The 57671-nt window shown below is 61.2% G+C and carries 47 protein-coding genes (1 of these 47 running past the window's edge); 27 read left to right on the top strand and 20 right to left on the bottom strand.

Going from position 1 to position 57671, the window contains the following annotated elements:
- A protein-coding gene (locus tag NA619_RS14355; protein ID WP_255962523.1) for a M28 family metallopeptidase crosses the window boundary here: on the bottom strand, nucleotides 1-286 show its 5' portion. 1319 nt of this gene lie to the left of the window's left edge; the window shows 286 of its 1605 coding nt (coding positions 1-286); it begins with the start codon at nucleotides 284-286; the stop codon falls past the left edge of the window.
- A 381-nt stretch (nucleotides 287-667) separates the two neighbouring features.
- Here NA619_RS14355 and NA619_RS14350 point away from each other — a divergent pair, with 381 nt between their 5' ends.
- Nucleotides 668-2623 carry a methyl-accepting chemotaxis protein gene (locus tag NA619_RS14350; protein WP_255962522.1) on the top strand — a complete coding sequence of 652 codons (1956 nt, stop codon included), beginning with the start codon at nucleotides 668-670 and terminating at the stop codon, nucleotides 2621-2623.
- Nucleotides 2624-2703: 80 nt separating this feature from the next.
- Here the strand turns inward: NA619_RS14350 and fadD1 are convergent, their stop codons facing one another.
- Together fadD1 and fadD2 are read right to left on the bottom strand one after the other, a co-directional pair.
- Nucleotides 2704-4392: a long-chain-fatty-acid--CoA ligase FadD1 gene (gene fadD1 / locus NA619_RS14345; RefSeq protein ID WP_255962521.1), complete on the bottom strand. Its 1689-nt coding sequence runs from the start codon at nucleotides 4390-4392 to the stop codon at nucleotides 2704-2706.
- A 223-nt stretch (nucleotides 4393-4615) separates the two neighbouring features.
- Entirely contained in the window at nucleotides 4616-6304 is a 1689-nt protein-coding gene (fadD2, locus tag NA619_RS14340; RefSeq protein ID WP_255962520.1) for a long-chain-fatty-acid--CoA ligase FadD2, read from the bottom strand.
- A gap of 271 nt (nucleotides 6305-6575) precedes the next feature.
- On the opposite strand from fadD2, the gene NA619_RS14335 reads away from it, so the two are divergent.
- Both NA619_RS14335 and pulA read left to right on the top strand, forming a co-directional pair.
- The gene (locus tag NA619_RS14335) at nucleotides 6576-7046 is read left to right on the top strand and encodes a MaoC family dehydratase (RefSeq protein ID WP_255962519.1); all 471 of its coding nucleotides are present in this window, start codon (nucleotides 6576-6578) and stop codon (nucleotides 7044-7046) included.
- Between the two features lie 360 nt (nucleotides 7047-7406).
- On the top strand, nucleotides 7407-10547 hold the full coding sequence (gene pulA / locus NA619_RS14330; protein ID WP_255962518.1) for a pullulanase-type alpha-1,6-glucosidase: 3141 nt from the start codon (nucleotides 7407-7409) through the stop codon (nucleotides 10545-10547).
- A gap of 67 nt (nucleotides 10548-10614) precedes the next feature.
- Here pulA and ccoM read toward each other — a convergent pair whose 3' ends face one another.
- The 4 genes from ccoM to NA619_RS14315 all read right to left on the bottom strand — a co-directional run bounded on the left by ccoM (nucleotide 10615) and on the right by NA619_RS14315 (nucleotide 12023).
- Nucleotides 10615-10725 (bottom strand): cytochrome c oxidase subunit CcoM, encoded by a 111-nt coding sequence (ccoM, locus tag NA619_RS25135; RefSeq protein ID WP_336605460.1) that lies wholly within the window; start codon nucleotides 10723-10725, stop codon nucleotides 10615-10617.
- A gap of 221 nt (nucleotides 10726-10946) precedes the next feature.
- The gene (locus NA619_RS14325; RefSeq protein WP_255962517.1) at nucleotides 10947-11108 is read right to left on the bottom strand and encodes a hypothetical protein; all 162 of its coding nucleotides are present in this window, start codon (nucleotides 11106-11108) and stop codon (nucleotides 10947-10949) included.
- Nucleotides 11105-11737 carry an alpha-ketoglutarate-dependent dioxygenase AlkB family protein gene (locus tag NA619_RS14320; RefSeq protein WP_255962516.1) on the bottom strand — a complete coding sequence of 211 codons (633 nt, stop codon included), beginning with the start codon at nucleotides 11735-11737 and terminating at the stop codon, nucleotides 11105-11107. The genes NA619_RS14325 and NA619_RS14320 overlap by 4 nt, the downstream gene beginning before the upstream one ends.
- Entirely contained in the window at nucleotides 11724-12023 is a 300-nt protein-coding gene (locus tag NA619_RS14315) for an aspartate-semialdehyde dehydrogenase (protein ID WP_255962515.1), read from the bottom strand. Before NA619_RS14315 ends, NA619_RS14320 begins: the two co-directional genes overlap by 14 nt.
- 229 nt (nucleotides 12024-12252) lie before the next feature.
- Between NA619_RS14315 and rapA the strand changes: the two genes are divergently transcribed.
- Nucleotides 12253-15102 carry an RNA polymerase-associated protein RapA gene (gene rapA / locus NA619_RS14310; protein ID WP_255962514.1) on the top strand — a complete coding sequence of 950 codons (2850 nt, stop codon included), beginning with the start codon at nucleotides 12253-12255 and terminating at the stop codon, nucleotides 15100-15102.
- Nucleotides 15103-15459: 357 nt separating this feature from the next.
- Here rapA and NA619_RS14305 read toward each other — a convergent pair whose 3' ends face one another.
- Nucleotides 15460-20184 carry a DEAD/DEAH box helicase gene (locus NA619_RS14305; RefSeq protein WP_255962513.1) on the bottom strand — a complete coding sequence of 1575 codons (4725 nt, stop codon included), beginning with the start codon at nucleotides 20182-20184 and terminating at the stop codon, nucleotides 15460-15462.
- A 122-nt stretch (nucleotides 20185-20306) separates the two neighbouring features.
- On the opposite strand from NA619_RS14305, the gene NA619_RS14300 reads away from it, so the two are divergent.
- The 6 genes from NA619_RS14300 (at nucleotide 20307) to NA619_RS14275 (ending at nucleotide 28219) form a co-directional block, all read left to right on the top strand.
- On the top strand, nucleotides 20307-20618 hold the full coding sequence (locus NA619_RS14300) for a hypothetical protein (RefSeq protein ID WP_255962512.1): 312 nt from the start codon (nucleotides 20307-20309) through the stop codon (nucleotides 20616-20618).
- A 57-nt stretch (nucleotides 20619-20675) separates the two neighbouring features.
- Complete coding sequence (locus NA619_RS14295) at nucleotides 20676-21371, top strand: SDR family oxidoreductase (protein WP_255962511.1); 696 nt, start codon at nucleotides 20676-20678, stop codon at nucleotides 21369-21371.
- A gap of 209 nt (nucleotides 21372-21580) precedes the next feature.
- Nucleotides 21581-22876 carry an ergothioneine biosynthesis protein EgtB gene (egtB, locus tag NA619_RS14290; protein ID WP_255962510.1) on the top strand — a complete coding sequence of 432 codons (1296 nt, stop codon included), beginning with the start codon at nucleotides 21581-21583 and terminating at the stop codon, nucleotides 22874-22876.
- Between the two features lie 3 nt (nucleotides 22877-22879).
- Entirely contained in the window at nucleotides 22880-23845 is a 966-nt protein-coding gene (egtD, locus tag NA619_RS14285) for an L-histidine N(alpha)-methyltransferase (RefSeq protein WP_255962509.1), read from the top strand.
- Entirely contained in the window at nucleotides 23842-25587 is a 1746-nt protein-coding gene (locus tag NA619_RS14280; RefSeq protein WP_255962508.1) for a S8/S53 family peptidase, read from the top strand. Before egtD ends, NA619_RS14280 begins: the two co-directional genes overlap by 4 nt.
- Before the next feature lie 514 nt (nucleotides 25588-26101).
- Nucleotides 26102-28219: a glycoside hydrolase family 5 protein gene (locus NA619_RS14275; RefSeq protein WP_255962507.1), complete on the top strand. Its 2118-nt coding sequence runs from the start codon at nucleotides 26102-26104 to the stop codon at nucleotides 28217-28219.
- Between the two features lie 40 nt (nucleotides 28220-28259).
- On the opposite strand, the gene NA619_RS14270 is transcribed toward NA619_RS14275, so the two are convergent.
- The gene (locus tag NA619_RS14270) at nucleotides 28260-28628 is read right to left on the bottom strand and encodes a transcriptional regulator (RefSeq protein ID WP_255962506.1); all 369 of its coding nucleotides are present in this window, start codon (nucleotides 28626-28628) and stop codon (nucleotides 28260-28262) included.
- A 158-nt stretch (nucleotides 28629-28786) separates the two neighbouring features.
- Here NA619_RS14270 and NA619_RS14265 point away from each other — a divergent pair, with 158 nt between their 5' ends.
- Nucleotides 28787-29080, top strand: a complete 294-nt coding sequence (locus NA619_RS14265; protein ID WP_255962505.1) for a hypothetical protein — start codon at nucleotides 28787-28789, stop codon at nucleotides 29078-29080.
- Between the two features lie 66 nt (nucleotides 29081-29146).
- Here NA619_RS14265 and NA619_RS14260 read toward each other — a convergent pair whose 3' ends face one another.
- Both NA619_RS14260 and NA619_RS14255 read right to left on the bottom strand, forming a co-directional pair.
- Nucleotides 29147-30490 (bottom strand): DEAD/DEAH box helicase, encoded by a 1344-nt coding sequence (locus NA619_RS14260; RefSeq protein WP_255962626.1) that lies wholly within the window; start codon nucleotides 30488-30490, stop codon nucleotides 29147-29149.
- Nucleotides 30491-30675: 185 nt separating this feature from the next.
- Complete coding sequence (locus tag NA619_RS14255; RefSeq protein WP_255962504.1) at nucleotides 30676-31011, bottom strand: 3-phosphoglycerate kinase; 336 nt, start codon at nucleotides 31009-31011, stop codon at nucleotides 30676-30678.
- Nucleotides 31012-31076: 65 nt separating this feature from the next.
- Here NA619_RS14255 and NA619_RS14250 point away from each other — a divergent pair, with 65 nt between their 5' ends.
- On the top strand, nucleotides 31077-31988 hold the full coding sequence (locus NA619_RS14250; protein WP_272891775.1) for a LysR family transcriptional regulator: 912 nt from the start codon (nucleotides 31077-31079) through the stop codon (nucleotides 31986-31988).
- A gap of 89 nt (nucleotides 31989-32077) precedes the next feature.
- A complete protein-coding gene (locus tag NA619_RS14245) occupies nucleotides 32078-32632 on the top strand; it encodes a peptidylprolyl isomerase (RefSeq protein ID WP_255962625.1) in 555 nt (184 codons plus the stop codon).
- Nucleotides 32633-32769: 137 nt separating this feature from the next.
- Here the strand turns inward: NA619_RS14245 and NA619_RS14240 are convergent, their stop codons facing one another.
- The 8 genes from NA619_RS14240 to NA619_RS14205 form a co-directional block, all read right to left on the bottom strand.
- Nucleotides 32770-33666 carry a CHAD domain-containing protein gene (locus NA619_RS14240; RefSeq protein WP_255962503.1) on the bottom strand — a complete coding sequence of 299 codons (897 nt, stop codon included), beginning with the start codon at nucleotides 33664-33666 and terminating at the stop codon, nucleotides 32770-32772.
- A gap of 52 nt (nucleotides 33667-33718) precedes the next feature.
- Nucleotides 33719-34984: an Hsp70 family protein gene (locus NA619_RS14235; protein WP_255962502.1), complete on the bottom strand. Its 1266-nt coding sequence runs from the start codon at nucleotides 34982-34984 to the stop codon at nucleotides 33719-33721.
- 132 nt (nucleotides 34985-35116) lie between these two features.
- Nucleotides 35117-36463, bottom strand: a complete 1347-nt coding sequence (locus tag NA619_RS14230) for a spinster family MFS transporter (RefSeq protein ID WP_255962501.1) — start codon at nucleotides 36461-36463, stop codon at nucleotides 35117-35119.
- Between the two features lie 126 nt (nucleotides 36464-36589).
- The gene (locus NA619_RS14225; RefSeq protein WP_255962500.1) at nucleotides 36590-37372 is read right to left on the bottom strand and encodes a hydroxypyruvate isomerase family protein; all 783 of its coding nucleotides are present in this window, start codon (nucleotides 37370-37372) and stop codon (nucleotides 36590-36592) included.
- The gene (locus tag NA619_RS14220) at nucleotides 37369-38256 is read right to left on the bottom strand and encodes an NAD(P)-dependent oxidoreductase (protein ID WP_255962499.1); all 888 of its coding nucleotides are present in this window, start codon (nucleotides 38254-38256) and stop codon (nucleotides 37369-37371) included. Before NA619_RS14220 ends, NA619_RS14225 begins: the two co-directional genes overlap by 4 nt.
- Before the next feature lie 65 nt (nucleotides 38257-38321).
- Nucleotides 38322-38645 carry a protealysin inhibitor emfourin gene (locus NA619_RS14215; protein ID WP_255962498.1) on the bottom strand — a complete coding sequence of 108 codons (324 nt, stop codon included), beginning with the start codon at nucleotides 38643-38645 and terminating at the stop codon, nucleotides 38322-38324.
- On the bottom strand, nucleotides 38642-39703 hold the full coding sequence (locus NA619_RS14210; protein ID WP_255962497.1) for a M4 family metallopeptidase: 1062 nt from the start codon (nucleotides 39701-39703) through the stop codon (nucleotides 38642-38644). Before NA619_RS14210 ends, NA619_RS14215 begins: the two co-directional genes overlap by 4 nt.
- A 193-nt stretch (nucleotides 39704-39896) precedes the next feature.
- On the bottom strand, nucleotides 39897-40091 hold the full coding sequence (locus NA619_RS14205) for a hypothetical protein (RefSeq protein ID WP_255962496.1): 195 nt from the start codon (nucleotides 40089-40091) through the stop codon (nucleotides 39897-39899).
- A 208-nt stretch (nucleotides 40092-40299) separates the two neighbouring features.
- Here NA619_RS14205 and NA619_RS14200 point away from each other — a divergent pair, with 208 nt between their 5' ends.
- The 4 genes from NA619_RS14200 to phnE (NA619_RS14185) are packed head-to-tail and all read left to right on the top strand — an operon-like array spanning nucleotide 40300 to nucleotide 43608.
- Nucleotides 40300-41151, top strand: a complete 852-nt coding sequence (locus NA619_RS14200; RefSeq protein ID WP_255962495.1) for a putative selenate ABC transporter substrate-binding protein — start codon at nucleotides 40300-40302, stop codon at nucleotides 41149-41151.
- Nucleotides 41152-41204: 53 nt separating this feature from the next.
- A complete protein-coding gene (locus NA619_RS14195; protein WP_255962494.1) occupies nucleotides 41205-42017 on the top strand; it encodes a phosphonate ABC transporter ATP-binding protein in 813 nt (270 codons plus the stop codon).
- Nucleotides 42011-42844, top strand: coding sequence for a phosphonate ABC transporter, permease protein PhnE (gene phnE, locus NA619_RS14190; RefSeq protein WP_255962493.1), 834 nt, complete (start codon nucleotides 42011-42013; stop codon nucleotides 42842-42844). The genes NA619_RS14195 and phnE (NA619_RS14190) overlap by 7 nt, the downstream gene beginning before the upstream one ends.
- A complete protein-coding gene (gene phnE, locus NA619_RS14185) occupies nucleotides 42841-43608 on the top strand; it encodes a phosphonate ABC transporter, permease protein PhnE (RefSeq protein ID WP_255962492.1) in 768 nt (255 codons plus the stop codon). Before phnE (NA619_RS14190) ends, phnE (NA619_RS14185) begins: the two co-directional genes overlap by 4 nt.
- A 12-nt stretch (nucleotides 43609-43620) precedes the next feature.
- On the opposite strand, the gene NA619_RS14180 is transcribed toward phnE (NA619_RS14185), so the two are convergent.
- Nucleotides 43621-43938 carry a DUF2288 domain-containing protein gene (locus NA619_RS14180; protein WP_255962491.1) on the bottom strand — a complete coding sequence of 106 codons (318 nt, stop codon included), beginning with the start codon at nucleotides 43936-43938 and terminating at the stop codon, nucleotides 43621-43623.
- A 200-nt stretch (nucleotides 43939-44138) separates the two neighbouring features.
- Here NA619_RS14180 and NA619_RS14175 point away from each other — a divergent pair, with 200 nt between their 5' ends.
- The 10 genes from NA619_RS14175 to guaD all read left to right on the top strand — a co-directional run bounded on the left by NA619_RS14175 (nucleotide 44139) and on the right by guaD (nucleotide 57482).
- On the top strand, nucleotides 44139-45257 hold the full coding sequence (locus NA619_RS14175) for a branched-chain amino acid ABC transporter substrate-binding protein (RefSeq protein WP_255962490.1): 1119 nt from the start codon (nucleotides 44139-44141) through the stop codon (nucleotides 45255-45257).
- 415 nt (nucleotides 45258-45672) lie between these two features.
- Nucleotides 45673-46596 (top strand): high-affinity branched-chain amino acid ABC transporter permease LivH, encoded by a 924-nt coding sequence (gene livH / locus NA619_RS14170; RefSeq protein WP_073302524.1) that lies wholly within the window; start codon nucleotides 45673-45675, stop codon nucleotides 46594-46596.
- On the top strand, nucleotides 46593-47849 hold the full coding sequence (locus NA619_RS14165) for a high-affinity branched-chain amino acid ABC transporter permease LivM (protein ID WP_255962489.1): 1257 nt from the start codon (nucleotides 46593-46595) through the stop codon (nucleotides 47847-47849). Before livH ends, NA619_RS14165 begins: the two co-directional genes overlap by 4 nt.
- Nucleotides 47846-48613 carry a high-affinity branched-chain amino acid ABC transporter ATP-binding protein LivG gene (livG, locus tag NA619_RS14160; RefSeq protein ID WP_255962488.1) on the top strand — a complete coding sequence of 256 codons (768 nt, stop codon included), beginning with the start codon at nucleotides 47846-47848 and terminating at the stop codon, nucleotides 48611-48613. The genes NA619_RS14165 and livG overlap by 4 nt, the downstream gene beginning before the upstream one ends.
- Before the next feature lie 2 nt (nucleotides 48614-48615).
- Nucleotides 48616-49317 carry an ABC transporter ATP-binding protein gene (locus NA619_RS14155; RefSeq protein ID WP_255962487.1) on the top strand — a complete coding sequence of 234 codons (702 nt, stop codon included), beginning with the start codon at nucleotides 48616-48618 and terminating at the stop codon, nucleotides 49315-49317.
- Between the two features lie 186 nt (nucleotides 49318-49503).
- Nucleotides 49504-50859, top strand: a complete 1356-nt coding sequence (locus NA619_RS14150; RefSeq protein ID WP_255962486.1) for an 8-oxoguanine deaminase — start codon at nucleotides 49504-49506, stop codon at nucleotides 50857-50859.
- Between the two features lie 255 nt (nucleotides 50860-51114).
- A complete protein-coding gene (gene xdhA / locus NA619_RS14145) occupies nucleotides 51115-52554 on the top strand; it encodes a xanthine dehydrogenase small subunit (protein WP_255962485.1) in 1440 nt (479 codons plus the stop codon).
- On the top strand, nucleotides 52547-54940 hold the full coding sequence (xdhB, locus tag NA619_RS14140) for a xanthine dehydrogenase molybdopterin binding subunit (protein WP_255962484.1): 2394 nt from the start codon (nucleotides 52547-52549) through the stop codon (nucleotides 54938-54940). Before xdhA ends, xdhB begins: the two co-directional genes overlap by 8 nt.
- A 230-nt stretch (nucleotides 54941-55170) precedes the next feature.
- Nucleotides 55171-56013 (top strand): xanthine dehydrogenase accessory protein XdhC, encoded by an 843-nt coding sequence (gene xdhC, locus NA619_RS14135; RefSeq protein WP_255962483.1) that lies wholly within the window; start codon nucleotides 55171-55173, stop codon nucleotides 56011-56013.
- A 164-nt stretch (nucleotides 56014-56177) separates the two neighbouring features.
- Nucleotides 56178-57482, top strand: coding sequence for a guanine deaminase (gene guaD / locus NA619_RS14130; RefSeq protein ID WP_255962482.1), 1305 nt, complete (start codon nucleotides 56178-56180; stop codon nucleotides 57480-57482).
- The last annotated feature ends 189 nt before the right edge of the window (nucleotides 57483-57671 follow it).

Raw genomic sequence — 57671 nt, 5'->3', positions numbered from 1 at the left:
AAGCCTGATAGCCGGGTTGTCCAGATGCACGATTGCCGTTATTGAGCGAAGCGATGTCCTGCAGGTTCTGCAGGTGCGTCATGACGTTGCTGGCCTGCATGCATCGTGGCAGGCCGAGCGGCGAACCAACCAGCAGCGGTGATCGACAAACCCGAGCGTCGGGCTTGTCGGGACTCCAGTAGTCATCGAACGCAGCGATCTCCGCGGTTGGAGCCGCGAGGGCTGCGGTGGAAGCCAGTAAAGCGAAAGAAGCAACTACCCGACGTGCATTGTTTTTCTTTTGCATGGGTAACTCATCCTTGCAACGAGATTGATGGGCAGGCCGCAAAATGGCATGCGCCATCGTCCCCTACGGCATTAAGCGGACGCGGCCATGCTCAGGTAGACCGGTGCGCCTGCAGATCCGTTCTAGGCAAAAGGCCGCACGTGCCGCCCGTTGGTCGGTTCCATAACGAAATAGTGGCATTTAGCCTTCTTCTGACAGCCAACCGAAAGCTTGATGTGGATCAATGGACATTAGCCGCGCTAGCGCTTCCTCACTTTGGCTTAGTCCGCTCAAGACCGGGCCAAGCCGGCCGATACCACCGCCATGAGCCTTGCCGCTTTGCGTGCACTGTTAACCCTATAAAACACCGGCACGACGACCGTCCGCCGAGGAGTCCATGAAATGTCTGCACCCCGTTCCGGCATCGCCGGGCAATTGGGCCTGGCCCTGTCCGCGGTTCTGGCAGTCGTCATTGCCGGAAGCAGTCTGTTTGCGCTGCGCTCGTTGGCCCAGTCGACCGAACTTGCCCATCGTCAGCATCTGGCCAGCGAAGCGCAGCTGCTCGCCGGTCAGCTCGCCAGCTTCCATCAGTCCTTGAAGACCACCACGCAGCGGCTGGCCACGCTGTTCGAGCGGCGCTTCGCCTCGGGTCTGACCCTGGATCCGGCAACCGACGGGACCACGCCTTCGCTGCTCCTGAACGGGGACCGCCTGAACGGAGATTTCACCCTGGTCGATGAATTCACCACGCTGACCGGTGGCGCGGCGACGGTGTTCGCTCGTACTGGCGATGATTTCGTACGTGTCACCACATCGGTAAAAAAGGAAGACGGTTCACGCGCCATTGGCACGCTATTGGACCGCAAGCATCCGGGGTACGCCCCGCTGCTCAACGGCCAGCCCTATGTCGGCCGAGCCACCCTGTTCGGCCGGCAGTACATGAACCAGTACACACCGGTGCGTGATTCCGGCGGCCGGGTCATTGCGGTGCTGTACGTCGGTTTCGATTACACCGACGAGCAACGCAACCAGTTCCAGGCGCTGTCAGTGTTTCGGATTGGCGAGAGCGGCTCGCTGGGCATCCGTGACGACATCGCCGGCTGGCTGGTGAAGCCGGCGGGCGCGGTTGCCGTCGATGAACTTGATGCGCAACTGGCCAAGGCTGAGTCGAGCCAACCGTTGACCTGGACCGACGGCAACGAGGATTTCCTCAGTCTCGTAGCGCCGGTAGCCGGTGAAAGCATGCAGGTCGCGGCCACCCTTCCGCAGGAGGAGATCGACGCGCTCATCTGGCGAGTCGGGACACAGCTCGCTCTGGGCAGCCTGCTGGCACTGATCCTGGCAGTCGCTGCCACTATCGGCCTATTACGCCACCGCCTGCGCCCGCTGGCACGCCTGGTCGAGCAGGCCCGCGCTTTCGGCGAAGGCAACCTCAAGGTTCGTGTCGTCGTCGTGCGCCAGGATGAAATCGGGACACTCTCAACAACCTTCAATCAGATGGCGGAATCGCTGTCCGGGACCGTTACCAAGGTGCGCACGTCGTCCACCGATGTCACTCAACGCGCAGATCAACTGAACAGACTGGCCACCGGAACCGAGCAGCGCTCAGCGGACCAGGCCTCGCAGCTGGATACCATGGTCAGCGCCGTGCAGCAGTTCAGCGCAACGGCCGGCGAGATTGCCAGCGGCATGCACCGCACCGAACAGCTGACCGTGGAAAACGTCACCTTGACCCGCCAGGGCGCCGAATCCATGCGTTCTGCCGAAGGTGCATTGCAGCAGATCGCAGGGTCGCTTGCGTCTACCGGGCAGGTCATCAATGGGTTGGGCGAGCGCTCGCAGCAGATTGGAGGAATCGTAGGTGTAATCAGCAGCATCGCCGAGCAGACCAACCTTCTCGCACTCAACGCAGCAATCGAAGCGGCTCGCGCCGGTGAACAGGGCCGCGGCTTTGCCGTGGTGGCCGACGAGGTACGCAGCCTGGCGGCTCGTACCAGCCAGGCCACGCGGGAAATCACCGACGTGATTCATTCGGTTCAGGACGAAACCAACCGCGCCATGGCCTCCATTGACGAGGGCAACCGTCTGATGAAGGACGGCCTCGCACTTAACGGCGCGGTGGCAGCGACCCTGGACGAGATCCAGACGCATACGGCACAGACGCTCGACCAGTTTGCCGACATTGCCCGCGCAACCAGCGAGCAGAGCGCGACGGCATCGGTCTTGAGCCAGAATCTTCATGCCGTAGCGCAGGACAACCAGTCACGTCGTAAGGCCGGTGCCGAGTTGGCCAACACGGCCCAGCAGCTGAAAAGCCTGGCTGACGCACTCGAGCGCGAGGTCAATCACTTCAGCTGAGCCAGTTGGCGAAGTGTCGATTTGACACCTGCACAGAAACGAAAAACCCCGCCAAGGCGGGGTTTTTTATGCGGCATCGATTACTTGTGGCCGAGTTTTTTCAGTTCTTCATCACGCAGTTCGCGACGCAGGATCTTGCCAACGTTGGTGGTAGGCAGTGTGTCGCGGAACTCGACGGTTTTGGGTCGCTTGTAGCCGGTGACGTTGTCATGCATGTGCTGCATGACCTGTTCCTTGGTCACGCTTTCGCCGGGCTTGACCACCACGAACAGCTTGATTGCCTCGCCCGACTTTTCGTCTGGAACACCGATCGCAGCGCACTGCAACACGCCCGGCAGTGTCGCGAGGACGTCTTCCAGCTCGTTCGGATAGACGTTGAAACCGGATACCAGAATCATGTCTTTCTTGCGGTCGACGATCCGCATGTAGCCGTCTTCCTGAATGATCCCGATGTCACCGGTCTTCAGCCAGCCATCGGCACTGAGAATCTCGTCGGTGGCGTCCTGGCGCTGCCAGTAGCCCTTCATCACCTGCGGACCCTTGACGCAGAGTTCGCCAATGGCACCCATCGGCAAGTCGTTGCCTTCGTCGTCGATGACTTTGCACAGCGTCGATGGCATCGGGATGCCGATGGTGCCGATCTGGATACCGCCGAACGGATTGACCGAAACCACCGGGCTGGTTTCGGTCATGCCGAAGCCCTCGCAGATCTCACACCCTGTGACTTGCTGCCACCGTTCAGCCGCCGCCAGTTGCAGCGCCATACCGCCGGAGAAAGTGGCTTTCAGCGACGAGAAGTCGAGCTTGCGGAAGTCTTCGTTGTTGCACAGCGCCACAAAGAGGGTGTTGAGCCCTACGAAGCCGGTGAAACGATGCTTGCCAAGGTCCTTGACGAACGTCGGCAGGTCACGCGGATTGGTGATCAGCACGTTATGGGCGCCGATCAGCATCATGGTCATGCAGTGAAAGGTGAAAGCATAGATGTGGTACAGCGGCAGCGGCGCGACCATGGTTTCGCAACCATTGCCCAGCTCGGAGCCCATCAGTGCGCGGCACTGCAACATGTTGGCGACGATGTTGCGATGGGTCAGCATAGCGCCCTTGGCGACACCGGTCGTGCCGCCGGTGTACTGCAGCACGGCTATATCGTCGCTCCCCGGGTTGGCTTCGCGGGGGGCCTTGCCTCGTCCGAGGGACATTGCATCAGTGAACTTGATGGCCTTCGGCAGGTTGTATGCCGGCACCATCTTCTTCACATGCTTGACCACGGCATTGACCAGCATGCGCTTGAAAGTCGGAAGCATGTCGCCGACTTCAGTGACGATCACATGACGGATGCCGGTCTTGGGAAGCACGGTCTCGGCCAGATGCGCCATGTTGGCCAGGCACACCAGCGCCTTGGCGCCGGAATCGTTGAACTGGTGCTCCATCTCCCGCGAGGTGTACAACGGGTTGGTGTTGACCACGATGAGGCCGGCACGCATGGCACCAAACACGACGACGGGGTACTGGATCAGGTTCGGCAGCTGGACCGCAATACGATCGCCCGGCTGCAGATCGGTGTTCTGCTGAAGATAGGCTGCGAATTCACCGGAAAGCGTGTACAGCTCACCGTAGGTCAGGGTTTTGCCGAGATTACTAAAGGCCGGCTTGTCTGCGAATTGCTCACAGGACTGTTTAAGCACAGCCTGAATGTTCTGGTACTCATCAGGATCGATCTCGCTCTTGACCCCGACAGGATACTTATCCTTCCAGAAGTTATCGGTCATGAAACCCCACTCCTAAGCGACAGCTTTACTGCATAAAGCAGCTGTTTTGTTGTGTTTTGTTAATTTTTGTACGGAATATCCGGCCAAATGCGGATTTGAGGTTAGCAGCTTTGAAAGTGGCCGAACAGTGTCCCATCCGAGCCATGCAGGCACAAAGTGACCGCAGAATTGACTGCGGTCACTTTTTATTCATCGTGTAATCGATGACTGGCTGGGCGCTCGATCAGGCTTGATCGCGTAGTTCACGTCGAAGGATCTTGCCTACCGGCGTCATGGGCAGCGAGTCGCGGAACACGAAGTGCCGGGGCACCTTGTAGCCGGTGAAGTTCTCACGGCAATAGGCTTGCAGCTCATCGGTGGTCAGGCTGTCATCGCTGCGCACGACAAACAGCTTCACCGCCTCCCCGGATCGCTCATCCGGAACACCAATGGCCGCACAGGCTGTGACTTTTGGATGGGCCATGACCACGTCTTCGATCTCATTGGGATAGACGTTGAAGCCCGAAACGATGATCAGGTCTTTCTTCCGATCGACGATGCGCACGAATCCATCCGCATCGATCACGGCGATGTCACCGGTTTTCAGCCAGCCCTCCGCATCCAGCACCTCGGCCGTGGCGTCCGGGCGCTGCCAATAGCCCTTCATCACCTGCGGGCCCTTGACGCAGAGCTCGCCGCGCTCTCCTACGGCCAGCTCGGTGCCCTCGTCGTCAATGACCTTCAGGGTCGTGCCTGGCACCGGCAGCCCGACAGTGCCCAGACGCGAGCTCGGCCCGTGCGGATTGGCGCAGACGACAGGCGACGTTTCGGTCAGCCCGTAACCTTCTGTCACGGTCACGCCAGTCATGCCCTTCCAGCGTTCGGCGACGGCGGAAACCAGTGCGGTACCGCCTGAGTTGGTGCCCTTGAGCGAGGAGAAATTGATCTTCTTGAATTCGGGATGGGACATGAGCGCGACGAACAGCGTATTCAGCCCAAGGAAGGCAGTGAACTGCCACTTCTGCAACTCTTTGACGAATCCGTCGATGTCTCGCGGATTGGTGATCAGCACGTTGTGGTTGCCCGTCACCATCATGCACATGCAGTTAACCGTGAACGCATAGATGTGATACAGCGGCAGCGGCGCGATCATGATCTCCTGACCTTCCTTGATGATCGTCTGGCCGTTCTCGTCCAGCTGCTGCATGTTGGCGCGAACCTGCTGCATGTTCGCCACCAGATTGCCGTGTGTGAGCATCGCGCCCTTGGCCACGCCGGTCGTGCCGCCGGTGTACTGCAGCACCGCGGTGTCGTCCAGGCTGAGCGTTGCAGGTTTAAGACTGTGACGTCCGCCGTCACGCAACACATGCTTGAACGAAAGCGCCTGCGGCAGGTTGTAGGCCGGCACCATCTTTTTCACATGCTTGACGGCTGCGTTGACCAGCAGCCCCTTCAAAGACGGCAGCATGTCGCCAATCTGCGCCTCGATCAGGACCTCGATCCCTGTATCGGGTAACACCTCCTGAACCAGCTTGCCGAACGTATTGAGGTAGACCAGTGCGCGCGCGCCGGAGTCCTTGAACTGATGACGCATTTCCCGCGCGGTGTATAGCGGATTGGTGTTCACTACGATCAGCCCGGCGCGCAGGGCGCCGAACACGGCAATGGGGTACTGCAACAGGTTGGGCATCTGCACCGCAATGCGATCCCCGGGTTTCAAGTCGGTGTGGTTCTGTAGCCAGGCCGCAAAGGCCGCCGAGTAACGCTCGAGATCCGCGTAGGTCAGCGTCACCCCCATGTTGCTGAAGGCGGGACGGTTCGCGTGGGTTTTACAGGAGCGCTCGAATACTTCCACCACTGAGCGGAAGCCGCCCATATCCACATCGTTGGGCACGCCGGTGGGACGTTTGTCGTTCCAGAAGTCAGGTTGCATTGTTATTGGCCTCTTTACCTGAAAGTGTCTGGCCCACTTGCGGCGGGCTGTGGCGAACTTAACAGCTCCGCTGTGCCGCGCAATAGCATGGCGTGCGTAATCAGTGATGTGAATCTACGGCCACTGCAGTTAGCAGCCCAGCGCGCGACATCACCGTCGCAGACCTCTAGAATGCTGCCACCCGAGCGCCCTCCACGGCGTATCCGTCAAGACATCCACGATTGCTGTCCCGACAGTTTTTTCGTTTGTTACCGCATTCAGAGGTTTACGCATGAGCACACTGAGCAACACTCCCTACGCCGACCTCGAAGTCGGGCAGAAAGCTACCTATAGCAAGACCGTGGAAGAGCGCGATATACAGCTGTTCGCCGCCATGTCGGGCGATCACAACCCGGTCCACCTGGACGCCGAGTTCGCCGCCTCGACGATTTTCCGCGAGCGCATCGCCCATGGCATGTTCAGCGGAGCCTTGATCAGCGCCGCCGTCGCCTGTGAGCTGCCCGGGCCCGGCACAATCTACATAGGGCAGACGATGCGTTTCGTACTGCCGGTCAAGCTCGGCGATACCTTGACAGTGCGCCTGGAGATTCTCGAAAAGCTTCCCAAATTTCGCGTCCGCATTGCCACCCAGGTATACAACCAGCGCGACGAGATGGTTGTCGACGGCGAAGCCGAAATCCTTGCGCCACGCAAGGCACAGACCGTCGAGATCAAGGCTCTTCCGCCGGTCAGCATTGGCTGAGCAAGCCCATTTCTGATCCCCTTAAAGCACCACGCTTGAAATCAGCCGTCCAAAGGCGCCTCTCCGGCGCCTTTTTTGCGCATGCGTCTGGCAAACCCGGGATATCAGCGCTACTCGTTGCCGTGACGAGTTTTAGGCGAACCGGCTCGCCATTTCAGAAAAGCCATAGGCTTCAAATGCGCTTCGCAGTAAAGGATAGGAGCCGTTCCGTGACACTGATATGGAACTGACTGCAAGCAGAAAGCTACTACGGCCCTTCCCTACGCCCCGAAAAGTACCGATTGCGGAGGATGCGCTCGTCGAGACCGACGCCGACCATCCCGCAGGCAGTACAACAAGAACAACATCGGGACCTCCACCATGCACATACGCTCGACTGCATATCGGCACCTGGCAGCGCTCATGCTCGGCAGCCTGTCTCTGGCTATTCACTCAGCTTCCGCGGCACCGTTGGACCCCGGGCCCGACGAAGCCTTGCTTTACTACAAGAGAGCCGATGGCGAGTACGCCGGCTGGGGACCACATCTGTGGAATACGCCCAACTGTAATGGGAGCCAAAGCGAAACAGGCTGGGACCAACCGCTAGCGCCGGCCGGGTCCGACCCAGACTATGGCGTCTACTACCGTATTCCGCTGACCGCTGATGCCAGCTGCCTTAACCTGATCATGCACAAGGGCGACGAGAAGGACCTGGGTGGTGGTGACCTCACATGGCACCTGGATGACACGGGCCGTCGCGCCTTCACCCTTAGTGGTAACGCGCAGCTCTCCAGCACCCCGCTGAGCGGGGCAGCGATCGGAATCAAGGGCGCGCGTGCACATTGGCTAGACCCGTTCACGCTGGCGCTTTATGGCGGCGCATCTGGCGCCGCGCGAGTCGAACTGCGCTACTCGATCGACGCCAGCATCCGAATCGACGCCAGCATCCGAATCGACGGCGGGGCACGTACCGTCAGCGGCGGCACCCCACTTGCCCTCACCCCCGCGACGCTACGCGAAGGCCTTAGGCGCCAGCATCCCCATCTGGCGGACGCGCCCGCCTTCCGTCTCGAATCCGCCGCCAGGGATTTGCGCCGTGCAGTGACGAGCCAGTTGGTGGTTGTTGCCTACGACGCACAGGATCGGGTGATCGATGCTACCGAGGTGCAGACGGCAGGCATTCTGGACATGCTGTTCGCCTACAACGGCACCCTCGGTGCGCGAATGGATGAGCGTGGCGTGTCCTTCAAACTCTGGGCGCCAACAGCGCAGCGGGTACGTCTGCATGTGTTCGACGCGAAGAAGAATCTTCTGCCCGGATATCCCAAAGCCATGCGCGAACGACTCGGCGTATGGAGTCTGGACGGATCTCGCGCTCTGGATCGGCAGTACTACCAGTACGAAGTCACCGCTTATCGCCCGAGCACCGGCCAGATCGATAGCACGATGGTCAGTGACCCCTACGCCCTGAGCCTCTCGCGCAACAGCCAGTACGCCCAGGTGGTTGACCTTGATGCCGGAGATCTAAAGCCTTCAGGCTGGGACGCGCTTCGCCCGCCGCGGCCGCCACGCCCGGAGTCGAGCGTTATCTATGAAACCCATTTGCGTGACTTCAGCGCCAGCGATCAAAGCGTTCCGCTTGATCTGCGCGGGACCTACGGCGCGTTCACGCAGCCCGACAGCGACGGCATGCGCCACCTGCGGGATCTGCGTGCGGCAGGCCTGACGCATGTGCAGCTCCTTCCGGTTTTCGACATCGCCACCATCGATGAAGACCCGAGGCGCCAGGTCGACCTCGATGACCCTTTCGCCAAGCTCTGCGAAACGTCAGCCGGGACGCGCGATCGCTGGTCGCAATACTGCGGCGCAGCAAGCATTCGTCAGGTGCTGCAGGGCTTCGACCCAGCCAGTGGTCAGGCACAAATGCTCTACAACGATCTGCGCGCCTCTGACAGTTTCAATTGGGGCTACGACCCTTTCCATTTCACAGTTCCGGAGGGCAGTTATGCCAGCGACGCTGAAGGCGTCCAGCGCATCATCGAATTCCGCAAGATGGTCCAGGCATTGTCTGCCGAGGGTCTGGCGACGGTAATGGACGTGGTCTACAACCACACCAATGCTTCAGGGCTGGGCGATAAGTCGGTGCTCGACAAGGTGGTGCCCGGTTATTACCACCGTCGCGACCCCGCGACCGGGGCGGTGGAAACCTCGACCTGCTGCGACAATACGGCCAGCGAACACCGCATGATGACCAAGTTGATGGTCGACTCGCTGGAAGTCTGGGCGCGCGACTACAAGATCGCAGGCTTTCGCTTCGATCTGATGGGCCATCACATGCGCGAAAACGTGCTCAGGGCATACCGCGCGGTTCGCCGCATCGACCGTGACACTTACTTCTATGGCGAAGGTTGGGATTTCGGCGAAGTCGCAGGCAACGCACGGGGCATCAATGCCACCCAGGTGAACATGGCCGGTACCGGCATCGGTACGTTCAACGATCGCCAGCGCGATGCCGTCCGCGGTGGCAGCCCGTTCGACAGCGGCGAAAACATTCGTCGAAATCAGGGTTTCGCCAATGGCCTATTGGTCCTGCCGAATGAACTCGCTGAAGCCGGCGCGCCGGAAAAGGCCAAGCTGCTGCACGCGGCTGATCTGATTCGCGTAGGCATTGCGGGCGGCCTGCGGGACTTCAACTTCGTCAGCGCCGACGGCAGCATTCGTAGCGGAGGCGAGATCGACTACAACGGCCAGCCGGCCGGATATACGCTGGACCCGCAAGAAACCGTCAACTATGTCTCCAAGCACGATAATCAGACGCTCTGGGACAACAATCAGTACAAGTTGCCCGCCAGTCTGACGGTGGCCGACCGCGTGCGCTTGCAACTGGTCGCGCTCTCCGTTCCGCTGTTCAGCCAAGGCGTTCCGTTCATCCACCTCGGCTCCGACATCCTTCGCTCGAAGTCCATGCAACGTGACAGCTATGACTCCGGTGACTGGTTCAACGCGGTGGACTTCACCTATCAGGACAACAACTGGAACAAGGGCTTACCGCGTGCGGACAAGGACGGCGACAACTGGCCGCTGATCCGTCAGGTCATCGCCAACCCCAACACCAGGCCGAGCGCGCCCGATATCGTCGCAGCGAAGCGTCGCTTTCTCGAGTTGCTGAAAATCCGCAGCGATAGTCCGCTGTTCCAGCTGGACAGCGCGCGTGAAGTCCAACGCCGCCTGCAATTTCACAACACCGGCCCACAACAGCAGCCAGGGGTAATTGCCTTCAGCCTTGCGGATGGAGTGCGCGACGGTCGAGATCTGGACCGTCGCTATCAGGCCATGACCGTCGTGCTCAACGCGTCACCTGAGCGTGTTCGCCTGCCCGGCGGTAGTGGCTATCAACTGCATCCGGTCCTGCAAAGCTCGAGCGATCCGGCCAGCCGCCAATCGAGGATCGCCGAGGGCGAGTTCGAAGTACCGCCCTATACGAGCGCGGTGTTCATTCAACCTCAGCACCGCAGCCGTTGATTTGCAGGCATAAAAAAGGGCGACCTAAGTCGCCCAAATGCCTTGCGTGCTCTGTAGCTCTAGCGGGTCACGGCTTCTTGTGCGCGTCCTGCCAGATGAAATATCCGAAACCGCCAAGGAAGGCGACCATAAGGCCGACCGTGACCACCCCTGCGAGCACCACATTATCGACGAACATGATTTCCTACCTCCGACGCTGTTTCGCTGTTTGATGGGTGCATAGTCGCCCCGTCCGCCGACAAAAAAATTGACCGATATCAATGGGCGCAACGCCTTTGAAAGAAAGGCGCTGCGTAACCTGATCTAGATCAAAAAAACGGAGGTATCGGAGGGAGAACAGCGTTAATCGATAGGAAAAAGCCCGACTAATCGGGCCAGGCAGGAATGGCGCGAGGGTGTCTAGCCTTTCTTCGGTTTGGACTTGGGCTTCTTTTTCGACTTGCCCAGCGGCAGTGCTTGCTCAAAGGCCTGCCGCATCTCGGCGAGTCGCTTTTCCTTGATGTCGTGAATGCGCTTTTCGCGTTCGGCGCTGAAGTCGATCAGTTTCTCTTCACTGCTCATACGGTGGGCTCACGAGTGATCTGACGGAATGTAAGGTTGAGGCGTGGCTCGGATACCTTTCGGCTCCTGGCAATCTGGTGTTGCCAATAATGCTGCGTCGGGCCGCTCATGACCAGCAACGAACCATGCTCGAGTACGACCGAATGCTCAATTCGGCTGTTCCCCTTGCGGCGGAAATCGAAACGTCGCGCCGCGCCCAGATTAAGTGACGCCACCAACGGCTGATCGCCCAGCTCCGGCTCGTCATCGCTGTGCCAGCCCATCGCATCCTGGCCGTCTCGGTAGAGATTGAGTAGAACGCCATTCAGGGTCTGACCGATGTGTTGTTCCACGCGCTGGCGAATCTCGGCCAGCAGCGGCGTCCAGGGAAGGGGCTCGTGAAGCAGGCCAGAATAGCGATAGCGTGCCTCGGGCTCGCCGTACCAGGCCACGAGTCTCGGCACCGAGACACTTCGACCATAGATTTTTATCTGCGGTTGCGACCAGGGCGTCCGTTGCGACAGTTCGCTCAACCATCCATCAGCGACGCCAGGCTCGACCCATTGCGGCACGTAATGCAGATCGGCGTCCGGCATATCGACCAGGAAGCGGCGACCGATGGGCGATGGAGACGGCTCAGACCTCGACATCGACCCAAAGCCCTTGGCGCGGAAGCTCGTCGATGGCGTCCTGATCTTCTTCAGCAGTCTCGCCTTCAGCCAGTTCCTGTGGCGTGTAGCCGCGGCGGCGCTGGCGTCTGCGCTGCTCGTCACGCAGCATCTGCTCGGCTTCCTGCGGATGACGGCGATCCAGTCCTACCGAACTTTCGTTGGCGCTCGGTTGCACAGGCGTAACCGGCGCGATCTCGGGCCGTGGCTTGACCACATCCTGCTGCGCGGTGACCTGAACGGTGCCGGGCGGTACGACTGGTAGCATCTTCGCTCTCCCATGGATAAGCCCGAACAACCGGTGACTTCATGCGGGCTTGCACCAGTTGATCGGCCGGAATGCAGTCAACTTTAACAGCATCGCTATAACTTCCATCTGCGCGCCTGATTCGCCGCACCCGGAAGCAGGCAGCTACCATTCCCCAATCGGCATCTGTCGTCGCTCTATCGACGGTGATCCGTTAACATAGCGGGCTTTTTCACAGCGGAGGCAGGGCATGGCGCAGCAGTATCTACCGGGGCAACGCTGGATCAGCGACAGCGAAGCGGAACTCGGTCTGGGAACCATCCTCATGCTGGATGGCCGGATGCTCACCGTGCTCTACCCGGCTACGGGCGAAACCCGGCAGTACGCCGCACGGAGCGCCCCGCTGACCCGCGTGCGTTTCGTTCCAGGTGACGAAGTCACGCATTTTGAAGGCTGGAAGATGACCGTGCGCGAAGTCGATGACGTCGACGGGTTGCTCGTCTATCACGGCCTGACCGCGCAGAACGAAGCCCGCACCCTGCCGGAAACCCAGCTGTCGAACTTCATCCAGTTCCGCCTCGCCAGTGATCGCCTGTTCGCCGGGCAGATCGACCCGTTGAACTGGTTCAAGCTGCGTTACCACACCCTGGAAAATCAGAGCAAACAGCTGACCTCCTCGCTGTGGGGCCTGGGTGGCGTGCGTGCGCAGCCCATCGCGCACCAGTTGCACATCGCGCGCGAAGTCGCCGACCGTATCGCCCCGCGCGTATTGCTGGCTGACGAAGTAGGTCTCGGCAAGACCATCGAAGCCGGCCTGGTCATCCATCGCCAGCTGCTTTCCGGGCGCGCCAAACGCGTACTGATCCTGGTGCCGGAAAACCTGCAGCATCAATGGCTGGTGGAAATGCGCCGCCGCTTCAATCTGCAGGTCGCCCTGTTCGATGACGAGCGCTTCATCGAAAGCGATGCCAGCAACCCCTTCGAGGACACCCAGCTGGCGCTGGTCTCGCTGGAGTGGTTGAAGGACGACGAGCGCGCGCAGGATGCCGCTTTTGCCGCCGGCTGGGATCTGCTGGTGGTGGACGAGGCGCATCACTTGGTATGGCACCCTGAAAACGCCAGCGCCGAGTACAAGCTCGTCGAGCAGCTGGCCGAAGTCATTCCCGGCGTTCTGCTCTTGACCGCCACACCCGAACAGCTCGGCCAGGAAAGCCATTTCGCCCGTCTGCGCCTACTTGATCCGAACCGTTTCCATGACCTCGAAGCCTTCCGCGCCGAGAGCGCCAGCTACCAGCCGGTCGCCCGCGCAGTTCAGGAATTGCTCGACGAGGGACGGCTGTCGCAGGAAGCCCACCAGACTATCCATGACTTCCTCGGTGCTGAAGGCGAAGCCCTGCTTGCCGCCGCTACAGATGGTGACATCGAAGCCAGCAGCCGCCTGATTCGCGAACTGCTCGACCGTCACGGCACAGGCCGCCTGTTGTTCCGCAACACCCGCGCCGCGGTGCGTGGCTTCCCTGAGCGCCAGCTGCATCCGTATCCGCTGCCCTGCCCCGCCGAGTATCTTGAACTGCCGTTGGGCGAGCATGCCGAGCTGTATCCGGAAGTCAGCTTCCAGAGCCAGCAGGAAGAACCGGATGCGCAGAACCGCTGGTGGAATTTCGACCCGCGCGTCGAGTGGCTGATCGACACGCTGAAGATGCTGAAGAAATTCAAGGTGCTGGTCATCTGTGCCCACGCCGAGACTGCGCTGGATCTGGAAGACGCGCTACGTGTGCGCTCCGGCATCCCGGCCACCGTGTTCCACGAAGGCATGAGCATCCTCGAGCGCGACCGCGCTGCCGCCTACTTTGCCGATGAAGAATTCGGCGCGCAGGTACTGATCTGTTCCGAGATCGGCAGTGAGGGCCGTAACTTCCAGTTCGCCCACCATTTGGTTTTGTTCGATCTGCCGGCGCATCCGGATTTGCTCGAGCAGCGCATCGGCCGTCTCGACCGGATCGGCCAGGCACATGTCATCCAGCTGCACGTCCCGTACCTGGAAACCAGCCCGCAGGAACGTCTGTTCAAGTGGTATCACGAAGCGCTCAACGCCTTCCTTAACACCTGCCCCACTGGCAACGCGCTGCAGCACCAGTTCGGCCCACGCTTGCTCAATCAGCTTGAAGAAGGCGATGACGATGAGTTCCAGAAGCTCATTGAGGAAGCCCGCGCCGAACGCGATCGTTTGGAAGCCGACCTTCACGCCGGCCGCGACCGCTTGCTGGAACTCAACTCCGGCGGTGGCGAACAGGGCAAGGCACTGGTCGAGGCCATCGAGGAGCAGGACGACCAGTTCGCCCTGCCGATCTACATGGAAGAGCTGTTCGACGCCTTCGGCATCGACAGCGAAGACCATTCCGAGAATGCCCTGATCCTGCGTCCCAGCGAGAAGATGCTCGACGCCAGCTTCCCGCTTGGCGACGACGAAGCCGTGACCATCACCTACGATCGCGAGCAGGCACTGGTCCGCGAAGACATGCAGTTCCTGACATGGGAACACCCCATGGTGCAGGGCGGCATGGATCTGGTGCTGTCCGGCTCCATGGGCAACACCGCGGTGGCGCTGATCAAGAACAAGGCGCTCAAGCCCGGCACCGTGCTGCTGGAACTGCTGTATGTCAGCGAGGTAGTGGCTCCGCGCGCGCTGCAGCTCAATCGCTTCCTGCCACCTTTGGCACTGCGCTGCCTGCTGGACTCGAACGGCAATGACCTGGCGTCCAAAGTCGCATTCGAAACCCTGACCGACCAGTTGGAAAGCGTACCGCGTGCCAGCGCCAACAAGTTCGTCCAGGCCCAGCGTGACGTGCTCGCCGCGCAGATAGCCGATGCCGAAGCCAAGGTCGCACCGCGCCATGCCGAGCGCGTCGCGGAAGGGCAGCGCCGGCTCAAGGCCAGCCTCGACGAGGAACTGGCCCGTCTGACGGCGCTGCAAGCGGTCAATCCGAGCGTGCGTGACAGCGAGATCGAAGCCCTGCGCAAGCAGCGCGAGCAAGGCCTGGAGATGTTGGACAAGGCAGGACTGCGACTGGAGGCGATTCGCGTGCTTGTCGCTGGCTGATCCATTCCGCCAGGTAAAAGAAGGCCGGCTTCGAGCAATCGAAGCCGGCTTTTTATTGGCGGGCTGATGGCTTTACGAAGTGCTCATCTATCGATGAGAGCGACACAAGCTTCGGACACCCAAGCAGGCACACCCGCTCCTTCGCACGGCACTGAGCGCAGCGATGCCATAAGTTACCTGCAACCCAAACGACGGGTATCGCAAGCTCAACCCGCCCTAAGTCGATTGTCGTGCTCTATATGCGTCAGTGTGCCAAGCAGTACCGTCACGCCCGTAGGATGGCGTTGAGCGAAGCGATACCCATCGGCCATTCCTCCAAGTTGTCGCCTGACGCCGGAAGATCAAGGGGTGCAGTCTTCAACGTCGCGCCACCGCTAGCAGTTGCCGTGCCCTGCGTTGATCATCCTCATCCAGCTCGGCCAACAGTTGCGGCTTGCCCGCGATCAGCAATGCCAGCGGGACACCATCTCTATAGAGAATGCGGTTGCCTGCCACGGCCGGGACGCGCTCACCAGCCAGAAGAGTGCCGACCTGGTTGAGCGGATCGACCGCCGAAACCGCGACCATCTCGCCGGTCAGCGAACGCTTGCGCACCTCGCGCAGCAGGCCAACCGCTTCTGGCAAGGCGAATTGCTCACCGGATACGCCCGCCACAAAGCGCCCACCGCGGATTTCGCCTCGCGCTTCCAGCCGGTGATAAACGCGCAGCAGCTCGCTCCACGAGGGCAACCAGTCGGCCTCGCGATCCAGCAGACGCCAGAACACCACACCGTAGCGGCGCAGCAGGGTCATGGCGACGTGCTCCAGTGCTTCGGGGTCGAGTGCTGGTCGCCGAATCGGCATCGTTTCGGCCGGCGCAGGGTTGCCTTTGCGCACCAGAGCCCAGCGGCCGGCATCGGCCATACCGCCGATGAACGCACCGCCGCGGCTCTGTCGTGTGCTGCGTGAACGCTTGGCCGCCGGCGCAAGCAATGCGCGCAGACCTGCAAAACTATCGGCATTGACCAGCCCCACCGCGACCAGCTCGCCGAGCGCATCTTCCAACTCACTGCGCAACAGACGTGCGCCCTGCTGCAGTTCATCGAAAAACAGCGCACCCTGCCCTTGCAGCGTTTCGAATACCCGCTGCGCCCGGGATGAAAGCTCGGGCTGCGGCGCCTCGCTCGCCAACGCATACCAGGCCGCGAGCTGCCGACGCGGTAGCAGAACGATGGGCGTGCCGCGCACCGGTCCGCTGCTGGCCTTGATCCGTCCGGCCAGACGCGTCCAGACCACTCGCCCCGAGCGGCACAGCTCGTCCAGCCAAGTGCCGCCATAATCTTTCAATCGGGACGGTAGCAAGTCGCTTTCCCACGCCCCGGCAGCGGCCTGAAAGCCTTCGAGCTGTTCGATCACCGTACCCAGCGCGTCGCGGCCCTGCATGCGGGTCGATTCGGACAGATGCTGCCAGTCGAACAGGAACCGCATGAAGTCGGCACGCTCCACGGGCTCGATTTCGCGACGCAGCCGCTTAACCGTATAGCGGTGGATGCGTGCCAGCAGATGCCGCTCGCACCACTCGTCTTCGACTGCGCCGGGGGTGAATCGGCCCCGCAACACGTAGCCTTCGGACTCGAGGCGGGTCAGGGCCTGCGCCACAGAGGATGCAGGCAGCGCCAGCGGCCGGGCGATCAGCGGGATTGGCAAAGGGCCAAAACCGGTCAGCCGCGCACGGATGAGCTCGGCCAGGGCCTCGTCTTCGCCCGTCCGCTGATCGAAGCCTGGCAAGGGTGCCAGCGGCGGTTCGCACGTCGCGTTGGGGTAGATTGATTGCAACAAACTCAGCCGCTCAATCGGCAACCAGAGCGCACAGTCATGCGCGACCTTCATCCGTGTCGCGCGCCCTCCCCGAGCCAACTCGGCCAGCCAGGCAGGCCAATCCTGTTCGCTGAGGATTTCGCCCTCGGCGATGCAGCCCAGCCCCATTAACGCTTCGTGAAGCTCGTCCACATGACGTGCCTGAGGCCAGGCCTCTTCGCCTACCGCCTCGATCGCAGCGGCATCCAGCGCACCGAGGTCATCCGCAGATTCCGGATCGGTCCAGCGCCGATTCAGTACCGCCTGGGTGCGGCGCTCTTCCAAAGGTGCGTCGTCGAGAAACGCGTAAGGCCGAGCACCGAGCACCTCCATGGCTAGCGGCGATGGCGCTGGCAGGTCTCGGGACAACAGCTGGACATCGCCGGCCTCGATGCGGCGCAACAGGTTGAGCCAACCCTCGCTGTCCATTGCGTCGTGCAGACAATCATTCAAGGTCTGCGACACCAGCGGATGGTCCGGCACCTCGCGCTCGCCAACGATGTTTTCCAGGCAGGCGACCTGATCGGGAAAGACTGTCGCGAGCAGATCCTCGCTCTTCATTCGTTGCAGTTGCGGGGCGACCTTACGCCCGCCGGCCATCCGCGGCAGCGCCAGTGCGGTGGTCGCATTCCAGCGCCAGCGCACACCGAACAGCGGGGCATCGAGCAGCGCTTGAACCAACACCGCCTCGGCGCTGTTGGAGTGCAGATAGCGCCAGACTTCATCGAGCGGAAAGCTGTGACTGGTGGACAGGGAAAAGATGATGGCGTCTTCGGTCGCCGCCGCTTGCAGCTCGAAGTTGAAGGTACGGCAGAAGCGCTTGCGCAGCGCCAGGCCCCAGGCGCGGTTGATCCGGCTGCCGTAGGGAGAATGGATGACCAGCTGGGTGCCGCCAGACTCGTCGAAGAAGCGCTCCATTATCAGCCGCTGCTGCGTCGGTAGTGCTCCAAGGGCGGAGCGTGCACGGGCAAGGTACTCGACGATCTGGCGAGCAGCGGCTTCCGACAGGCCGAGGGTGTCGGTGAGCCAGTCGATGGCGGGTTGCAGCCTCGATGAGTCATCCAGCGTTTCTGCTTTGGTAGGAGCCAGCTCGCTGGCGATCCCAGCAGACTCAAAAGCATCGCCAGCAAGCTGGCTCCTACGGGACTCGGCTTCGGCCAGGCGCTCGCCAATCTCCTTAACGCCCATTTCATGCCGTGACAGCGCACCGGACGTTTCGTCGCCTCCCGCTTTTGTAGGAGCCAGCTCGCTGGCGATCCCAGCGGACTCAAAAGCATCGCCAGCAAGCTGGCTCCCACGGGACTCGGCTTCGGCCAGGCGCTCACCGGTCTCATCAACGCCCATTTCATGCCGTGACAGCGCATCGGACGTGTCGTCGCCGCCCGCTTTTGTAGGAGCCAGCTCGCTGGCGATCCCAGCGAACTCAAAAGCATCGCCAGCAGGCTGGCTCCTGCGGCACTCGGCTTCGGCCAGGCGCTCGTCGATTTCCCCTCGCAGCCTGGCTACTGCCGCGGACAACTCATCGCTGCGCCCTGGCGCTTCGCCTAGCCAGAACGGAATGTTTGGCGGCTGGCCCTGCGCGTCTTCAACTCGCACCCGACCAGACTCGATCTTGATGATGCGGTAGGAGGTATTCCCCAGCTGAAAGACATCACCGGCAAGACTCTCAACGGCAAAATCCTCGTTCACCGTGCCGATGTTGAAGCCCTGGGGCTCCAGTAGCACCGAGTAATCGGAGTTGTCGGCAATGGTGCCGCCTGAGGTCAGCGCCGTCAGGCGACCGCCGCGCCGCTCTCGCAGGCTGCGGTTGACCAGATCCCGATGCAGATAGGCGCCCCGCGCACCGTGACGGGTGGTATAGCCCTCGGCGAGCATAGTGAGCAGCGCCTGGTAATTGTCTTCGCTGAGCGTGCTGTATGGCATGGCGCGGCGAATCAGCTTGAACAGCGCGTCTTCCTGCCATTCCTGGCAGGAAACCTCAGCGACGATCTGTTGCGCGAGCACATCAAGCGGCGCGACGGGAATCACCAGGGTATCCAGCTCGCCGCGCCGGACGCTGTCCAGCAAGGCAGTGCACTCGATCAGGTCATCGCGGGAACTGGGAAACAGCCGACCCTTCGAGACACCACCAACCTGATGCCCGGCCCGTCCGACTCGCTGCAGAAAAGCCGAGATCGAGCGCGGTGAACCCAGCTGGCAGACCAGTTCCACATCGCCGATATCGATGCCCAATTCCAGCGAAGCGGTGGCCACCAGCACACGTAGCTCACCGCGTTTGAGGCGCTGTTCGGCATCGAGTCGTTGCTCGCGAGCCAGGCTGCCGTGATGAGCAGCTACCACTACATTGCCGAGGCGCTCGCTCAGATGCCGCGCGGCGCGCTCTGCCATCCGCCGAGTGTTGACGAAAATCAGCGTGGTACGGTGTTCGCCAGCCAATGCGGCGAGTCGGTCGTAGACCAGCTCCCACACCTCATTGCTCATCACCGCTTCCAGCGGCACCGGTGGCACCTCCAGCGCCAGATCCCTCGCCCGGCCATGGCCGACATCAATGACTTCGCAGCGGCGCCCGACCCCAACCAGAAAATCCGCTACCGCCTCGATCGGTTTCTGCGTGGCAGACAAGCCAACGCGCACCAGCGGGCCCTCGCACAATGCCTCGAGCCGTTCCAGCGACAGGGACAGATGGCTGCCGCGCTTGTTGCCGGCGAGGGCATGGATTTCGTCGACGATCACGCTGCGCACGCCCGTCAGCATCTGCCGGCCAGACTCGGAGCCCAGCAACACGTACAGCGATTCAGGCGTCGTCACCAGAATGTGCGGTGCCCGTTTGCGCATCGCCGCGCGCTCGGACTGCGGCGTGTCGCCGGTACGCACGGCGGTACGAATATCCAGCGCGGGCAGCCCCGACGCCTGCAACTCGGCCGAGATACCGGCCAGCGGTTGCTCCAGATTGACGTGGATATCGTTGGACAGCGCCTTCAACGGGGATATGTACAGCACCGAGGTTCTGTCGCCGAGCCCGCCCTCGGCCAGCCCCAGTTGCACCAGCTGATCGATTGCCGCAAGAAAGGCGGTCAGGGTCTTGCCTGAGCCGGTCGGCGCCGCCACCAGAGTCGACCGACCGGCACGGATCAGTGGCCAGGCGCGGGCCTGCGCGGGGGTCGGCGAGGGGAAGCTGCGGCTGAACCAGCGAGCCACGGCAGGATGAAAGTCGGCCAGCGCGTCATGTACGGGGGAGTCTGTCATCGAATGAATATGCTGCCGCAGCGGCTCATCTACAAGGCCGCCGGGCCGCAGTCTGTCGTATGAAAGGAAACGGCGTCGCCGCTTGGCGGTCCACTTCAGACAGCCCGTCGATGGAGAACACCATGAACAACCAAGCCCTGAACCTTGATGAAGCGATGCAGCTCGTCTCCGAAGCCTTTCTGCCCTGCGGCTGCGTCACCAGCGCCAACCCGGACGATGACAGCTTCGGGTTTACCGTGATGTCCGGCGGCGGCGCCGAACTGTTGCGAGTGCCCAGTGTGACGCAAGAGGAATACACCAGCCCCCAGCGCCTCGGTGGCGTGATCGAGCAAGCCCGGCTGGATGTGGAAGACAAGGAACAGCGCCTGGAGCCCTGGACCATGCCATCAATCACTGACGGCACCGGCATTCCGGAAACCCCGCCGAATTATTGATTCACCAGAACCCGACCAAACTGCACACGAGCTGATCACCAACCGACGAGGACAAGCATGAGCGATCCGGTACTTCTGATCACAGGCGCCTCCTCCGGAATAGGCGCGGCTACGGCGCGACTGGCCGCGGCGGTGGGATATCGCATCGCCCTGGCAGCGCGTTCCGAACACAAGCTGACGCAGCTGGTGCAGGAGTTGGGCGGAGCTGAACGTGCGCTCGCCATTCGCTGCGATGTGAAGGAGTACGCCGAGCAACAGGCCATGGTCCAGCAGGTGCTCGATCATTTCGGCCAGCTCGATGCGGTCTACGCGAATGCCGGCATGCCCGGGAGCGAAGGCGGCTTCAGCGGTGCCGACCCGGAGGTCTGGCGCGAGATGCTGCTGACCAACGTTTATGGCGTCGGCCTGACATTGCGCTGCAGCATCGAAGCGCTCAAGGCCAGCCGCGGACACCTGCTGTTGACCGGATCTGCCGCAGGGCGCTTCGTGATTCCCGGTTCGATGTACAGCGCCAGCAAGTGGGCGGTGACGGGCATGGGACTTAGTGTTCGCGAAGAACTACGCGGCACCGGCGTGCGCGTCACCTTGATCGAACCCGGTATGGTGGACACGCCACTGTTCGACGAACCGCCGGCTTACGCCATGCAACCCGAGGACATCGGGCGTGCGGTGGTCTATGCGCTGTCCCAGCCGCGCCATGTCGATGTCAACGAAATCCTGATACGCCCGACGCCGCCCATCGAGGACGGCTGAGCCCTGCGTAGCTCCATCCGAGATTGCTGTTGGTGGACGGTCGTCGTCTGACCTTTCGCCCTGCCCGATGTACTGCTTTGATCAGAATGCGGCCTGGTGACGGTTTCGTCCGGCAGAAACTTTTACGTCTCGCTTCGGGTCGCTATTAGAGGCGGTTTTCGGTAGATCCGAAGCGCCTACATTCGCGCATCGAACAAGGGGGTGTGCCCATGGGCAACCTGGCAGAACCGCGGGCGCAACAACCGGCATTGGCTGAGCTGGACTATCTGCTGCAACGCTTCCAACAGGTACGCGCTACCAGCGAAGCGATTTGCGCACCGCTGCAGACGGAGGACTATGTCATCCAGAGCATGCCTGACGTCAGCCCGCCGAAGTGGCACCTGGCACATATCAGCTGGTTCTTCGAAGCCTTCCTGCTCAAGCCTTATTTGAAGGGCTATAAGCCGCTAAACGACGCTTACGACCATCTGTTCAACTCCTATTACGAAACCCATGGCACGCCCTTTCCAAGGCTTCAGCGTGGACTGATCTCGCGCCCTGGCGTCGAAGACGTCTACCGCTTCCGTCAGCACGTCGATCGCGCAATGGGCGACCTGCTCGTCAACCCGCCGCAACAGCACGCGGCCGAAATCATGCGGCGGGTCGAGCTGGGCCTGCAGCACGAGCAGCAGCATCAGGAGCTGCTGCTGATGGACATCAAGCACATCCTCGCGCAGAACCCATTGCATCCGGTTTATCGCAGCGATCTGAAGCCCGTCCCGACCCTGCACAATGACCGTCTTCGCTGGCACGACCATGCCGCCGGCGTCCACCACATCGGTCATGCCGGTGGTGGTTTTGCGTTCGATTGCGAAACGCCAAGGCATCGGCAGTTCATCGAAGACTTCCAACTCGCAGACCGCCTCGTCAGCAATCGCGAGTACCTGTCGTTCATTGCTGATGGCGGCTATGCACGCAGCGACCTCTGGCTGTCCGATGGCTGGGCGCATATTCGCCAGCATGGCTGGAACGCGCCGCTGTACTGGCATCGCGACGACAGCGGCTGGTATGAGATGACGCTTGGCGGGCTACAACCGCTGGAGCTCGAAGCCCCCGTCTGCCACGTGAGTTTTTACGAAGCCGATGCCTATGTCCGCTGGGCCGGCGCCCGCTTGCCTACCGAGGCCGAGTGGGAAGTGGCCGCCACCGATCAACCACGTCGGGGCAACTTTCTCGAGAACGATCATTTGCAACCTGTGCCCGCCAATGTTCCTCATCAGGGCCCGGCGCAGCTGTTCGGTGATGTCTGGGAATGGACCGCCAGCGCCTATCGCCCCTACCCCGGTTTTCATCCGCTGGAAGGGAGCCTGGGCGAATACAACGGCAAATTCATGTCGGGGCAGATGGTCTTGCGTGGCGGCTGTTGCGCCACGCCCGAGGCCCATATCCGCGCGACCTATCGCAACTTCTTTCAGCCGGCAATGCGCTGGCAATTCGCCGGGCTGCGCCTGGCCAGGGAGCTATGAGACATGGCACTTGCCGTCCACTTTCATGACCAGACGCAGCCGACGCACGAAAGCTCCCTGCGCGACGAGGCACTGGCGGGATTCGCCGCATCGCCCAAGCGGATCTCGCCGAAATTCTTCTACGACCGCCGCGGCTCCGAGCTTTTCGAGCAGATCTGTCTGCAGCCCGAGTATTACGTCACCCGTACCGAGGAGAAGATTCTTGCGGCGGCGGCAAACGATATCCTCGAGATTGCCGGCCCGCAGACCGATCTGATCGAGTTGGGCAGCGGGGCTAGCCGCAAGGTGCGCCTGCTGCTCGAAGGGTTGAGACCCGTCAGCTATCTGGGCATCGACATCTCCGAAGACTTTCTGCTCACCAGCACCCGGCGCCTCGCCGCGGACTATCCCTGGCTGGAGGTGCATGCGGCGTGCGCGGATTTCTCGGATGAGCTGAAGCTACCTGACGATTTCACCATCCATCATCCGCTAGTGTTCTTCCCGGGCTCCAGCATCGGCAATTTCACCCCGCTGGAAGCACGCAAGCTGCTCGGCCATCTGCACGAAATCCTTCCGCCCGGCGGTGGGCTGTTGATTGGGGTCGATCTGGTCAAGGATCGGGACGTGCTCGAAGCGGCCTATAACGACCGTGCTCACGTGACCGCGGCCTTCAATCTCAATCTGTTGCAGCGGATCCGCCAGGAACTGGACAGCGATATTGATCCGTCCCGCTTCACCCACCAAGCGTTCTTCAATGAGCAGGATTCACGAATCGAAATGCATTTGATCAGCCGTGAAGCACAGGACGTCACCATCGAAGGGCACCGTTTTCACTTCAACGCTGGCGAAAGCCTGCACACCGAGAACTCCTACAAGTACACCTTGGAATCCTTTGCCGATTTAGCCATCAGCGCGGGCTTCGACTGCAGCGGTCAATGGACCGATGCCCAGAACCTGTTCAGCGTTCATTACCTGCAACGTCGTCCATGAGGCCTGTCACACCTCTTCTGTCCGCACTCGCCCTAGTCGCCTTTGGAACCGCAACGGCCGATGAGTCGGAGTTGCGGCTCAAGGATCTGCAGCGCTGCGGCGATCTGTTCTCCACCGAGCAGATGACGTTCTGCCTGCGCGGCGAAGGCCTCAATGACGAAGACCTCAAGGTGATGCTTGCCGGCAAGCGCATCGAGGCAAGCCAGAAGGATGGGCGGCTTCGCCTGACCCTGGACCGCAAGGACCACCAGAGCGGGCCGCTATGGCTGGAGCAAGGCGAGCGGCGCAGCAATCCGGTCTGGCTCACGCTCAACGGCAGCCATGTACTGGCTGCGGGGCCCGATGAAGTGGCCAAGAACATGGATGGGCTGACCACTTACGTTGATCTCGTCAGCGTGATCATCGAAGAAGATCACGACGGACTACAGGAGGCGCGTCGACTTGCCGAAAAGTACGGCGCCGAAGTGGTGGGCGTCATCGCTCCGCTTAATACCTATCAGCTGCGCTTGCCGGCTAAGAACCTGACCGAGCGCGACGCGCTGGTACTGCGCCTGGGCAGCGAGACCAGTGTGGATGCCGTGGTCGTGGAGGAATCGGGGGCCGAGGAGCCGCTGGAAGAAGACAAGGACAGCAAGCCACGCAACAGCGAATGGGTGGCCAATCGCTTTCTCGATGCGGTCGACTTTTATCTACACCGAATGCCCGCGAAGAAGGCGGCAATCAAGACTCACCCGGTACGGATCGGCATCATCGAGCGCGATGTCGATTTCGATTCACCCGAATTCGCGGCGTACCTGGGCGATTGTGATCCAGCCAAACCGAGAACCTGCGTCTATGCACGCGATGCCGAATCCCCTGCTGGGCACGGCACGAGCGTTACCGGCATTCTGGCTGCCCGGAGCGTCGATCCCGGCGACAACGGCTTCCTCAGTGCACTGGAGCCCACCAGCTCAGGCTTCGAAGTCATCGTGGAGCGCAACTCGGATGCCGGCATCACCGCCAACGTCGCGGCCTCGGTGAATCTGGTCGAGGACGGCGTGCGAGTGCTGAACTGGAGCTGGGGTATCCATCGCGTCGGCACGCTTGACGTGGACGGTGAAAAGATCGACTCCCTCGTGCGTTCGGGTGTCGCCATGAGCGGCTATGAGGAATTGCTCGAAGAGTTCTTTCTCTGGTTGCGCCGCGAACACCCCGACGTGCTGGTGGTGAACTCGGCGGGCAACGGCTCGGCTCATTCGGGCCAGGACGACTATCGCCTGCCGTCTTCCTTCATTACCGATCAGCTGCTGGTAGTCGGTGCTCATCAGCGCAACCTCGATAAGGACGTACCGGTCGAGCACCCTGACTATGTGACCAAGCGTCCGTCATCCAACATCGACATGCGCGTCGATATCACGGCATCAGCCTGTACCCGCGCCGCAACACTGGAACGCGGAAAACGAGGCGATGTGCATTGCGGAACTTCGTATGCGACACCCATGGTGACAGGCGTGATCGGCGCGATGCTGTCGATCAATCCAGCACTGGAGCCCGAGCAATTGCGCGAATTGCTTCGTCGCAGTGCCTTGACCATTGGCCGTAACAGCGATTTCGAGGCAGTCGAAGCCGACGATTTGACAGCACCGATCCTGCCTTCAGAACGCGGTTATCAGCTGGACAACCAGGACATCGGCCGCTCGGCTCGACTGGACATGCGCAAGGCGCTTGAACTGACCGTCGATAGCTTGCAGCACACCCGCTAGCGCTTAAATGCGTGTCCGCCGCCATCGCACGTCAGTTGCTATGAGGGGCGGACACGTTGATCGACGCGCTCCGTTTAGCCCGCTAGCGCCTCGCTCTGAAACACTCTGAAATAATCTGAGACGTTGGAAGCTGCTTGCTAACCGCGGGCAAGCGAAGCCGTGAAGACTGAGACCCCTGTCACATGGCAAAAATACGGCAAATCCTGAAAGTTCTGCGAATCAACAACTTAATAAATAGAGGCACTTTAATATTCAAATGATATTAAATAGTGGCCATATAGCGGTTTCAGCGCCTATTTGAATTTCGTGTTCTTTTAATGGCGCCAATTTCACTTCAAAAATTAATAATCGATCTATATAAAGCTATCCACGCGATGCCGACGGCCGTATGTCGATCTCGTGTTGCTTGGTGGCGTTATAGATCGGTGCCCTCGCTAGCGTATGAGCTCCGGAACGCCTCCGTACTTTTTAAAGGGTTGAAAGCCCTTTGTAGTATTAAGTCTCCGGAGATCTTATGTCCGTTAACACCGCAAACACTGCGTCGCCTCGCGGCATTCTGCGCCTCGCATTGCTGAGTGCCATGATTGGATTGACCCTCGTCCCCCATCAGGTACACGCAGCAACTGCCTCGTCAGCAACTATCAATATCGCTGCAAGCGCTCAGGTTAATAACTTCACCACGACCGAGTGGCTGAAAGGTACTTGGCGAGCGTCTGCTGGCTTTTCGATTCCGGCCACCGCACAAAACAAGGCGGCATTCAAGAAAGGCGTCCAAGTCAGGCTGGCGGACGGGCAGGTACGCTCCATCAAAGCCGTGTACTTCTCGGGCGCTCACATGAGTGCAGTGTTGTCAGGCTCGACACTCAACGCGTCGAAAACCGGCTATCCACATTCAGTAGCCGCGTTGTCGAGCGGCCAAGTACAGGCTCCGGCCGTATCGCCCGCTGCAAAACCAGCAGCCAGCGTCAGCAACTCCGCTCACAGCAGCGCCATCAACAACTACACGAATAATGACTGGCTGAACGGAGTCTGGCGTAAATCCGCCGGCTTCTCGATTCCGGCCAACAGTGCCAATGCCGCGGCATTCAAACCCGGCGCGTCCGTCAAGCTGCACGATGGACAGGTCCGCAAGATTACGGCCATTTACACCTCTGGCAAAAACATGAGCGTGATGCTGGCCGGTGGCAACCTCGGTGGTAATTTCGGCCACCCGAACAAGCTCTACGCCGCGACGCCGTCCACTGCTGCGCCCAGCACCCCAAGCACTCCTGCGGCACCAAGCGCACCCGCCGCACCGGTTGTCAGCGCCCCAAGCACTCCTGCTCACAAGCCGTCCATGACGGTCGCGCTGAACTCGTTCAATGGTAAAGATTTCCTAGGTGGTATCTACCTGAGCTCGCCAGGCATCTCGATCCAGAACACTGAAGCCAACCGAGCGGCCTTTCATAAAGGCGCACAGGTTCGCTTTGCTAATGGCCAGATCCGCACAGTCAAAACGACCTATCGCTTCGGCGGGAACATGACCGTCCTGTTGGATGGTGCTCAGGTCAACGGCAGCGAGGTTGGCTACCCACGCACCATTTCGGTCAGCAGCACCGGCTTCAACAGCCAGCCAGCGGCCGGTACGGGTAACACCACCAGCCCCGCTGATGCGGCACCTTCCAACCCGATCAACCTGATCGGAATCAACCTCGCCGGTGCGGAGTTCGGTGCCGGCGATGCTCTGCCTGGCAAGTACACCATCCACTACATCTACCCGGGCGAAGCCGACTTCAAGCGCTACGCCAACCTGAACATGAAACTGGTACGGCTACCGTTTCGCTGGGAGCGGATTCAGCCGAAGCTGAACACAGACCTCAACAGCGCCGAAGTGACTCGCCTGATGACAGCTCTGGATCATGCGAAGAAGCACAACATTCAGGTCATCCTGGATATGCACAACTACTACCGCTACTACAACAAGCTGATCGCATCCCAGGACGTACCTATTACTGCCTTCGCTGACAGCTGGACCCGTATTGCCCGCAAGGTCGTCAACCATCCAGCCGTCTACGGCTATGGCTTGATGAACGAGCCGCACGCTACTAACGGCAAATGGCCCGCCGCTGCTCTGGCTGCCGCACAGGCTATCCGCAAGGTCGACTCACAACGTTGGATCTACGTGGCGGGTGATCGCTGGTCCAGCGCCTTTCATTGGCCCTCGCACAATATCCAGCTGATCAGCGATCCGTGGATGCGCGATGCCAAGAACAATCTGGTTTATGAAGCGCACCTGTATCTCGACGCGGATTACTCCGGAAAGTACAAAGATGCCAAGGCCGTCTATGACCCGATGGAGGGCGTAAAACGCGCCAAGCCCTTCGTGGAGTGGCTGAGCAAGTACAAGCTGCGCGGATTCATCGGCGAGCACGGAGCACCTGATTTCTCACCCTCGGCCATTGTCGCTACCGACAACCTGCTGAAGTATCTGAACCAGAACTGCATCCCCAGCACTTACTGGGCAGGTGGTCCCTGGTGGGGTGAGTATGCTCTGGCACTGGACGTGAAGAGCGGCAAGTCACGGCCTCAGTTGCCAGTGCTGCTCAAGCATGCGGCGAACAAGTCGTGCGGAACGATAGGCCCGCTGCGATAACCCACAAGCTACGCCCCTCCATCAGAGGGGCGTTTTTTTGTCAGCCCGCAGCAAGTCCGTCGAAGACCTCGGGCACGAGTGCAGCTTCGCCCTTCTCATCCAGACGCTGACGATGCGTGGTTTCGCCTTCAAGCATTTTCCGCAGACGCGCACCCCGTTCGGTCAGAACGAAATTTTCTCCGTTGCCCCCTTCTTCCTCCGGGCGCGTGAGCATGAAGCCACCCTCGAACAACAGGCTTTCATAGTTCTGCGCTTCAGCCTTGAGCGAATCCATGTTTGGCATTGGCTTGCCCGCCTCCTCCATGGCCAGCGCATGTTCGTCGGCATACTGGCGAGGCGCGAAGGCTTCATTGCCGGGTTTCTGCGCTTCCAGTAGCAGGCGCAGCATCAGATCCCAGTCATACGTCATGTCCGTTCTCCCGTTGCTGGCCATCGCTCAGGGACGATGGCTCTTGCTATTCCGACCCCGCGCAGGGAGGCATGGTTCGATCGCGTGCATCCCGCAAGGGCTGAACTAAAGCGCTTCGGTGGTGATCCACCGTTCATGCCCAGAGAAGGAGCGCACCCATGAAATACCTGATGATTCCCCTTACGGCGGTACTGCTGGCCAGCCAGCCGGTATTCGCGCAATGCACCACGGACCAGGTCAACGCAAAGGCTGAAGAACTGGCCGAACGCGTAAATCAGCTGACCGAGAACGATCCGAAACGAGCAGCAGAGATCAACGAAGAACTGAGGGAGATCGAGGTCAAAAGGACCGCTGAGCAGCTTGGCGATGAGTGCGAAGCCTACGACAAGCGCCTGAAGCAGGTTGAGCAGGCGGAAAAGGATGCCGACATTGCTCCTGCGAAAGAGCGTTGATTCAGCTGGTCCGAACCTGAAGGGGTAAAAAGAAAGGGTAGCGTGGCGCTACCCTTTTTTGATGCATTACTCGGAGGCCGGTTTCTTGCGCCGTAGCGGCGCCATACCGTCCTGACTCACCAGCTCCGAAGGCGCCTCACGCTTGGCATTCTTCGGGCGCTTGGCGGTCGGCTTGCTTGCTGGCTTGGCCTTTTTGTCCGCAACCTTTTTCTTGTCGTCTTTTTTCTTCTTGGTGCCGGCCGCTTTGCCCGACGCCTTCAGATTCTTCGGGCCGCCATAGCTGCCTTTCAAACCCTTGATGACCCGGCGCTCGAACCGCTGCTTGAGGTAGCGCTCGATGCTGGACATCAGATTCCAGTCGTTATGGCAGATCAGCGAAATGGCCAAGCCTTCGGCGCCAGCGCGACCGGTACGGCCGATGCGATGCACGTACTCATCGCCCGAGCGCGGCATGTCGAAGTTGATCACCAGATCCAGCCCTTCGATATCCAGCCCGCGCGCTGCAACGTCAGTGGCGACGAGGACCTTCACACCGCCCTCTTTCACCCGGTCGATGGCCAGCTTGCGATCTTTCTGGTCCTTGTCGCCGTGTAGCACGAACGCCTTGACGCCCTCGGCTACCAGCCGGCCGTAGAGGCGATCTGCCTGTACCCGTGTGTTGGTGAAGATCACGGCTTTCTTGTAGGTCTCGTTGGCCAGCAGCCAGTGGATGAGCTTTTCCTTATGCTCGGTGTTTTCTGCGGTGATGATCTGCTGACGGGTGCCTTCATTGAGCTCGCTGACGCGATTGAGCTGCAGATGCAGAGGGTCACGCAGAACCGCAGCGGTCATCTCGCGCAATGCCGCGCCACCGCTGGTGGCTGAGAACAGCAGGGTCTGCTGGCGTTTGCCGCATTCACCAACCAGGCGCTGCACGTCGTCGGCGAAGCCCATGTCCAGCATGCGATCCGCTTCATCGAGGATCAGCAGCTCCACGTCCTTGAGAATCAAGGTGCCGGCGTTGAGGTGTTCAATCATCCGCCCTGGCGTGCCGACGAGAATGTCCGGTACCTTGCGCAGAATGGCTGCCTGCACCTTGAAGTCTTCACCGCCGGTGATCATGGCCGACTTGATGAAGGTGAACTGCGAGAAGCGCTCGACTTCCTTGAGGGTCTGTTGAGCCAGTTCGCGGGTCGGCAGGAGGATCAGCGCGCGTACGTCGGTACGCACCACCGCATCACCGATCAGCCGGTTGAGCATTGGCAGCACGAACGCCGCGGTCTTGCCACTGCCGGTCTGCGCCGTCACTCGCAGATCCCGCCCTTCGATGGCCGGAGGAATAGCCGCCACCTGCACGGGTGTCGGCTCGACGAATTTGAGTTCGGCGACCGCCTTGAGCAGGCGTTCATGCAGGGCGAATTGGTCAAACAAGGGTGACACCTCAAGCAGATCGAAAAAACGTCGCATAGATTAACGCGTCCAGCCGCCGGAGTTGCGGCTTTGTGCAGCGCAACCTGACGTGCTGGCTCATGTCGACTGAGGAATGTACAGGCACGGCTCGCCTGGACAGGCCAGCATATATCGAAGGAGCAGTAGGCAGCGCCGATTGCCTACACTCAGGGTTGCTGCGGCTCACAGGTCAGCTTGATCCGTAAGCGAATCACATCGCGCTTGAACTTGGCGGTCATCGGCTTGCGCTCGCCGGCTGCAAGAGCTGTACGCCGGGTACGTGGCACCTCTGGTCCGTTGCGGAAGACCGCGGTGCATTCGACCGGTCGATCGCCGAAGTTCTGTAGCACCAGCCCTGCCATGTCGCGATCTATGGTCTCCGTGCTAGCCAGCACTTCCGTGCCGTTGAGCTCTTGCTCCAGCTCCACTGGATAGCTGACGGCCAGAGCACTCAGTGGGATGATGGCGAGCGAAACGAGCGCGGCGATGCAGATTCTTTTCATTTTTGTGCAGGCTCCTCGTGAAGGCGTGCCAGCGTATCAGACAGACGCGACAGGAAAACAATGGAATGAAAGTGCCACGTGTGACCCTCGATCAATGGCGAACGCTGCAAGCGGTCATCGACCATGGTGGTTTCGCCCAGGCCGCCGAGATACTGCATCGCTCCCAGTCCTCGGTCAGTTACACCGTTGCACGCATGCAGGAGCAACTGGGCGTACCGCTGCTGCGTATCGACGGCCGTAAAGCCGTGCTGACCGATGCAGGCGAGGTGCTGTTGCGCCGCTCCCGGCAGTTGGTCAATCAGGCCGGTCAACTCGAAGAACTGGCGTATCACATGGAACAGGGCTGGGAAGCCGAAGTGCGCCTGGTCGTGGATGCCGCGTACCCCAGCGCAAAACTCATACGCGCGCTGACGGCCTTCATGCCGAAGAGCCGCGGCTGCCGGGTGCGGCTGCGCGAGGAGGTGCTCTCCGGAGTCGAGGATGTACTCAAGGACGGCACGGCAGACCTCGCAATAAGCGGCCTGGATATCACCGGCTATCTCGGTGAGGAGTTGAGCACCGTCGAATTCATCGCCGTCGCCCACCCCGGCCATTCACTGCATCAGTTGCAGCGCAAGCTCAGCGTTCAGGACCTGCAGAGTCAGATGCAGGTGGTAGTGCGCGATTCCGGTCAGCGTCAACCGCGTGACAGTGGCTGGCTGGGTGCCGAACAACGTTGGACCGTGGGTAGCCTCGCCACCTCGGCCGCCTTTGTCAGCAGTGGGCTGGGCTTTGCCTGGCTGCCCCGACACATGATCACGCGCGAGCTCGATGAAGGCGCGCTCAAACCATTGCCATTGGTCCAGGGCAGCGTCCGTCGGCCATTGTTCTACCTTTACACTAACCCCGATAAACCGCTTGGACCGGCCACGCAGATTCTCATCGACCTGATCAGAACGTACGATGCCCAGACGCAATCGCCCGTTCGCCCCGGTTGAATCAGCCAATCATTGCTTGAACGCCTGACCGGGCGCCATTCATCCAGCCCGCACGAACGGGCAGACCAGACTTACTCAACCAGGAACGCATCATGAAACGACTCGTACTCGCCGCCTGTTCGCTACTGCTCGCTGGCAACCTGCTTGCTGCAGAGAACCCGCATGTGCTGCTCAACACCAGCATGGGCGAAATCGAAATCGAGCTGGAAGCCGAAAAGGCACCGATCAGTGTGGCCAACTTCCTCAGCTACGTTGAAAGCGGCTTCTATGACGGCACCGTTTTCCACCGGGTGATCCCCGGTTTCATGGTTCAGGGCGGTGGTTTCAACGAAGGCCTGGGCCAGAAGAAGACCGGCGAGCCGATCAAGAACGAGGCCGACAATGGCCTGCACAACGTGCGTGGGACGCTGGCCATGGCCCGCACGCAAAGCGTCGACTCGGCAACCAGCCAGTTCTTCATCAACCACCGTGACAACGATTTTCTCGACCACGGCACGCGCGATTTCGGCTATGCAGTGTTCGCCAAGGTGGTGCGCGGCATGGATGTGGTTGACCAGATCGCCCAGGTGCCGACCGGCAACCGCAGCATGATGCAGAACGTACCGCTGACTCCGGTAAAGATCGTTTCTGCGAAAAAGCTTTAAGCGGTCAGTAGGAAAGGAGCCGGGCGGCGGATGGCCGCCCGGCTTGCCAGCTCAAGGCTGACCTGCAGCTGATGAGTCGCGAGCTGGGCATCGACAGCGAGATCGCGTGACCGAAAAAACGCCGCGAGCGGAATTGGTCAGTGTTGCACGCCATCCCAATAGCGGCGCCAGCGCGCCACCATCTCGTCCGGCGCGTCGACGTAGATTTCGCTTCCCAGCTTGAGCGCACCGCTCTGCAACTCGCTACGGCGTTCGGCAATCATCACATCCAGCCGTTCACGCTGCAGGGGCTCGCCAAACAGCTCAGGCTGGTTGTGCATCAGCTGCTGCATCATTGCCAGGTCGTGATCGTCACCGAGCATGTCAGCCAAACGCTTGAGAGTGTCGCTACGCAGCTGCATCAATGTCGGCCAGCCCGGCGTCAGTAGCCGCGTCTGGTACCAATGATCCTTCACTCGCTTGCGCCACTCGTGCAGCTGCGCGTCCCTCAGATCGACCCGCACCTTGGCCAACTCGGCGCAGCCATCGGCATAGGTGCGTTTGACTCCAGTAGCGAACAGATCGAAACCGCTGGCGGCCAGGTTCCAGTGCTCGACGCGCTCACGGAATGACTTGAGCTCGGCTTTCACCTCATCGATGCGTTGATCAAGGCCACTGGTATCTGCCTCTCCCCGCCGCGCGCGATCATAGAGGCGACGCCGGGCCAGCCTGAACGCGTCTTCAGCGAAGGGCTCTGCGAAACGCTGTGCCAGCAGATCCCAGCTCTCCAGCATCGCTGCTGCGTCACGCGACTCGGCGAGCGTTCGACCCAAGTCACGCAGGCGCTGGTTTTCATGCTTGAAGTCGCCGCCCAACGGCTTGCGGACCAATCGCAGCAGCGCGCGCAATTCCTTGAAACGCTTGCGCGCCTGATGCACACCCTCTGCGCGCTCGGTGGGCGAAACGCTCAGCGCCTCGATGGCTTTATCGATGCCCTGCCGGGCCACTTTGCGGATTTCTTCGGCAGGATCCTTAGGACGCAACTTGTAACCCATGACTACTCCCCGAACTGGCCCGCGCCGCTTGCCGAAGGGGCAGTCGCGGGAATCAACCGTAGCGTTTCTTCGCCTCGATGGCCAAACCGCTGCCGATACTGCCGAAGCGATTGCCTTCGACGTGGCGCGCATTGGGCAGCAACCGGGCAATACTCTGGCGCAACGCTGGAATCGCGCTGGAACCGCCGGTGAAAAACACCGTATCGATGTCTTCGTGTTGCAACCCGGCGCTGACCAGCAATTGACTGACATTGCCACGGATTCGTTCGAGCAGTGGATTGATGGCCGCTTCGAAACCGTCCCGAGACAGGCTCGCCTGAAGACCGGCCTCGATACGCGCGAAGTCGATGAGGTAGCGATCACCCTCGGTCAGTTCGATCTTGCCGTGCTCCACCTGCATCGCAAGCCAGTGGCCGGCGCGCTGCTCGATCAGGCTGAACAGGCGGTCGATTCCGGTCGGATCGACGATGTCGTAGCGCATGCTTTGCAACGCCCGCAGCGAAGCGGGTGCATAGACCGCATTGATGGTGTGCCATGTGGCGAGGTTGAGGTGCGTGCTGGTGGGCATCGGCGCATCGCTTTTCATGCGACTGCCATAGCCGAATAGCGGCATGACGCCCTGCAGGCTGAGCTGCTTGTCAAAGTCGGTACCGCCGATGTGCACGCCTGAGGTGGCGAGAATATCTTCCTGCCGGTCATCGATCTGACGGCGCTCAGGGGACAGTCGCACGATGGAAAAATCTGACGTACCGCCACCGATGTCGACGATCAGCACGCGCTCTTCGCGCTCGATGCGAGATTCGTAATCGAATGCCGCCGCGATGGGCTCGTACTGGAACGATACGTCCTTGAAGCCGATCTTGTTGGCTGCCGCCGCCAGGGTCTGCGCAGCTTCCCGATCAGCCTGCGGGTCGTCATCAACGAAGAACACCGGACGCCCCAGCACCACTTCATCGAATGACCGCTCGGCCTCGGTCTCGGCGCGTTGCTTGAGCGTCCCCAGGAACAACCCGAGGATTTCCTTGAACGGCATGGCGCTGCCAAGCACAGTAGTTTCGCTCTTCAGCAGCTTCGAGCCCAGCAGACTCTTGAGCGAGCGCATCAGCCGTCCTTCATAGCCTTCGAGGTATTCGGACAGGGCCAGACGGCCGTATACCGGACGGCATTCCTCCGAGTTGAAGAACACCACCGATGGCAGGGTGTGCTGATCATCTTCGAGCACGATCAGCGGTTCGCTGTCCGGGCGCCACCAGCCGACGGTGGAATTGGAGGTACCGAAGTCGATGCCGCAGGCGCGGGCGGGAGACGGATTGTGCATGGGCGGTCCGGACTACCAAAAACGGCCGCGCAGTTTATGCGAGCCTGCCGGCAAATGCTGGCCAATCGTCGCCTGCTGCTCGAAATGCTCGCACATACCGCGGCGCCGTCAGGCCGCCGCGGTGTCGATCACTCAGGCCAGCGCCGCCTCGGCTGCAGCGGCTGAGTCGGTCATGCCGTCGGTCATGCGCTTGGCGTCATGGCAGAAAGTGCGCGACGCCTGGAACAGGAACACCATGGTCAGTAACAGAGAGCCCGGGATCAGATACATCGCACCATGCAGACCTTCAGCACGGAACACTTCGCTCATTTCGCTGGCGCCTGCGGCCAGCATGGCCGACTCGGCGAAATGATCAGACAGCAGCCCCACTACGACGGTACCCATGCCGCCGCCCAGCAGATACAGGCCGGCAAAGAACAGCGCCATGGCAGTAGCCCGCAACCGCGGCTCGACCACATCCTGAATGGCGGTGTAAACGCAGGTGTAGAAGTTGTATGAGAACAACCAGCCAATGCTGAACACCGCGACGAACACACCCACTTCGATACGGCCAGCCAACAGCGCATAACCGGTCAGGACAGTGGCAATGAGCATGCTCACTGCGGCGAAGATCAGCCGGCCACGAGCAAACCGCTGATGGATCTTGTCAGCCACCCAACCGCCCAGTGTCAGGCCGATCAGACCGGTCAATCCAACAATGACGCCGGTAGCGATAGATGCCTCAACCAGCGGCACCGCGTGATAGCGCATCAGCAACGGCACCATGAATGCGTTACAGGCATAGGTGGCGAAGTTGAACGCCAGCCCGGCCATCACCAACCACCAGAAGGTGCGGATTGCCAGAACCTTGCGGATCGGCTGCTCCACGCGCGCTTGTGACACCTTCACCGTTTCTGCGGCGCCGCGCTGTGGCTCCTTGACGAAAAAGATGAACAGCGCCAGCACCAGCCCTGGCACCGCCGCAATGAAGAACGGTGCGCGCCAGCTACCGAAGTACTCGACCATCGAGCCGATGGTGAAGAACGCCAGCAGCAGACCCAATGGCAGGCCGAGCATGAAGATGCCCATCGCCCGGGCACGTTTGTGCGCTGGGAACAGATCCCCAATCAGCGAATTCGCGGCAGGTGCATAACTGGCTTCACCAATGCCGATGCCCATGCGCACCAGCAGGAAGGACCAGAAGTTCCAGGCCAGCCCGTTGACGGCCGTTAACCCGCTCCAGGCCGTCAACCCCCAGCCCATGATCTTGCGACGCGAGCCAATATCGGCCATCCGCCCCAGCGGCACCCCCGCAATCGCATAGACGATGGTGAACGCGGTCCCGATCAGGCCCAGCTGGAAGTCGTTTAGGTTCCACTCCAGGCGCAGCGGTTCGGCGATGATGGCCGGAATGGTGCGGTCAAAGAAGTTGAACAGGTTGGCCAGAAATAGCAGAAACAGGACGCGCCAGGCGTTCGCGGCTTGGGTGGATGGCTGCATGACGTCGCTCTCGATTTATTGTTATAGGCCGGTCGCCGGGCGACCGATGCTCGGAGCTGACTCTAGAGTTCTATGGCTCGCCTGTCTGTCACCATCACCTGTGCTTATGCCGGACGATGCAACGGCTCAGCGCTGTTGCCACTCCTTCAGCCAACCGAGCCCGGCGGCGGTGTTCGAGCTGTCGGGGTGATACTCGGCGGACAGCCAACCTGCATACCCGACATCCCGTAGCGCTTCGATGAGAGGACCGAACGCCACCGCACCAGTTCCTGGTGCACCGCGGCCCGGGTGATCGGCGAACTGCACATGACCGATACGCTCGCCCAGCAAGCGGATGCCGTCAGCCACGTCCAGACCTTGCCGCGCCATATGGTAGAGATCCAGCTGCGCCTGGCAGTTGGGGTGATCGACACGCGCCAGCAAGGACTGCAGATGCTCAGGGGTGTTGATCAGGAAGCCAGGCATGTCCAGCGGGTTGATCGCCTCGCACACGACCCGGATGCCGAGCAGGGCAAACGCCTCGGCGCTTTTGCGCAGATTGTCCGCGAGGGTTTGCAAGGCCTGTTCTCGGGCGACGCCCTCTTCCAGGCGCCCGGGCAGCACGTTCACACATCCGGGTCTTGCCATGGCAGCATAGGCAAGCGCTTCCTGCAGGGCGGCATCGAACGCCGCCTGCCGCGCCGGGACCGCTGCCAGCCCCGCACCTCCTTGCATGAAGTCTCCAGCGGGCAGGTTGATCAGCACCAGCGGCAGGTCGGCACGTTCGAGCAATTCCTTCAGCTGTATAGCTGGCAGCTCGTAGGGAAACTGGATCTCGACGCCATCAAATCCGGCAACACGCGCCGCCATGATTCGCTCGGCAAGGGGCAATTCGGTGAATAGCATGGAAAGGTTGGCGGCGATCTTCATTTGTCCTGCTCCCGAAACATGTTTACCAGCGTCGATGGATCTTTGCCCAGGTTGCCCTGACTGCCGTGCAGGCGCATCAACTGCGCGGCAAGGCCGGTCATCGGCGTAGCGCTACCCTCTTCTCGGGACAGTTGAACTGCGGTGTCGAGATCCTTAAGCAGGGTGCGCACGTGCCACTTCACCGGCTCGAACTCGCTAAGGGCCATCTGCGGCGCCAGGATCTGCAGCGGTCGGGAGTCGGCGAATCCTCCGGCCAGCGCGGGAGCAATGAGGCTGGCATCGACACCGGAGCGCTCGGCCAGCGCCACGACCTCAGCGATTACCAGCGCGTTGCAGGCCACGATCATCTGGTTGCAGGCCTTGGTCACCTGCCCGGCGCCAACAGCTCCCATATGCGTCAAACGCTGGCCCAGATGCGCCAGCACGGGCCGAACCCGTCCGACGTCCTCGCCGCGACCGCCGGCCATGATCGCCAGGCTGCCCGCCTCTGCACCCGCAGTCCCACCGGAGACCGGCGCATCGACCCAGCGCATGCCGCTTCGCGCCTCCAACTCTGCAGCCATGCTGCGCGTTGCGGCCGGTTCCAGGCTGGAATGATCAACCAGCAACTGCCCCGCCCGTGCCCCTTCGACGATGCCTGTCCTGCCGAATACAACCTCACGCACTACCGCCGTGTCAGCCAGACAGAGCAGAACGATGTCCGCATGGGCACAGAGCTCCGCAGGGCTGCCGGCGTGACGTGCACCCGCCTCGACCAACCGGGCACATTTATCTGGCGAGCGATTCCATACCGTCAACGGGAAGCCCGCGGCAAGCAGGCGGCGGCACATGCGCAGGCCCATTAGGCCGATGCCGGCAAAGGCGATGGATGGCAGTTCGGACATGCAGGGGCTCCTTGAAGGCAGAGCAGAATTCTAGCGCCCCGGCACTGCCGGCGGCCAAGCCTGCATCAAAGCACTTCGCCTTTGTCCCAGAGCCTGACCAGCTCGCCGGGCGCCTGCTCTTCAGGCACCTGGAGGACCATCTCGTCCTCGCGATCGTTTTCCCGAAAGCGCAGCTCAATCTGGTAGTAACGGCGATCACCTTGACCGCTGTTGTCCGACGCGAGCGGCAGGCAGCCTTCAAGCACGGTGCAGATCTGCCCGCGCTGTTGGTCATTGCAGGCGGAAAAGTCGATCTCACGCGGACGACTCAGCGCCTGCATCATCGCAAAACCACCCTGCCTGGATAAGCGGACGGTGGCGTCGCTGCCCAGCGTCGGAAGTTTTTTCATGAGGCCTCCAGCACGCCCACATCTCTCCAGGCCTGGGCCACCGTCAGCGCCTCACCGCTACCTTGGCCGAAGCGCGCGCTAGCTTTATCCACTGCCAACTGGGCGAAGGCGGCGAAATCCGCATCGTTGGCCAAACGCTGATCACACAGGGTGTCGTACCAGATATGCCCGGCCTTCTCCCAGGCGTAACCGCCCAAGGCAGTCGCCGCAAGATAGAAGGCGCGATTGGGGATGCCGGAATTCAGATGCACGCCGCCGTTGTCGTCGCGAGTCTCGATGAAGTCGCGCATGTGGCCGGGTTGCGGGTCCTTGCCTAGCAGCGGATCGTCGTAGGCCGTACCCGGATTGGCCATCGAGCGCATGGCCGAACCTCGCACCTTGTCGGTTAGCAGCTCGGCACCAATCAGCCAGTCGGCTTGATCGGCCGTCTGTTTGAGGCTGAACTGCTTGACCAGCACGCCGAACACATCGGACACCGACTCGTTCAACGCACCGGACTGATTGAAGTAGACGAGGCCCGCCTCGCTCTCGGTGATGCCGTGTGCCAGCTCATGAGCCACGACGTCCAGCGACAGGGTGAAGCGATTGAAGATCTCGCCGTCACCATCGCCGAACACCATCTGCGCTCCGTTCCAGAAGGCATTCTCGTAACCCACGCCGTAGTGCACCGTACCAATCAGCGGAAAGCCGTGGTTGTCGATCGAATCCCGTCCGAACACTTGCCAGAAGAACTCATGGGTCGTGCCCAGCGCATCGTAGGCCTCATCCACCGCCGCATCGGCCACCGGCGGTTGACCTTCGATCCTCGCCAGGACACCGGGTAGCAGCATTTGCTGCTGGGCATCGTGAATGCTGCGTCGCGGCTCCCCTGGCCGGCCACGCTCAGGCAGCACGCTGGCCATCGGCTGCCGGTTGGGCGGGCCAGGATTGTGCAGAAGATTGCGTACATGGGTCAGGGTGCCGAGCGCCCGCTCACGCTGACGCTCAGAGCCGTTATCGATGATACGGCTGAGGATATAAGGCGGAATGAAGCCATGGTGCGAGGTCCGATCGGACATTGAGCCTCCTCTTTACAAGCATGAATACGCCCCGGATCGCCGTAGCTCAACGATTGATCGGCGTTCGGTACATCCTCACGTGAGCCGATGAGCCATAAGGCAGCACGTCAGGACCGTTCGGTTACCTCAGCCGCGTCGGCGCTGATCTGTTGACCGGATGGCTATGGCGCGCTCTATGCACAGCGTGGGCAGGTCAGTCCCGTGCAGGCTTGGAGGCTTCGTCAGTGTCGGCGTGGCCAACCAGCATTCCGTGCCTGGCTTTCAACGCCTGTCCCTCGAATACCAGCGTAGTGGGATCCCGGTCGGTGATTACCGCACCCTCGGAGAGAAGCTCGTCTACGTGCTTTCGCAGCGAGGTAAACCTGCGCAGTTCGTGCTGTTCGTTCATGGCAGCCAGCCTTCTTCCGTATAGGTATGGACTCTAGTGAATGTGAGACACGCATCACGGATCGTTGTTCGATAGGCAGCTGATTCCCAGGCTTGATCTCGGCTCATCCGCGCCCCTGACCGCGGCTCACCAGACGCCGCTTGCTTGCTGGACACCGTCTGCCTCTATAATCCGCGCGCTTTTTCCGCTATTGAACCGGAGAACCACAATGCTGAAGCGCACTCTGGCAGCCGTCACCGGCCTTGCCCTTTCCCTGTCTATTACTACAACACAAGCTGCCGACGCCCTTCGCGTCTCGGCCATCCCCGACGAAGCCCCTACCGAACTGATCCGCAAGTTCGAACCGCTGGGCAAATACCTCGAAAAAGAACTGGGCATGCCGGTGAAATTCACGCCGGTTTCCGATTATGCCGCGGTGGTCGAATCCCTTGCTTCAGATCGCCTCGACCTCGCCTGGCTCGGCGGCTTCACCTTCGTGCAGACCCGCTTGAAGACCGGCGATGCGATTCCGCTGGTGCAGCGCGAGCAGGATCAACAGTTCACCAGCAAATTCATCACCGCCGATCCCGAAGTGAAGACCCTGCAGGACCTCAAAGGCAAAACCTTTGCTTTCGGCTCGGTATCGTCGACCTCTGGCAGCCTGATGCCGCGCTATTTCATGTTGCGCGACGGCATCGACCCTGAGCAGTTCTTCAAGCGCATCGCCTACTCAGGTGCACATGACGCCACCGCAGCCTGGGTCGAAGCGGGCAAGGCCGACGCTGGGGTGCTCAACGCATCGGTGTGGGACAAGCTCGTTGCCAGCGGTAAGGTCGACACCAACAAGGTGCGTGTGATTTCCACCACGCCGCCGTACTACGACTACAACTGGACAGTGCGCGGCTCGCTAGACCCGGCGCTGGCGAACAGGATCAAGAACGCCTTCCTGGCACTCGATCCGGCCAATCCGGAACACAAGGCAATCCTCGATCTGCAGGCAGCCAGCCGCTTCATCGAGACCCGCCCTGAAAACTACAAAAGCATCGAAGAAGCCGCTCGCGCAGCAGGCCTTCTGAAGTGACCCATGGCGCATTGCGCGCCGCCGGTGGGTTGCATTCAGAGCAGGACGCGCAGATGCGTGCGCCTGCGCTGATCCTCGATGGCGTGGGTTATCGCCACGCCAATGGCCAGGCGGCGCTGCGTGACGTGGCGCTCAACATCGCCTACGGTGAACGCGTTGCGATCATCGGCCCCTCCGGCGCGGGGAAAACGACCCTGCTGCGACTGCTAGCAAGCCATCTGCAGCCCCATGAAGGTCAACTCGGCGTCCTCGAATGCGACCCGTGGCGCTTGTCGGTATCTGCGCGGCAAAGACTGCGCGGGCGGATAGGTTTGATTCATCAGGCGCCACCACTGCCTCCCCGGCAGCGAGTCATCACCTCGGTGCTGGCCGGCCGGCTGGGCCAGTGGTCACTGACACGCGGGCTGATCAGCCTTGTCTACCCGCTCGACCGAACCGGCGCATCCGAAGCGCTGAGCAGGCTGGATCTGGCAGACAAGCTCTACGAGCGTTGCGACCAACTGTCTGGTGGCCAACTGCAGCGCGTCGGCATTGCCCGTGTGCTCTATCAGAAACCCGACCTGATTCTCGCCGACGAGCCGGTTTCGGCCATGGATCCGGTGCTCGCCAGCCATTCGCTGGGCGTGCTGACCCGGGACGCTTCGCAGCGGCAGGCGACACTGCTGGCCAGCCTGCATGCAGTCGATCTGGCACTTGAGCACTTCCCGCGGGTAATCGGCGTGCGAGCCGGCAGGATCCTGTTCGACAAGGCCGCCGACCAGCTGGGCCGCGACGAGCTGGATGCGCTGTATGCCAACGAGCAGCTGAGTGGCGAACCCCAGCCACTGCCCCGCGTCGACCAGAGCCTTCATATCCCGCGATGCTGAACCCCGTCCACTCCCAACGCGACCCGGCTGCAACCTCGCGCCTGATCTTGATCGTGCTGGCGCTGGCCTTGCTGTGGCCTGGACTGCATTTGAGCGAACTGGATATCGGCGTGCTGTTCGACGGCACCAATGCCGGCACCGTCGGCACCTTCGTTTCCGGATTCTGGCCACCTGCGCACGACCAGGACTTCCTTAGTCTGCTGCTGCTCGCCACGCTGGAAACGCTGGCCATCGCCACTGCAGGCATGGCTTTGGCGCTGGCAGTCGCCCTGCCCTGCGCGCTGCTGGCGACACGCGCGCTTTCCGTCTCGGCGCTCAGCCGTGGAGGGCGCCCTGATCCGTGGGCGCAGGCGCTGCGCTGGCCGGTGAGAGGCTTGCTTATCGTGCTGCGCAGCGTGCCGGAGATCGTCTGGGCGCTGTTATTCGTCAGAGCGGTGGGGCTCGGGCCAACCGCTGGGGTGCTGGCGATCGCGATTACCTACGCCGGAATGCTGGGCAAGGTGTACGCAGAAATTTTCGAATCGGTCGACCCGTTACCAACCCGCGCATTGATCGGGTCAGGGGCCTCACGGCTGCAGGCTTTCGCCTATGGTGTGCTGCCGCAGGCAACTGGCGAAATGCTCTCCTACACCGTTTACCGCTGGGAGTGCGCCATCCGCGCATCGGTGGTGATGGGCTTCGTCGGTGCAGGCGGTCTGGGCCAGCAGATGGACCTGTCGATGCGGATGTTCGCCGGGGGCGAAGTCGCGAGCATGCTGCTGACCTTTCTGGTGCTGGTGCTGATGGCTGATCTGATCAGTCAGCTGCTGCGTAGGAGGTTTGTGTGAAAACGCTCTCGCGCGCCGCACTGCCGCTGCTGCTGATCGCCGCCGTAATCGCCTCATTTGCCTTCCTGCAGCTCGAAGCGAAAGCGCTTTTCAGCCGCGACGGGATGCAACAGATGGCCAGTTATGCTTCAGGCTTCCTCGATCCCGATCTGTCGCCTCCACACCTCAGGGCAATCGGCCGCGGCGCACTTGAAACCCTGGCGATGTCGGCGATGGGGACGCTATTGGCTGCCGTGCTCGGCCTGTTGCTGGCGCTGCCCGCGTCCGGCCGCTTTGGTCTTGTCGCCAAGGGCACTACACGACTTCTTCTCAATGCGCTGCGCGCGATACCGGAGCTGGTCTGGGCGGCGCTCATGGTTCTGGCCGCGGGCCTGGGGCCCAACGCGGGCACCCTGGCGCTGGCGCTGCACACTGCCGGCGTGCTGGGACGACTGTTCGCCGAAGCGTTGGAAAATACCCCTGCGGCGCCCGCCGAGGCGCTGCGGCTGTCCGGTAGCGGCCGGATCGGCGCGTTCTGCTATGGCACCCTGCCGATGCTCTGGCCACAACTGATGGCCTACACGCTCTATCGCTGGGAAAACAATATCCGCATGGCCAGCGTCCTTGGCTTCGTCGGCGCCGGCGGCCTCGGACAGATGCTCTACATGAGCCTCAGCCTGTTTCAGGAAGCTCAGGCTTCCACGATCATCCTGGCCATGCTGGTGATGGTGCTGGCCGTGGATGCGCTCAGCGGCTGGGCACGAATGCACTGGGTTCGCGCATAGCACTGACTTTATTCAGTGCAGGCTGGGCTTGTCCGCCCTTTCCTGAACCAGTACCCAAGGTGCCACGACCACAGCCCAGAGAGAGGGGTCACGCTCGAGCCAGTCCTGGGCCTGCTCAGCTTCAAGCTTGGCGAGGTGGCCTTCAGCCAGCCATGCGGCGACCTTTTCCCGATCATCCTGAGCCACAGCCTGGGCAGCTTCGATCAAATCAGACTCGCTCGCCACACGCAGCAAGGCGCCACGTGCAAAGAATGGCTGCAGCTCCTGCCAGGTGATCGATGCCGTTTCGCCCAGCAGCTTGGCATAGAGAGTGCTTGAATCTTCGCTCATGAGTCTTACCCGGCTCGTAAAGGGCGCAATGATAGCGCTCGGGTGAATCTCATCAACCTGATGGAATTCCTGACTGTGCAAACAGGTGCTGACGCTTCTACACTGTGCCGGTACAGTTGCCGTACCGTTTGGGGACGTTTAGCCCTTAACGACACTGCAGCCCGCAGGATCCAAACAATAATGATGCAAGTGGAGCGCATATGAAGACCAAGCAGCGTCTTTCCAAACTTTTCATGGCTATCGCTTTGACGGGTGTAGCGAGCTATACGCTGGCCGCCGACAATATCAAGATCGGTTTGGCTGGCCCGGTAACCGGGGCTGTCGCGCAGTACGGGGAAATGCAATTTATCGGTGCCCAGATGGCCATCGAGCAGATCAACAAGGACGGGGGCGTCAACGGTCAGCAGCTTGAGGGTGTGATCTACGACGACGCGTGCGACCCGAAGCAGGCCGTGGCGGTTGCCAACAAGATCGTCAACGACGAAGTCAGCTTTGTCGTGGGCCATTTGTGCTCCAGCTCCACCCAGCCAGCGTCCGATATTTACGAAGACGAAGGCATCCTGATGATTACCGCGGCGTCCACCAGCCCGGAGATCACGTCACGCGGCTACGAACTGATTTTCCGCACCATCGGTCTGGACAGCCTGCAGGGCCCGACCGCCGGCAATTTCATCGCCGATAACGTCAAGCCGAAGAATGTTGCGGTTATCCACGACAAGCAGCAATACGGTGAAGGTATCGCCACTGCCGTGAAGAACACCCTGGAAGAGAAAGGCGTCAAGGTCGGTCTGTTCGAAGGCATCAACGCCGGCGACAAGGACTTCTCCTCGATGATCTCGAAGCTGAAGCAGGCGAACATTGACTTCGTTTACTACGGCGGCTACCACCCTGAGTTGGGTCTGCTGCTGCGCCAGGCCAAGGAAAAAGGTCTGGACGTTCGCTTCATGGGCCCTGAAGGCGTCGGCAACAAGGAAATTTCCGCCATCGCAGGCGCGGCCTCCGAGGGCATGCTGGTCACGCTGCCAAAATCATTCGACCAGGATCCGCGCAACCAGAAGCTGGTAGACGCGTTCACCGCTAAGAAGCAGGACCCGAGCGGCCCGTTCGTCTTCCCGGCCTACGCGGCCGTTCAGGTCATTGCCGAAGGTATCGAGAAGGCTGGCAGCACCGACACCGAGAAGGTTGCCGAGGCGCTGCGCAGCAACACCTTCGACACGCCGACCGGCAACCTCTCGTTCGACGAGAAGGGTGACCTGAAAGACTTCAACTTCGTGGTTTACGAATGGCACCAGGACGGCACCAAGACCGAAGCCAAGTGAACCTATAACCAACCGACCCGAAGCCCACGGCATCCGCTGTGGGCTTTGTTTTAGCTGATCGGGGCCAACCCGGCCACAAGCACGGGACGCCCAGCAACACCTTCAACCAAGCGAGTGGCCTGCACAGCTGGCCCGCCTCGAACCTGGCGTGTGCGTGATCCGCACCAAGCCCTTGGCGCTGCATTGATTCATGCTGCGTGTTCGAAGCAGGTCCGCATTGCGGTCGAGCAGACCGTCGGAACCATAGGCGAGACAGGCACGACGCGTAGATGAACAGCCGAAGAAGCGCCGCTCAGGTGTTCTCCATGAACATCATGATCGGGCAGCAACCGAGACTGTTTTCAACGAAGTACGGCCAGCGCAGATAGTATTCAGCGGTGCGCTAGCAAGGAGTGCGGGTGTTCAGGAGAATGTAATGCCTGAGCTTTACCACTACTTCCAACAGCTGATCAACGGCCTCACCGTTGGCAGCACCTATGCCTTGATAGCCATCGGATACACGATGGTCTACGGCATCATCGGCATGATCAACTTCGCCCATGGCGAGGTGTACATGATCGGCTCCTACGTCACCTTCATCGCCATCGTCGGCCTGACCATGATGGGGCTCGATTCGCTGCCAATCCTCATGATCGGTGCGTTCGCCGCCGCGATGATTGTCACCAGCGCCTACGGTTACAGCATCGAGCGGGTCGCCTATCGACCGTTGCGCGGCAGCAACCGGCTGATTCCGCTGATCTCGGCCATCGGCATGTCGATCTTCCTGCAGAACGTCGTGCTCCTGTCGCAGGATTCCAAGGACAAGGCGATTCCCAACCTGATGCCGGGCAACTTCATCTTTGGTGAAAGTGCCATGAATGGCGTCGTGATTTCCTACATGCAGGTGCTGATCTTCGTGGTCACCATCGTGGCCATGATGGGGCTCACGTTCTTCATCTCCCGCTCTCGCCTGGGCCGCGCATGTCGCGCCTGCGCCGAAGACCTGAAGATGGCCAACCTGCTGGGCATCAACACCAACAGCATCATTGCACTGACCTTTGTCATCGGCGCTGCGCTTGCTGCCATCGCCGCGGTACTGATCAGTATGCAATACGGCGTGATCAACCCGCACATCGGCTTCCTTGCCGGAATCAAGGCATTTACCGCCGCGGTGCTTGGCGGCATCGGCAGCATTCCGGGCGCCATGCTCGGCGGGCTGGTGCTCGGCGTGGCTGAAGCCTTCGGTGCCGATATATTCGGTGATCAATACAAGGATGTGGTGGCGTTCAGCCTGCTGGTGCTGGTGCTGCTATTCCGCCCGACTGGCATCCTTGGTCGTCCGGAGGTTGAAAAGGTATGACCCGCAATCTTCGAACCGCGTTTTTCAGCGCCCTGCTGGTGATCGCCGTGGCCGTACCGGTGTTCGGCCTGAAGCTCACCACCGTGGGCATTCGTCTGGAAGTCCACGGCAGCGACGCAAAAACCTTCTGGATCATCGCTGCGTGCGCCGTGGCCATGTTCTTCTGGCAACTGTTCCGTCACCACGCCGCTGCCGGCTGGGCTGCCAGCCCGAAGTTGCCGACGATACCGGCCGGGGCAGGCAACTTCCTGACCCTGCCGTCGACCCAGCGCTACATCATCATCGGACTGATCCTGGTCGCGCTCGCCTGGCCGTTCTTCGGCTCCCGCGGCGCGGTGGATATCGCCACGCTGATCCTGATCTACGTGATGCTGGGGCTGGGGTTGAACATCGTTGTGGGTCTGGCTGGCCTGCTCGATCTGGGTTATGTCGGCTTCTATGCTGTCGGGGCCTATACCTATGCCTTGCTCTCGCATTACTACGGGATCGGCTTCTGGGTGGCCTTGCCGATCGCTGGAGCCATGGCCGCGCTGTTCGGCTTCCTGCTGGGCTTCCCGGTGTTGCGTCTGCGGGGCGATTATCTGGCGATCGTGACGCTGGGCTTCGGTGAAATCATCCGCCTGCTGCTGCGCAACATGACCGACCTCACCGGCGGCCCGAACGGCATCAGTGGCATCGACAAACCTACCTTGTTCGGCCTGTCTTTCGATCGCCGCGCTGCCGAGGGCATGCAGACCTTCCATGAGTTCTTCGGTGTGGACTACGCCTCGATCAACAAGGTGATCTTCCTCTACCTGATCGCGCTGTTGCTGGTGTTGCTGACGCTGTTCGTGATCAACCGCCTGCTGCGCATGCCCATCGGTCGGGCCTGGGAAGCCTTGCGTGAAGACGAGATCGCCTGCCGCGCACTGGGCATGAACCCTACAGTGATCAAGCTTTCGGCCTTCACCCTCGGCGCGACGTTCGCGGGCTTCGCTGGCAGCTTCTTCGCGGCACGTCAGGGGCTGGTGTCACCGGAGTCGTTCACCTTCATCGAATCGGCCATCATCCTCGCCATCGTCGTGCTCGGCGGCATGGGCTCACAACTGGGCGTGATACTCGCCGCCGTCGTGATGATCCTGCTGCCCGAGCTGATGCGTGAGTTCAGCGAGTACCGCATGCTGATGTTCGGCGCCTTGATGGTGCTGATGATGATCTGGCGTCCGCAGGGCCTGCTGCCCATGCAACGCCCCCACCTGGAGCTGAAGCGATGAGCCGCCCGATTCTCGAAGTAAGCGGCCTGACCATGCGCTTCGGCGGCCTGCTGGCCGTCAACGGGGTGGGCCTGACCGTACATGACAAGCAAGTGGTATCCATGATCGGCCCCAACGGCGCCGGCAAGACCACGGTATTCAACTGCCTGACGGGCTTTTACCAGCCCACATCCGGCAAGATCCTTCTCGACGGCGAAGCGATCGAGGGCCTGCCGGGCCACAAGATCGCGCGCAAGGGCGTCGTGCGCACCTTCCAGAACGTCCGTCTGTTCAAGGACATGACGGCGGTGGAAAACCTCTTGGTCGCTCAGCATCGCCACCTGAACACAGGCTTTCTTTCAGGTCTATTGAAGACCAAAGCGTTCCGCAAGAGCGAGCACGAGGCGATGGACTTCGCCGCCCACTGGCTAGAGCAGGTCAATCTCACCGATGTAGCCAACCGTCCGGCGGGCACCCTCGCCTATGGCCAGCAGCGTCGCCTGGAAATTGCTCGCTGCATGATGACACGCCCGCGCATTCTTATGCTCGACGAACCTGCCGCTGGCCTCAACCCGAAGGAAACCGAGGATCTCAAGGCGCTGATCGGCATGTTGCGCGATCAACACAACGTGACGGTGTTGCTGATCGAACACGACATGAAGCTGGTCATGAGCATTTCCGACCACATTGTCGTGATCAACCAGGGCTGCCCGCTTGCGGCCGGCACACCGGAGCAGATCCGCGACAATCCGGACGTGATCAAAGCTTATCTGGGAGAGGCGTAACCATGCTGTATTTCGAAAACGTCTCGACTTTCTACGGCAAGATCCAGGCCCTGCACAACGTCAACGTCGAGGTCCGCAAAGGTGAGATCGTCACGCTGATCGGCGCCAACGGTGCCGGGAAGTCGACCCTGCTGATGACGCTTTGCGGCACGCCCATGGCATCCGAAGGCAGCATCCGCTTCGAAGGCGAAGAGCTGGTCGGCAAGCAGACCTATGACATCATGCGCAAGGACATTGCCGTGGTGCCCGAAGGACGGCGCATCTTTGCCCGTCTGACGGTCGAGGAAAACCTCGCCATGGGCGGCTTCTTCACGGACAAGGCGGATTTCCAGGAGCAGCTCGACAAGGTGCTGCTGTTGTTTCCGCGCCTCAAAGAGCGTTTCCAGCAGCGCGGCGGCACCATGTCCGGCGGCGAACAGCAAATGCTCGCCATTGCGCGCGCGTTGATGAGCAAGCCCAAGCTGCTTCTGCTGGACGAGCCATCCCTTGGCCTGGCGCCGATCATCATCCAGCAGATCTTCGAGATCATCGAACAGTTGCGCGAAGATGGCGTGACCATCTTTCTGGTGGAGCAGAACGCCAACCAGGCGCTCAAGCTCGCCGATCGCGGCTACGTGCTGGAGAACGGTCACATCGTCATGCAGGGTGGCGGCGAAGAGCTGCTGGTCAACCCGAAGGTCCGCGACGCCTACCTGGGCGGCTGATCGAGGGGACGGAAAAGGCCGGGCTCATGCCCGGCTTTTTCATGCCTGCACAGAAGGGATGACAAGTTGAGAGCGAGCCTTTATGGTGCTCTACGCGCCCCGCCTGACTGGGGTGCCCCCTGGATCAGCAGACAGGGCAATAACTGAGCTGGCTCATTTCTGAACCCTACTCAGGAGAAGCCGGCCATGACTGCCAGCCGTATCTGGATCAAGAACCCCCTCGCTATTTTTACCTCCAATGAGCTGCCCGCCCCTGGCGGCCTGGTCATCGAAGCGGGTGTCATCGTCGAACTGCTCGGGCCCGGGCAAGCGCCTTCCGCGCCGGTGGACAGCACCTTCGATGCTCGCGAGCACGTCGTGCTACCGGGACTAATCAACACCCACCACCACTTCTATCAAACCCTCACCCGCGCCTGGGGCCCGGTGATCAATCAACCGCTGTTTCCATGGCTGAAGACTCTGTACCCGGTCTGGGCACGCTTGACGCCGGATCGCCTGGCACTGGCTAGCAAGGTGGCACTGGCAGAACTGCTGCTATCGGGCTGCACCACGGCTGCGGACCATCACTACCTGTTCCCGGATGGCCTGGAAAATGCCATCGACATACAGATCGAAGCCGTCCGCGAGCTGGGCATGCGCGCCATGCTGACCCGCGGCTCGATGAGCCTGGGCGAAGCCGATGGCGGGCTGCCACCGCAACACACGGTACAGACGGCGGAAGCGATACTGGACGACAGCGAGCGGCTGATCGCTCGCTACCACGAGCGAGGCGTTGGGGCGCGAATCCAGATTGCACTGGCGCCCTGCTCGCCGTTCTCGGTGACGCCGGAAATCATGCGTGCCAGCGCGGCGCTCGCCGAATACCACGACGTCCGCCTGCACACGCACCTGGCGGAAACCCTCGATGAAGAAGAATTCTGCAAGCAACGCTTTGGACTGCGCACCGTGGATTATCTGGATAGCGTGGGTTGGCTCTCCAAACGCACCTGGTTGGCGCACGGCATCCACTTCAACGATGACGAGATCCAGCGGTTGGGCGAAGCGGGTACCGGGATATGCCACTGCCCGAGTTCCAACATGCGGCTGGCATCGGGCATCTGCCCTACCCTCGCGCTGGAGGCCGCCGGCGCGCCGATCGGGTTGGGCGTGGACGGATCGGCCTCCAACGATGCCTCAAACATGATCCTCGAAACCCGTCAGGCGCTGTATATCCAGCGGCTGCGTTATGGCGCTGAGCAGATCACCCCGGAACGAGTTCTGGGTTGGGCCACACGTGGCTCCGCCCGTCTGCTAGGCCGCGATGACGTGGGTGAACTAGCGGTTGGCAAGCAGGCCGATCTCGCGTTGTTCAAGCTCGATGAGCTGCGCTTCTCCGGCAGTCATGACCCGATCTCCGCATTGCTGCTGTGCGGTGCGGACCGGGCCGATCGCGTCATGGTTGGCGGCCAGTGGCGAGTGATCGATGGTCAGATCGAAGGGCTCGACGTCGGTGGGTTGATCGCCAATCACAGCCAGGCTGCTCGGGATCTCATAGCCGGCTGACGACCTGAATCGCCGCGAAAACCACCTGGTGCATGCGTCGCAGTGAGAGGCTTTTCGCTGCGGCGTATCCATCGTGATCTGATCATTTCCTGGACCATACTCAAAGCGGTGGCATCTGCCATGGCCTGGCAATTGCTGGGAAAAGTGCGTCTGCCTGTCGCGTTGACTTTTGAGTCAAGTATTTGTTGACCAAGAAGTCAGATACCGCTAATTTCACCGCCAGAGTCCAGAACAAGAAAGCCCCGGAGGCCCTCTTTGATCCAGTTCCTAATCAATCGAGAACTGCGCCGTGAGCAGACACTCGATCCGAATACCACCGTGCTGGAATACCTGCGTGAACATCGCGGCAAGTCCGGCACCAAAGAAGGCTGCGCTTCCGGTGACTGCGGTGCTTGCACAGTCGTGGTTGGCGAACTGGACGGCGACCGTCTGCGCTACCGCACGCTCAACTCCTGCCTGACATTCGTTTCTGCTTTGCACGGCAAGCAGCTGATTACGGTTGAAGACCTGAAACATCAGGGTCAGCTGCACAGCGTTCAGCAAGCCATGGTCGACTGCCACGGCTCGCAGTGCGGGTTCTGCACGCCGGGCTTTGTCATGAGCCTGTTCGCGCTGCAGAAGTCTGCGGACGGTTACGACAAGGCCGATACCCACGAAGCGCTGGCCGGTAACCTGTGCCGCTGCACCGGCTACCGCCCGATCCTGGATGCCGCCGAGCAGGCCTGCTGTGGGAAACAGCCGGACCAGTTCGACGCGCGCGAAGCCGAGACCATCGCCCAGCTCAAAACCATCGAGCCCCGTGAAACTGCCGAGCTGAACAGCGGCGACAAGCGTTGCCTGTCACCGCTTACCGTGGCCGACCTGGCCGAGATCTACGGTGCCAATCCGGAGGCTCGTCTGCTCGCAGGCGGCACGGACCTGGCGCTGGAAGTTACTCAGTTTCACCGTGAACTGCCGGTGATGATCTACGTCGGGCATATCGCCGAGATGAAAAAGGTCGAGGTCACTGACAGCACGATTGAAATCGGCGCTGCCACAGCCTTGACCGATTGCTACGAAGTGCTGGCGCAGGAGTACCCGGACTTCGGCGAGCTGCTGCACCGCTTCGCCTCTCTGCAGATCCGCAACCAGGGCACCCTGGGCGGGAACATCGGCAACGCCTCGCCCATCGGCGACTCGCCACCGCTGCTGATTGCCCTGGGCGCGCAAGTGGTGCTGCGCAAAGGCAGCAACAGCCGCACCCTGCTGCTGCAGGACTACTTCATCGACTACAAGGTGACCGCCCGCGAGCAGGGCGAATTCATCGAGAAAATCATCGTGCCGCGCGCCCAGCCGAACCGGGTGTTCCGTGCCTATAAGGTCTCCAAGCGCCTGGACGACGATATCTCTGCCGTCTGTGCAGCTTTTGATCTGAAACTCGAAGGCGGCCTTATCGATGACGCCCGCGTCGCGTTCGGCGGCATGGCCGCCATCCCCAAGCGCGCAGTTGCTTGTGAACGCGCCCTGATTGGCGCGCCGTTCAATGCAGACACCATCGAACGGGCCTGCGAAGCCTTGAGCCAGGATTTCACACCGCTGACCGATTTCCGTGCCAGCCGCGAGTACCGCCTGCTGGTCGCGCAGAACCTGCTGCGCAAATGCTTCCACGAACAACAAGCGCCGGCGTACGAGACGAGGGTCACTTCCTATGCATAAGCCAACCAAAACTCAGGAAGAAATCGCAGCCCTGTTCACACAGGACCTTGTCACCGGCGTTGGACGCAGCGTCAAGCATGACAGCGCCCCGAAGCACGTCACCGGCGAAGCCGTCTACGTCGACGACCGGCTGGAGTTTCCCAACCAGCTGCACGTGTATGCCCGCATGAGCGACCGCGCCCATGCTCGCATCCTGAGCATCGACACGGCGCCCTGCTACAACATCCCGGGTGTCGCCATCGCCATCACCGCCAAGGACGTGCCGGGTCAGCTGGATATCGGTGCCGTGATGCCGGGCGATCCGCTATTGGCTGACGGCATTGTCGAGTTCATCGGTCAGCCGGTGATCGCCGTTGCCGCCGATAGCCTGGAGACCGCGCGTAAGGCAGCCATGGCTGCGATCATCGAATACGAAGATCTGGAGCCGGTGATCGACGTAGTGGATGCGCTGCGCAAGAAGCACTTCGTGCTCGACAGCCACACCCACAAGCGCGGCGACTCCAGTGCGGCACTGGCGACGGCACCACGCCGCTTGCAAGGCAGCCTGCATATCGGCGGTCAGGAGCACTTCTATCTCGAAACTCAGGTTTCCTCGGTGATGCCGACCGAAGACGGCGGCATGATCGTCTACACCTCCACGCAAAACCCCACCGAGGTGCAGAAGCTCGTCGCTGAAGTGCTCGGCGTTTCGATGAACAAGATCGTCATCGACATGCGTCGCATGGGCGGCGGCTTTGGCGGCAAGGAAACCCAGGCCGCCGGCCCGGCGTGCATGTGCGCAGTGATCGCGCACCTCACCGGCCGCCCGACCAAGATGCGTCTGCCACGCATGGAAGACATGACCATGACCGGCAAGCGTCATCCGTTCTACGTCGAGTACGACGTCGGCTTCGATGACGATGGCCTGCTGCACGGCATCGAGATCGACCTGGCCGGTAACTGCGGTTATTCGCCGGATCTTTCCGGCTCCATCGTCGACCGCGCCATGTTCCACTCCGACAACGCCTATTACCTGGGCGACGCGACCATCAATGGCCATCGCTGTAAGACCAACCTAGCGTCCAATACCGCTTACCGCGGCTTTGGCGGCCCGCAAGGCATGGTCGCCATCGAGGAGATCATGGATGCGGTGGCACGCCAGCTCGGCAAAGACCCGCTGGATGTGCGCAAGCGAAACTACTACGGCAAGACCGAGCGCAACGTCACGCCGTACTACCAGACCGTCGAGCACAACATGCTCGAGGAGATGACAGCCGAGCTTGAAGCCAGCAGCGAGTACGCCCGCCGTCGCGAAGAGATCCGCGCATTCAACGCCAAGAGCCCGATTCTGAAGAAAGGCCTGGCACTGACCCCGGTGAAATTCGGCATCAGCTTCACTGCCAGCTTCCTCAACCAGGGTGGCGCGTTGGTGCACGTCTACACAGACGGCAGCATTCATTTGAACCACGGCGGCACCGAGATGGGTCAGGGCCTGAACACCAAGGTGGCCCAGGTGGTGGCTGAGGTGTTCCAGGTCGACATCGACCGCATCCAGATCACCGCGACCAATACCGACAAGGTGCCGAACACCTCACCGACCGCCGCCTCCAGTGGCACCGACCTCAACGGCAAGGCGGCGCAAAATGCTGCGCAAACCATCAAGCAGCGCCTGATCGAATTTGCCGCGCGGCATTTCAAGGTCACTGAGGAAGACGTTGAGTTCAAGAACGGCCAGGTGCGCATTCGCGACGAGTACCTGTCGTTTGACGAGCTGATTCAGCAGGCCTATTTCGGTCAGGTGTCGTTGTCGTCCACCGGCTTCTATCGCACGCCGAAGATCTACTACGACCGCAGCCTGGCGCGCGGCCGGCCGTTCTACTACTTCGCCTACGGCGCGGCGTGCTCCGAGGTAATCGTCGACACCCTGACCGGCGAGTACAAGATGCTGCGCAGCGACATCCTGCATGACGTGGGCGCCTCGCTGAATCCAGCCATCGACATCGGTCAGGTCGAAGGCGGCTTCGTCCAGGGCATGGGCTGGCTGACCATGGAAGAGCTGGTCTGGAACGACAAGGGCAAGCTGATGACCAGCGGCCCGGCGAGCTACAAGGTACCGGCCGTTGCTGACATGCCGCTGGATCTGCGGGTCAAGCTGGTTGAGAACCGCAAGAACCCCGAGGACACGGTGTTCCATTCCAAGGCCGTCGGTGAGCCGCCGTTCATGCTTGGGATCTCCGTCTGGTGTGCGATCAAGGACGCTGTGGCCAGCGTGGCCGACTACAAGGCCCAGCCAAAGATCGACGCCCCGGCGACGCCCGAGCGGGTGCTGTGGGGCGTGGAACAGATGCGCAAGTTGAAGCAGGCGGCCAAGGCTGCGCCGCTACCGGCAACCGAAACGATAAGTTAGGGAAACCGCAGGTAGCGTTGAGCGAAGCGATACCCATCGATGTTACCGATGATCGCGACGGGTATCGCAAGCTCAACTCACCCTACGGTGATGGCCGGTGTTGATTGTAGGAGCGAGCTTGCTCGCAAAGTGTTTCCAGCGCAGCCAGCCGAACTCTGCTCCCGAGCAGAACCAGGCGGCCCTGGCACCTACACAGAAAAATCGCATGCCATCAGGCATCGGAGAATGACATGAACAGCTGGATAGACGCCCTCGCCGACCTGCAGCAACAAGGCGAACCCTGCGTGCTGGTGACCATCATCGAAGAGCGTGGCTCGACGCCGCGCAATGCCGGCTCAAAGATGGTCGTTAGCCGTGAGCGCCTGTACGACACCATCGGCGGCGGCCATCTGGAATACAAGGCGCAAGAGATCGCCCGCGAGATGCTGGAAAACCGCAGCCGCGATACCCGTCTGGAGCGCTTCTCCCTTGGCGCGAGCTTGGGCCAATGCTGCGGCGGCGCCACCGTGCTGCTGTTCGAACCCATGGGCCAGCCCCAGGCGCATATCGCCGTGTTCGGTGCCGGTCACGTGGGGCGCGCCCTGGTTCCGTTGCTGGCCAGCCTGCCGTGCAAGGTGCGCTGGATCGATTCCCGCGAGAGCGAATTTCCTGAGCATATTCCTCAGGCTGTCGAGAAAGTGCTTAACGACGAGGTGGTGGACGAGGTTGAAAACATGCCCGCCGGCAGTTACTTCATCGTCATGACCCACAATCACCAACTCGACCTGGAACTGACCGCCGCAATCCTGGCGCGCAATGACTTCACCTACTACGGGCTGATCGGCTCGAAGAGCAAGCGCGCCAAGTTCGAACATCGCCTGCGTGACCGGGGCTTCCAGCCGGAAACCGTACAGCGCATGCGCTGCCCGATGGGCATCGCCGAGGTTAAGGGCAAATTGCCGATCGAGATTGCCGTGTCCATCGCTGGCGAGGTGATCGCGACGTACAACGCCAACTTCGGCGAGCAGGCCAATGATGGCGAAAAACCGGTGCCCATGCTGGTTCCGGCATCAAGGCGGTCGCGCATGGGCTGATGTCGGAAGGCGGCACAGCTCGCAACGTAAGCGCGATTGCCTTCGAATGAGCTCAATGAGACAGGATCGCCAGCAAGCTGGATCCTACGAATAGAACCGAAGCCGCTGGGATCACCTGTTGATTCCGGGCCGATACATTTACACCAGGATTTTTGAGAACCCCCATGTCCCAAGCCAAAGCCTACCGTGCCGCCCTGCTCCATTGCCTCGCCGACCCGCGCGAGGTGGGCATCGAGCAGTCCCATGAGTATTTCGAAGACGGCCTGCTGGTGGTCGAGGACGGGAAGATAGCTAGGATCGGCCATGCCGCCGAGCTGTTGCCGACGCTGGCCGCCGGCACAGAAATCGTCGAATACCCGGACGCGCTGATCACTCCAGGCTTCGTCGATACCCATATCCACTACCCACAGGTCGGCGTAATTGGCTCCTACGGCGCGCAACTGCTGGACTGGCTGGAAACCTACACCTTTCCGAATGAAGGGCGCTTCAGCGACATGGCACATGCTCGCGAGCAGGCCGACCTGTTCCTCGGCGAGCTGCTGCGCAACGGCACCACCACGGCGCTGGTGTTCGGCACGGTGCACAAGCAATCGGTGGATGCCTTCTTCGAAACGGCGGAAAAGCTCAACCTGCGGATGATCGCCGGCAAGGTGCTGATGGATCGCAATGCGCCGGATTTCCTCACCGACACCGCCGAATCCGGCTATGCCGACAGCAAAGAGTTGATCGAGCGCTGGCACGGCAAGTGCCGCCTGCATTACGCCGTCACTCCACGCTTCGCGCCGACCAGCACGCCGGAGCAACTGACCCTGGCCGGTAAGCTGTTCGCTGAATTTCCGGACCTGTACATGCACACCCATATCTCCGAGAACAAGCAGGAGGTCGAGTGGGTCAAGGAGCTGTTCCCGGAGCGCAAGGGCTACCTGGACGTCTACGACCACCACGGCCTGATCGGTCCGCGCTCGGTGTTCGCCCACGGGGTCCACCTGTGCGATGACGAGTGCAAACGCCTCGGCGAAACGGGTTCGGCCGTTGCCTTTTGCCCCACATCCAACCTGTTCCTCGGCAGCGGTCTATTCGACCTGGCCAAGGTGGAAGGCTACGGCGTACGGGTGGGCCTGGGCACGGATGTCGGCGGCGGCACCAGCTTCTCGCAGCTCGCCAGCCTCAACGAGGCGTACAAGGTGCTGCAGCTGCAGGGCCAGAAACTCGATGCGTTCAAGGCGCTGTATTTGGCGACCCTCGGCGGCGCACGCGCGCTCTATCTCGACGACCAGATCGGCAACCTGCAACCGGGCAAGGACGCTGACTTCGTCGTACTCGACTACAAGGCGACCCCGCTGATCGACTACCGTCTTAGCCAGGCTACGACGCTCCAGGAAAAACTCTTCGCGCTGATGATCCTGGGTGATGACCGCGCGGTGAAAGAAACCTACGCGGCCGGGGTTTCGGTGCACCGTAAAGCGTGAGCCGAATACCGCTGTGGTAAATGGGTTCCGATGTACTGAGTATGGGGTCACCCGAATCTGCTGGGCTAAAGCGGAGCGCCCCGGCCCACCCTAGGCAGGCCCTGGCATTCATAGTTCGTAGGGTGGATGTCGCTTTTTACATCCACCGCCAGGTCGCACCGAGTTCGATGAAACGCGTGGATCGGTGGA

Origin of the sequence: Stutzerimonas stutzeri (assembly GCF_024448895.1) — a bacterium.
GTDB classification, from domain to species: Bacteria; Pseudomonadota; Gammaproteobacteria; order Pseudomonadales; family Pseudomonadaceae; genus Stutzerimonas; species Stutzerimonas stutzeri_Q.
Note: the sequence above shows the minus strand (reverse complement) of the source record. Positions and strands in the feature narration are given on the sequence as shown.

Coding starts and splice junctions, on each gene's coding strand:
- NA619_RS14350 (WP_255962522.1), top strand. CDS start 668: ATGTCTGCACCCCGTTCCGGCATCGCCGGGCAATTGGGCCTGGCCCTG.
- fadD1 (WP_255962521.1), bottom strand. CDS start 4,392: ATGACCGATAACTTCTGGAAGGATAAGTATCCTGTCGGGGTCAAGAGC.
- fadD2 (WP_255962520.1), bottom strand. CDS start 6,304: ATGCAACCTGACTTCTGGAACGACAAACGTCCCACCGGCGTGCCCAAC.
- NA619_RS14335 (WP_255962519.1), top strand. CDS start 6,576: ATGAGCACACTGAGCAACACTCCCTACGCCGACCTCGAAGTCGGGCAG.
- pulA (WP_255962518.1), top strand. CDS start 7,407: ATGCACATACGCTCGACTGCATATCGGCACCTGGCAGCGCTCATGCTC.
- ccoM (WP_336605460.1), bottom strand. CDS start 10,725: ATGTTCGTCGATAATGTGGTGCTCGCAGGGGTGGTCACGGTCGGCCTT.
- NA619_RS14325 (WP_255962517.1), bottom strand. CDS start 11,108: ATGAGCAGTGAAGAGAAACTGATCGACTTCAGCGCCGAACGCGAAAAG.
- NA619_RS14320 (WP_255962516.1), bottom strand. CDS start 11,737: ATGTCGAGGTCTGAGCCGTCTCCATCGCCCATCGGTCGCCGCTTCCTG.
- NA619_RS14315 (WP_255962515.1), bottom strand. CDS start 12,023: ATGCTACCAGTCGTACCGCCCGGCACCGTTCAGGTCACCGCGCAGCAG.
- rapA (WP_255962514.1), top strand. CDS start 12,253: ATGGCGCAGCAGTATCTACCGGGGCAACGCTGGATCAGCGACAGCGAA.
- NA619_RS14305 (WP_255962513.1), bottom strand. CDS start 20,184: ATGACAGACTCCCCCGTACATGACGCGCTGGCCGACTTTCATCCTGCC.
- NA619_RS14300 (WP_255962512.1), top strand. CDS start 20,307: ATGAACAACCAAGCCCTGAACCTTGATGAAGCGATGCAGCTCGTCTCC.
- NA619_RS14295 (WP_255962511.1), top strand. CDS start 20,676: ATGAGCGATCCGGTACTTCTGATCACAGGCGCCTCCTCCGGAATAGGC.
- egtB (WP_255962510.1), top strand. CDS start 21,581: ATGGGCAACCTGGCAGAACCGCGGGCGCAACAACCGGCATTGGCTGAG.
- egtD (WP_255962509.1), top strand. CDS start 22,880: ATGGCACTTGCCGTCCACTTTCATGACCAGACGCAGCCGACGCACGAA.
- NA619_RS14280 (WP_255962508.1), top strand. CDS start 23,842: ATGAGGCCTGTCACACCTCTTCTGTCCGCACTCGCCCTAGTCGCCTTT.
- NA619_RS14275 (WP_255962507.1), top strand. CDS start 26,102: ATGTCCGTTAACACCGCAAACACTGCGTCGCCTCGCGGCATTCTGCGC.
- NA619_RS14270 (WP_255962506.1), bottom strand. CDS start 28,628: ATGACGTATGACTGGGATCTGATGCTGCGCCTGCTACTGGAAGCGCAG.
- NA619_RS14265 (WP_255962505.1), top strand. CDS start 28,787: ATGAAATACCTGATGATTCCCCTTACGGCGGTACTGCTGGCCAGCCAG.
- NA619_RS14255 (WP_255962504.1), bottom strand. CDS start 31,011: ATGAAAAGAATCTGCATCGCCGCGCTCGTTTCGCTCGCCATCATCCCA.
- NA619_RS14250 (WP_272891775.1), top strand. CDS start 31,077: ATGAAAGTGCCACGTGTGACCCTCGATCAATGGCGAACGCTGCAAGCG.
- NA619_RS14240 (WP_255962503.1), bottom strand. CDS start 33,666: ATGGGTTACAAGTTGCGTCCTAAGGATCCTGCCGAAGAAATCCGCAAA.
- NA619_RS14235 (WP_255962502.1), bottom strand. CDS start 34,984: ATGCACAATCCGTCTCCCGCCCGCGCCTGCGGCATCGACTTCGGTACC.
- NA619_RS14230 (WP_255962501.1), bottom strand. CDS start 36,463: ATGCAGCCATCCACCCAAGCCGCGAACGCCTGGCGCGTCCTGTTTCTG.
- NA619_RS14225 (WP_255962500.1), bottom strand. CDS start 37,372: ATGAAGATCGCCGCCAACCTTTCCATGCTATTCACCGAATTGCCCCTT.
- NA619_RS14220 (WP_255962499.1), bottom strand. CDS start 38,256: ATGTCCGAACTGCCATCCATCGCCTTTGCCGGCATCGGCCTAATGGGC.
- NA619_RS14215 (WP_255962498.1), bottom strand. CDS start 38,645: ATGAAAAAACTTCCGACGCTGGGCAGCGACGCCACCGTCCGCTTATCC.
- NA619_RS14210 (WP_255962497.1), bottom strand. CDS start 39,703: ATGTCCGATCGGACCTCGCACCATGGCTTCATTCCGCCTTATATCCTC.
- NA619_RS14205 (WP_255962496.1), bottom strand. CDS start 40,091: ATGAACGAACAGCACGAACTGCGCAGGTTTACCTCGCTGCGAAAGCAC.
- NA619_RS14200 (WP_255962495.1), top strand. CDS start 40,300: ATGCTGAAGCGCACTCTGGCAGCCGTCACCGGCCTTGCCCTTTCCCTG.
- NA619_RS14195 (WP_255962494.1), top strand. CDS start 41,205: ATGCGTGCGCCTGCGCTGATCCTCGATGGCGTGGGTTATCGCCACGCC.
- phnE (WP_255962493.1), top strand. CDS start 42,011: ATGCTGAACCCCGTCCACTCCCAACGCGACCCGGCTGCAACCTCGCGC.
- NA619_RS14180 (WP_255962491.1), bottom strand. CDS start 43,938: ATGAGCGAAGATTCAAGCACTCTCTATGCCAAGCTGCTGGGCGAAACG.
- NA619_RS14175 (WP_255962490.1), top strand. CDS start 44,139: ATGAAGACCAAGCAGCGTCTTTCCAAACTTTTCATGGCTATCGCTTTG.
- livH (WP_073302524.1), top strand. CDS start 45,673: ATGCCTGAGCTTTACCACTACTTCCAACAGCTGATCAACGGCCTCACC.
- NA619_RS14165 (WP_255962489.1), top strand. CDS start 46,593: ATGACCCGCAATCTTCGAACCGCGTTTTTCAGCGCCCTGCTGGTGATC.
- livG (WP_255962488.1), top strand. CDS start 47,846: ATGAGCCGCCCGATTCTCGAAGTAAGCGGCCTGACCATGCGCTTCGGC.
- NA619_RS14155 (WP_255962487.1), top strand. CDS start 48,616: ATGCTGTATTTCGAAAACGTCTCGACTTTCTACGGCAAGATCCAGGCC.
- NA619_RS14150 (WP_255962486.1), top strand. CDS start 49,504: ATGACTGCCAGCCGTATCTGGATCAAGAACCCCCTCGCTATTTTTACC.
- xdhB (WP_255962484.1), top strand. CDS start 52,547: ATGCATAAGCCAACCAAAACTCAGGAAGAAATCGCAGCCCTGTTCACA.
- xdhC (WP_255962483.1), top strand. CDS start 55,171: ATGAACAGCTGGATAGACGCCCTCGCCGACCTGCAGCAACAAGGCGAA.
- guaD (WP_255962482.1), top strand. CDS start 56,178: ATGTCCCAAGCCAAAGCCTACCGTGCCGCCCTGCTCCATTGCCTCGCC.